The sequence below is a fragment of the Leptospira ognonensis genome, assembly GCF_004770745.1.
Classification (GTDB): Bacteria; Spirochaetota; Leptospiria; order Leptospirales; family Leptospiraceae; genus Leptospira_A; species Leptospira_A ognonensis.
Genome location: NZ_RQGD01000024.1, coordinates 1 through 57511, shown reverse-complemented (window position 1 = coordinate 57511; position 57511 = coordinate 1). Strand labels below are relative to the sequence as shown.

Genomic DNA, 57511 nt, shown 5'->3' with positions numbered 1-57511 from the left:
TATCTAAGACGCCATCATACTCTTTTAAGATGATCGTCATAGCCGATAAATATTCATTGAGTAGTGCCGCTAAATCTTCCGACTTAAGCTGTTCACTGATTGTTGAGAAACCAGCAACGTCTGAGAAAAAAGCCGTGATCGGCTTTTCGCTACCACGTTTCAAGGCTGCCATATCAATCATAGCTTCTTGAACCACGACGGGATCGATCATCGATCCAAGAATGCTTTTTACTTTTTCCCTTTCTTCTAAACCGTGCGCCATGCCCAGGAAGGAATTAGTAAGGACTCCAACTTCATCTCGAGTCGTCGGCCGTATCTTAACATTAAAATCTCCACCTTCAATTTGTTTCGTGGCAGAGACCAAGCTAATGATCGGAGTAGAAATTGTTTTCGAGAATATGAAGACAATGATTACGGATATGTTCAGGATGATCAAAAGTATGATGATGTTTCTTCTCTGAATGTTGTAGACTTCAACAAACGCATCATCCTCTTTTACTGTTGATACGATACCTAGACCAGCAAGACCCATTTTTTTATACGAGCCTAAATGGTAAAATTCATCCATCAAATATCTCTTTTGGCCATTATCGACTTTGCTTTCTACAAGACTTTTAACGATAGGGACATCGATTAAATTTTTGGACGCCATGACCGTATCGCGGTCGCTATGGGCAAGTAAATCCGCACGTTCATTGATCAGATAGGTTGAGGTGATCCCAGTGGTCTGGAAAGCTTTCAAAAATTCGGCGGCATCCATATAGAGCAGGATTAACTTTTTTTGTTCCGGAGATCCGTACGGAATGCTAATCCCTAAACATGGGCTCAGGCAACTTGAACTCACATTCAAGACAACGGTAGCCCCCGAAGCACTTCGACTAAAATCCTCACCATACGCATCATTCATATTTTGAATCGTATTTAGAGATAAATTGTTCTCTGTCAAAAACTTATCATTTGTGATTTTGTTTTTGATCGAAAGAGTGGATCCTTTCGCCTCGGCTATCGCCATATAAATAAAAGAATTATTATTCTTAAAAAATAAATCCACAAAAAGTGTTGTCTGTGGTCGGCTCAGAGACTGATCCAGAATGATCGCCATGTTATTTATTTTATATGCTATGGAATAGAATTCATCTTCCACCTTTTGCCCAATAACATCCGCTAGCTGCAAGTTATTTTCTTGGATTCGTTTTTCAGAATCGTCTTTAAAATACCTTGAAGCGAGAAAAATCATTGTGGCTAAACCAGAGATGATGATGAATGATATGATACTAATAAGTTTAAGGCGGATATTCCACCTTGATGGTTTAAATTCAGTTTGATCCGTCATTACTTCCTCTAAATGATTACATCCCAAAATGGTAGAGACGTATGGTCGTATTCCAAGTGAGTCATAGTATATTTCCTAGACAACTGTCGCCAATCAATTAAAATTTGTTCTTGGGCATTTGTTTGAAAACGTTTCTCTCCCCACTTCTGCGAAACCATTTTTTGATCTTTTTTATGTCTTTTTCTTCTTTAAGACTCAATCTTTATGCTTTTTGATGCGACTGATTCCAAATACGAGTCCATCTAGCAATTCTTTGGATACAAATTTTTGTGTCATTTCGGAAGCCGTTTGCAAGAGGGACGGAATTTTAAAACCATTCCATCTGAGTATAGAAATGGCTTTGGCACTTGCATCCTCAGGCGAAACATTTTCAGTTTTTTGGAAAGCTTCTACTAAAGCATAGTATTCCAATCCTTCGTCCTTTAATTTTCCAAGTTCGGCAATGAGCCAGCTCAAAGCGTAAAAGTAATTTTTTTCGAGTAGTAGGAACCACGAGAATTTGCCTGCTTCAGGAAACAGATTGTACTTTGAGCTTAAAATTTCTGGTGTGACAAACGTGGCAGTGGGAATTTCGGAACCGATTTTTTTTCCAAATTGGATCTGACCTATTAAAGCATGAGGATAGATGCTCAACCAACGCAAATCTCGCCTAACCTCGTGCACTTGAAGTTCCATCTCGGTAAAGGGCTTAGCATTTTTACTAATAAATTTTTTTACTGAGTCGATTTCCTCTAAATATAACTTTTTGATTTTTTCGACTTCTTTCTTTTCTGGAAGCCAGTCCATTTCATCCAATTTTTTGCGAATTTTTTTTAGTCTCGAATCATTTTCATCCAACCAACCATCACGTAGTAAAACTTCGTTCAATTTGGCAAACATCTGATCGCGATGTTCTTCCATGAAATTCTGAATTGAGATAGGGACATTCGAATTCTCTTTATAACTCTTCGCATAGACATCATAATAATCGATGGCACCCAATGCATCTTCAAGTAACTTGAACAGATCTTTTAGTTTTTCAAATTTGTTTTTGTCGTGGAAATTACCGTACAAGCGACAAAGACCTTCTAGCATAAAAAGAGGTGTTCTGGCATCTCGAGCATAAATGAATTTTGCTGCATCATTCTCGAGCTTTGCCTTTGCCAGAATCAATTCTAGTTTTGAAAGATGAGCTTCAAATTTTTCTATTGTTTTATTCATGTGGATCCTATTGCTTTTTAATGTCCTTTTAGTGAGATAGTTATATTTTTTTGTTTTAATCGATCCATAAGTACATGTCCAAGTCCCATAGCTGGAGTTAAGAATCCACTGCGCAACTCTCCTCCTGGTAATTTTTTTCTTTGTGTGGCCAGAGCAAGGGCAGATTCGCAAAGGAAGATGGTTGTTGCGCGGTTGCCAGGATCGCCATTGCCTGAAAATTCCAAGTGCACCTCTTCTCCCGATATTCCTTTACCTATCGCATCGAGTTTAAAATAACCAGTGTTCATCGATTCCTCAGAGGGTCCTTCACTTGCCGATGGCCCTAGATTTCGGATTAGGTCTCTGAATGCTGCAAGAGTCCCCAATGATTGGAAGGCTCTAAAGGCAGTTGAGTAGACGTAAGCAGGCAGAGGATTCCACCATTCACTAAAATTATGATGTTCCGTATAACTTACATTTGGTCCATAGCTTGTTCCAAAGGAGCTGGAAAGATGGGCACTTCGATTTACAACTCTTGTGTTGATCATAGACATCAAAAAAGGCGTGATCCATCGATTGATTGTTTTATCTAAAACCGTATCAAATGAATCAGAAATCAGCTTCACGCCTTTCGGAGTCTCTCGTATCAAAATGGCTGGGTCTTTCATGAGTTTCCAATCACCGCTTTCAAACATATGAAGCATGGAAAGAAGTGTCCCACCGTTGAACGAGCCTTTTATGGTATAAATGCCGCGAACTGAATCTAGTTTTGTTTCTCTGATTTCACGAAAATATTCTGCAATGGCGAATACGGCCAGATCACTTGGCACGGAGTCAAAGCCAGAAAAGGGAATGATCTTGGCTCCGGATCTCTGGGCTTTTTCTTCATGGGTATCCATGACCGCACGAACAAAGGCGGTTTCCCCTGTGATGTCTACGTAATCCACCCCTTCTTCGGCGCAGCATTCCATGAGATTTTTACCGTACAGACGAAAAGGTCCCGCAGTTGTCAGGACCACGCGTGTAGACTGAACAAGCCGACGCAAACTGGTAACGTCCTCAGAACCCGCCTGAATGGTATCAATGTCTCTGGTGCCTTTTATGATTTCCTTGCTAACCGCTCGCAACTTGCTTTCATTGCGCCCAGCTATGGCCCATTTCAAATCCGATGGGGCATGTTTGAGAAAATAGGCTACCGTTTGTTTCCCTGTAAAACCACTGGCTCCGTAAAGTACGACATCATATTTTTTAATCATATTGAGTTTCGCCTCGAAGTATAAGCCCAATTCGGAAAAATCGCAATCCTAAACTGGGATAAATTTTAAGTTAGTCGAGCTGGTTACGGAACATTCGGTAGTTTTCTCGGCAAACCTCGCTGTCAAAATCAAGCATTTTGACGCAAGGAAAGATTTAAATAAGTTCCGCCAGCACGACTAGACATCTACAAATCAGAAATTTTTTGCAAGGATGGAAAAGATGGAAAAACATACCAAAGGCACCCAAGAACTAATTTTTCTCTTGCAAAGCTGAGACAGATTGCCAATTTGAGACCGTACGGTCTCAAATTGATGAAGGGAAATATTACAAAACAACGAATCGTTAACCAAAGCTTAGCCTTATTCAATCAATTTGGAGTCAGGGGTACTTCCCTATCCGATGTCATGAGAGTTACAAAATTGGAAAAGGGCGGCATCTATCGACATTTTGAGAGCAAGGAACAAATCGTTGAAACTGCACTTCGCTTTTATATTGCAAGCGTGGAATCCCGTTTAGCCAAAGCAACGGAAGGCTTGACTTCTCCCCGCAGAAGACTTGCGGAAATCATAAAATCCTTTGCAGGCATTGCAGAAAATCCCGTAGTTCCTGGCGGCTGTTTTATTATGAACATGGCAGTTGACACAGACCATGCGGAAGCAGGACCACACCCACTCGTCGTTTTGAGCTTTAAAAGATGGGAACGTTTATTTGTTTCTGAAATTCAAAACGGAATCAAACAAGGTGAATTTCGAGAAGACGTGGACGCCAAATCCTTTGCTGCCATTGCGATCTGCTCGATCGAAGGATCGATAGTTCTATCATCAACGTATCCCGGGCTCAAATCATCACAAGTCATTGTAAAACACCTACTCGGCATAATAGATCAGTTTTAATAAAAAAATTTAAGGAAAAAGAGACCGAACGGTCTCTAATAAGGAGCCAAAAGATGAACAAGGAACCAGAATCTAAAGTCAGAATCCAATTTGAGCATTGTGACCCGTTTGGCCATTTAAATAACATGCAGTATTTAAGTTACATCATGACGGCAAGAACCAATCACTTAAGAGATGAGTATCAATTTGATTTATTTGAACATGGAAACAGGACGGGAAATAATTGGGTTGTTAGTCGTACGCGTATCAATTACATGGCACCGATAAAATATAACGAAATTGCTACAATCCAAACGCGCCTAATACATGTGGATGACAGAAAGATCATTCCTGAAGCGATAGTTTACAATGCAGACAAAACAAAATTACATGCAATTGCCTGGATTGAATTTACTTATTTCAATGTCAATCGAGCTCGTCCCTTAAGACACGAATCAGAATTATTAGATTTTCTGAAATCCATTGCGTTGCCTTTAGATGAGTTTCATTTAGAAAAATTGGATCTGCGAATCTCTGAAATTCGAAAATCTTTGGGACGTTCTTTGCAAATGGTAGATGTTTAAAATCGATACAATGTTAGGAGTCAGCAGACTTTGAAAAAAGTTACTGACATGATGAAATTAGAATCATAGCCTCACAAAACGGCGGTATTCTTGTGAAATTTAAAACCATCTTGCTTCTTATTATGATTCTAAATTTGTTTTTCGCATACGGATGCAAGGAATCAGAGACAGAAAAGGATGAAAATCTTCAAATCGCTTTCTTATCTCAGAATTGTTTGGCCTGTCATTCACCAAACATGGAACAGGCAAATAAAATCGCCCCTGCTATCGGTGAGATTCGTGTCAGATATAGAAATTTGATTTCCTCTGAAATGGAGTTCACAGTAGCTATTAATAAATATCTAACCGCACCAGGTTTTGATACGACTCAAAACAAGGACTGGGTAAATCAGTATGGCAATATGCCCAAAATGTCCTTCCCTGAAAAGAGACTGGAGAGAGCCCTTTCTTATTTATATCACACGGAAGTCGATTCGCCTTCCTGGTTCAAGGCGAAACAAAGTCTTTTAGAAGACAAACCAGCTCTAAAAAAGATCTTACGTGAGGATATGACTTCCTTCGAAATTGCCGAGCAGTCAGCCCATGCAACCAAATCACTTCTCGGTTCCAACTTAATGTCTGCCTTAAAAAATAAGGGAGAACTTGGGGCATTAGAATTTTGTAATATAAATGCACAAAAACTAACGAACGATCAGTCAAAAGATCTGAATCTAGAAATCAAAAGAGTCTCAGACCGTCCTAGAAATAAAATTAATGCAGCTTCTTCGGAGGAAATCCAATTGATTCAAAAGTATCAGGAAAAAATACAAAATAAAAGCAAGTTAACGGCCACACAGTTTGATAAAGATTCCACTTTTGTTGCTTATTTTCCGATTGAGACGAACGAAGCTTGCTTAAAGTGCCATGGCATTGTGAATAAAGACATTAAAAAGGATGTCTATCTCAAAATTAAATCCTTATATCCTGATGATGTAGCAGTTGGTTACAAATCAAACGATATCCGTGGCCTGTTTAGAGTCACGATGCGAAAATAAAGAATATGTTCATTCCGGAACCCTTTAAAATTAAAGACGAAAAAATAATCTACGACTTGTTATGTGATTATAGCTTTGCCACCCTCGTTTCTTCTAAGCAGGACCAATTACAAGCAACTAACCTTCCCCTACTTCTGAGTAAGGATAAAAAATCACTGATAGGACATATGGCGATCGCCAATGAACAATGGAAAATGCTTTCAGGAAATTCTGTACTTGCGATTTTCCATGGCCCCCACCATTACATATCCCCTTCTTGGTACGAAACAAAAGATGCAGTACCAACCTGGAATTATATTTCACTACAGGTCAGTGGTAACTTCGTCCCTCTTGATGATGAGCATCAGTTAGTCGAATCACTTAAACATTTCGTTGATACTTACGAAACGATGGAGAGTGAGTATCTACTTGAACACGTGGATCCAAATTACCTTGCCAACTTGAGAAAGGGAATCATTGGATTTAAAATCGAAATTCATAATATTGAGGCTAAGGCAAAGCTGAGCCAAAACCATTCTACTCCTAGGCAATCTTTGGTCATCGAAGAGTTAAAAAAAATCAAATCAGAAAACGCCTTGGCAATCGCAAATTGGATGCAAGAGAATCTTAAAAATTTGAAGCAGTGATTTATCTTTTTAAAAGTTTAAATCCTATTTCCCGTCCTTGGTTTTGAAACATGGCTAAGTTGATCCAGAAGAAAGCAAATTGTTCCATCAATTGGAATTTATCGTTTCCTCCCACATCATAACATTCTCCAAATCCTGCATCCAAGGCTAATTGTTTGGCAATTTCCTTTGCCCGCTGGGAATCACCGGCTACGAAGGCATCTAATAAAATCCCATTGTACTCAGGATTTGCAAGATTGTTTGCTCCAGTGGTATTAAAACATTTCACAATCTCCCTTGTTTGTGTATGATCTAAAATGGCTAGAGTTGTCGAATCATAGCCAACAGGCCCGCGGTTCATTACAATATTCATGGCATCGATGATCACTTTACCCGTCGTGTCTCCCAGTGACTTGGCAACGTCGACTGCGTTTGGCGCTGGCGTCGAGATGAGAATGACATCAGAATTTTTGACCGCCTCTGGAACGCTTGAGACCGTCGTGTTTTCATTTTGTGAGAGTTTGTTACCCTTAAATTGATTTACATTTCGAGTTCCCAAAAAGATACGATGTCCTCTTTTTGCCCAAGTCGTAGCGAGTGCACCACCGACGTTTCCAGATCCTATAATTGCTATATTCATATGATTTAACAAATTACATTGACGGAAAAAATCAATCCTTACTTTTCAAATATAAAAAGAGATTTTCGATACTATAGTATTTGGTGATTAAATAACCAAACAGTGAGTGAAATGCTATGCCAGAATTTAAATACAAAGGTAAGTTATATTACAACCCAGTTGAGTTTGTCCTAGATTGGATTGGCGGAGCTTGGAAAATGCCCATACTATGGCGCCTTAGAGAAAAAACGTTGAGGTACAGCGAGATTAAAAAAACGCTAAATCATATCTCCGATAAAATGCTCGCTCAGTCTCTAAGGGATCTTGAGGAAAACGGTCTGGTCACTCGAAAGGTATACGCGGTTGTCCCACCTAAAACAGAATATACGCTCACTGAATTAGGTAGAAAAACGATTCCGGTCATTTCAAATTTGAGAGACCTCGGTATCACACTCATGAAAACCTCAGGAGTTTATAATGAAGATACCCAGTTCTTTCCCCTGAAGGTTCCTGTCAAAAAGACAAACAAACGTGCTAAGGATTAAGGTTATCCTTGCGGGTTGCCACTCTTATTCAACTGCTCCACAACCAATTCGGCGGCGGCAGAACCAGAATTTTGCTGCTGGCCTGTAATTAAATTTCCGTCTTGTATCACATAAGAGGAGAACGGTGCTGCCACTTTGAAATGGGTACCTGAAATTTTTCTTGCCTCATCTTCGATTCGATACGGTTGAATCTTCATACCCACTGCCTTATCTGCAAAGTCTTCCTCCGAATTTGCAAATCCTGTCCATGTTTTGTCTTTAACAAGTAGATCGCCGTTGGATTGTTTTGCTTCTAGCAGCAAGGTCGTCGAATGACAAACGGAAGCCGAGGGTTTTCCAGCCTCATAAAAGGATACGAATAACTTTTGTAATTCTAAATTTCCTTTGAATGTATACATGGGAGCTTGCCCACCTACTAAGAAAATAGCGACGTAATCTTTCTCGTTTATTTCCGTTATTTTTTTTGTATTCTTAAGCATCTCATTAAAGTTAGTTTTTTGCAGATACCCTAAAGAAATCACATCATGAGCAGAGTATCCACTCTTATCTAAAGGGTTTGAATAACTATCCATCTCAATTTTTCCGCCATTCGTAGATGCCAACTCGACTTCAAATCCTGCCTCCTCGAACACACGAAGTGGGTGGGTCATCTCTGCCGCCCAAAATCCGATTGGCCACCCTGTCTGTTTGGAAATAGCGGGACTGCTAACGACCATCAGTATCTTTCCTTTGGTTGGCTGTCCGTGGGAATGAACGTAACTGATTTTTTCAACCACTTTGTTACAGAACAACATTGTACATATAAACAATAAACATAAAGTGAATCTTAATTTCATCATCTCTCCTATTTTATAAATGAGAGAGAGAATCCAAAGGAAATAAGGTCAATTTTTTAATTGCAAATCGACACTCCAAATTCGCTATACCAGATATGATTGTAAGTATATTACTTACACGTAAGTCTGCTATTTACCTTTGTGCAAGCCGTTCCGATGGAGATACACTAAATTTTCTTCTTTTAATCATTTGGATCAATTGTAAATTTGTGCGAAAGGATTGATCCAATGCTCTTACGAATTGCCATCTTGTTTTTATTTCTCATTTTCGAAATTTCTTCCCAGCAAACAAACGAAAACTGGAACAAAAAAGGCATCGATGCACTGTCAAAAAAAAACTACCCAGAGGCCATAAAATCGTTCCAACGAACTTTGCTCAAATCTCCTAACGATGCTTTTGCGAATTACAATTTGGCTTGTACTTACTCGCTATTATTCGCTCAATGTGAAGATGATATCGGTGAAGATAAAATTTATGAATTGATTCAAAAAGCGATCCGATCAAAGCCAACGTATAAAAACAAACTTCTCAGCGACCCTGATTTTTCTGTTCTAAGTGGACGCTACCAATTTCAAATGATCGCTGGGAAAACAAAAAAGGAAATATTGACTGCCATCACCTGGTATGGTCCGAGTCCTGGAGCTTATGGGCCCATGGACCAATTCACATTCAACGACGACGGCACGTTTATCTATACAAAAGTAGATTTTGAGGAAAGCATAGCCAATGGACGTTTGCAGTTTTTGGGCAACTATAAATGGACGAGCGACAATGAATTTCAGATTCGTTTTATGAATCCAAGCCCCATACCAATGGATGGTAAAAAATCGGAACTAAAAGTAAAATATTTTGATGGGAAACTCGAAGTAGAAGGCATGGACCACATTTTTACGGATAGTAGTGATCGATGTTCTGCCTAGAAGCAAGCATCTATGATTTTTTTGAAATCACTAAAGTCGTCGATGATGAAATTTACGATCGGAGCCAATTCTTCTCGTTTATGAGACGTCGCGACTCCTACAATTTGACAGCCTGCATTTCTACCTGACATTAGCCCAGCTATAGAATCTTCAAACACCAAACATTGTTCGGGCGAAAGAAAAAGTTTTTCCGAACATTTTAAGTATACTTCTGGATCTGGTTTTCCCTTGGTCACATCGCTACCATCAATAATTACATCAAAATATTCTCTTAATTTTAAATTATCTAACGTAAAATCAACGTTTGGTTTTGGAGCGGAGGTTCCAAGAGCAATTTTAAAATGGTTTTCCTTCAGATGATTTAAAAAGTCAACCAAACCAATATGGGGCTTCATCTCATCTTTATATAGCTTTCGGTAGTTGGCTTCCTTTTCGATTGAGTAGTTTTCTTTTTGCAGTTCTGAAATATCACCAAAGATATTTTTGAATAAATCAGAATTGGTTTTTCCATTAAATTCTGTGCGATAAATCGATTCGTTTAATTGAAAATTGTATTTATGAGCAAATTCCATCCAAGCTTTAAAGTGGAAATGATGATTGTTTACGACCACTCCATCCATGTCAAAAATGACTCCGCGAATCTGCTGCTTCATCCTTGGCATTCTAGACAATTACATAAAAATGTAGATTCAAATTTCAGTATAGTTGCCAAAACTTTTTCACAAGATTTAGATGGTAATATCGCGAATCTTTTATGGCAAAAGTGTAGCAACAGGAAGCAGATCGGTGCATTTAAAATACATTCTGATTTTATTTCTCGTTTTGTTCGCGTTTCCCTTGTTCGCGGAATCTCCCCACTCCATCCATTGGAAAAAAATAGAATCAGCTTCTGGTTATACCGTGGAAATTCGCAATGAGGCCAATAAGTCTAACTTCATCAATACGACAGAGCCTACGGTCACCACGTTGCTGAGTGTCGGAAAGTATACGTATCGCATTGGGATCTATAATAAATTAAAACGCATTGCTAAGTGGTCGGATTGGTATGAACTAGAAGTTCGTCCACTTCGTCCTCCCATCGTCACTGAACAAGTTTCAGACTTTGAAAAAGATGGGAACAAACAAAAGTTAACTTTTTCTGGTGAAAATATATTTGAAGGTACAAATGCGTATGTAATCCAGGATGGGAAAAAAATCCCTGCGGAGGTCACAACGAGTCGGGATCGAAAAACAAGTGTCGTAAGTGTAGATGCAAATAAGGTAGATGTTACAAAAGATTATAAAGTCGTTTTAGTGAATCCTAATTTCGAATCGATTGAAGTGCCGCTCATTGAAAAAGAGGGAACAAGTGATACCACGAGCGTAGCCACACCAAATGTAAAGAGCAGCAGTCGTAGCCCTAGCCTCTGGCCTCTTTTGTGGCGGCAGGCTTTGTTCCCTGGATGGGGCCATTTTTACAAAGGAGATCACACAGTCGCTTACACTTATTTTACACTATTTGGTGCCTCTACTTTATATACCGCGCATGAATATAATCAGTATTTCTCCTTAAACGATGATCTGAAATCTTTTAGAGATACAACGACTCTGGTCCGTGCACTTGATCCTGATGGTATCGCCTTTCCTTTTTTTGCGGGTACAGTGTTTGAAAATGGACTAAGCCAGGAACTTGCAAAACAAGGACAGTCAGTAAACCGAGCTCTGAGCTTGGTTGGAGCAGTTTATGTTTCATCTATCATTCATATTATATATTCTGGTCTTTCGAAAACAACAGAAACAACTGGGAAACAAACGTTTCAGTTGCAAATTGGACCAGATTTAAACCCTTACTCTAATATAAGAAAAGTGGATATGAGTCAATCACGCGTAGATGTTAATTTTAATTTTTATTTCTAAACAAATCAAAGCCTAAAAAAATCCCTAAGGAAAGAAAATGAAGCTATTTTTATCAATAAAATTCTGGATCAGATGTGGAACAGCTATCTTAGCCGCATTACTACTGTTTTCCGCCCTAGTCCAGTACAATGACCCAGACCCTCTTCATTGGATGTTCTTATATGGTCTCGGTGCTTTCCTTTGTGCCTCCGCGAGTTTTGGGAAGTATCATCCAAATTTGATATTCATTTGTATCGGTGCTTGCCTTTTGCAATTGATGATTGTCTTCGATGGTACTGTTCAATGGTATTTCCAAGGAGTTGAAAATATATTGTCTACACCAATGTCAAAAGAAAAACCTTACATAGAAGAGGTGAGAGAGTTCTTCGGTGTGATGATTGTTTTCGTCTCTATGATTTGGCTTAGTTTTTTATCAAAGAGACAAAAATAATTTTTTTGTAGGCTCATCCACTGGGAAAAGCAGTTCGATTCTTAGGCTCTGTGTCGTTAGATCCAGTGGAGTCCCCAATGTCGTGATCGTTGAAAAAAAATTGGCCACAATATCATCTTTCTTTAAACTTAAGTGCAAAACAGGAAAAATCGGATCAACTTTGGCATGATTCTCGCCATGGTCTTCGACTGATTTTTTAAGCTCCTCTACTAAACCGAGCAGCCGTTGGTTTTGTGAAGAAACGGCTTCTTCCCAAACGCGTGTTAGCATAAACGAGGAAAAACCTTCCCAGTTTTGAATGTATCTTCTTAATCCTTTCTCAGAGAAAGTGATTTTGAGTATATTTTTATCCTGACCAAGTAAAGACTCATCGGTCAATCTACTTATCATTCCTTCAAAACTGGTATTGGTCATAAGGATGTCATAATCGGCGTTTAATACGAAAGCGGGATAGGGTTCATGTTTATCCAATATCCGATTGAGGGCATCCCTTATGATTTCAAATTTGGGACTATCGATCGATTCTTCCAAAAACATTGGCGCGTAACCCGCTGAAGTAAGCAGGGTATTGTGCAGGCGCATGGGAAGTTTTAAGGAATTAGATATTTTAGAAATTAATTCTTTACTTGGTTTGGAGCGACCTGTTTCGACAAAGCTTAGGTGTTTGGCGGAGATTCCTAAATCAAAGGAAAAATCTAATTGACTGATCTGTTTTTGTTTACGCCAGTCACGTAGGATTTCACCAAAAGCAGTATGAGACCTGTCCCATTTTTCCACAATTTTCATCCATATTACCTCTCACGTAATTGTCTTATCTCATTATTCAGGTAAGCTTGATTTATCATCACTTTGCGAACAAGAGGAAAAGATGCAAAAATTGATCTTAACAGTTACGTTTATATGTTTTTCCATACTTACTGGATTTGCCCTATATTACCATGGTTACTGGGGGATCCTCGAACCTCATTTTAAAAGTTTCGGTGCCGCACAAGTGCTTGTCGATCTGATCATTGCCCTCAGTTTTTTTATGGTATGGATGTGGAAGGATGCGAAAGCATTAGGTAGAAATCGATTTATTTGGATTTTTCTCACTTTGCTTTCCGGTTCATTTGGTCCTTTGCTCTATCTCTTGACACGGAAGCATCCGGACGAATCGAGTTTGCGTTAGATGTATTTCTACAAAATCGCCATTTAGCGAAAGTCGGTTTTCCAGAAGAGAGTAATTTTCTGGAAGATCCGGCAGACCGAAGAAGTTACTATAATAAGTATAAGTAAAATAATAAGGAGGTTGCCAAGTGCGAATCAATCCCCTATCTTCATAAGTAGTCCCTTCCCAAATACCTCTAAAGACAAGTGTACTTCCTTCTTTCCATTCAGAGATTGCTTCGGTCCCATATAAATATTCCTTCATGTATAAAGGGGAAGTGAGAATCTCCCAGACCCTCTCCAATTTGGTCTCTATATTTATATTAAGACTCAATTTTAAATTATGATTCAATTGTTTTATCTTTTCCATAATGTAATGTAACCATTTTATTTACTTTTGGATTGTAAATTCGCGACAGAGTTTCAAAAAATGATATATGTTGAAGGAAAAAGGCAAACCTACACGAGGATTACTTCGCCAAAGTCAATTCAACTTAATTGCAAATCACAATCGCTATCATCCCAATCCGAAATTAGATTTTTTTATTGAATATTACTGGGTTGTAAATTGGGAACTTGAAGATAATGAAACATTTTTATCTGAAACGCTGCCGTATCCAAGCATACACATCGTATTTGAAAAAAATAATTCGTTAATATATGGAGTTACAAAAGATAGATTCTCTTATCTTTTAAAAGGAAAGGGCTCTGTTTTCGGGATCAAATTTCGTCCCGGAGCTTTTTTCCCTTTTTTTCATAAAAATGTTTCAATGCTCACAAACAAAAAGTTCTCTATCAGCGAAATTACAGAAACGAATGTCATCGAAATCGAAAATCAAATTTTTTCCACGGAGGAGAACGGACTTAGAATTGAAATCATTGAAAGTTGGTTGGAACAATTTCGAGCGAATCCAGATCCTAACATCACCCTGATCAATCACATTGTCAATCGAATGAAAGAAGATCGAAGTATCAAATCGGCAGATCAGATTGCCAAATTATTTTCCATTAACTTGCGAAGTTTGCAAAGACTATTCCATAAATATGTGGGAATCGGTCCCAAATGGATCATCCAAAGATTTCGGATCCAAGAAGTGGCGATGCATTTAGAAAGAGAATCAACAATCCCTTATGCGCATTTTGCACTCGAGCTTGGTTATTTCGACCAAGCACATTTCATCAAAGACTTTAAGAAGACGATCGGTTTGACTCCAGAAGATTATTTGAGAACCTTAAAACAACCATGACGCAGTAGGCTTAGGTAATTTCCGCAATTTGTATATTTTACTCATTTTTAAATCCGTCTTAAGATGTTATATTGGATTAGAAAAGACCTTCTTAGGACCGTTAGATGACTTTTGTTGCAAATAAAATATTTTTGGGTGTGGTCCTCTCTTTCTGTTTCCTTCAATGCCGCACAAACCAACAGAGAACGACGGCACAACTGCAAAGAGAACTTTTTGAGGAGAGGTGCGGCATGCGCTGGTGCAAGGAATCAAAAAAGGACGGTTACTATCAATATTCTGGATACCCAGAATACTATTTTAAGCAAAAGGAACTGCCACGCTACCAGCGCCACAGAGCTGGTTTTTACCACACAAGCATACCGCAGACTCCGAATTCTTACTTTTATCCGTTTCGACAGCCAGGTTACGGAAGGTGAAACTGCGCCCTTGATCTGCAGGGCGAAGGTCTCGGAGCTAACGCAGTTAGAAACGAGACGGAAGCGACAAGCGCACCCCGGAGGAGCAATTAGAGGCGCCCCAATTCCTTCTTGTTTCCCTCCCCCTTTGCAAAAAAAATGACTATATTAGTTAAATCATCACCTAGGAAGTGTGCCCCTCCATGGCAAATATATATTACGACGACAGTTGCGATCTAAATATCCTCAAAGGCAAAACCATCGCGGTCATTGGCTACGGAAGCCAAGGCCATGCCCAAGCTCAAAATATGAAAGACACTGGCCTTAAGGTCATTATCGGACTCCGTGACGGATCAAAATCTGTCGCTGAAGCCAAAGAAGCGGGATTCGAAGTGTATTCGGTTGCGGAAGCAGCAAAAAAAGCAGACATCATCCAGATCCTTGCACCTGACACCATCCAGGCGGACATGTACAAAAAAGAAATCGAACCAAATTTGACAGAAGGCAAAGCACTTGTTTTCTCTCACGGATTCAATATTCACTACGATCTCATCACTCCACCCAAAAATGTAGACGTTTATATGGTGGCACCGAAGGGACCTGGACATTTGGTCCGACGCGTGTTCACGGAAGGTGGTGGAGTTCCTTGCCTCATCGCGGTTTACCAAGATGCAACGGGAACTGCAAAAACACGTGCGCTCGCTCATGCAGCAGGAGTCGGCGGGGGTCGCGCTGGAATCTTAGAAACCTCTTTCCGTGAAGAAACGGAAACAGATCTCTTTGGCGAACAAGTTGTTCTCTGTGGTGGTGTTGCCAACCTCATCATGAAAGGATTCGAAACTTTGACGGAAGCTGGATATGATCCAGAGATCGCTTATTTTGAATGTTTGCATGAAGTGAAACTCATCACTGATTTGATTTATGAAGGTGGACTCGCACGTATGCGCTACTCCATCTCTGATACAGCAGAATACGGAGATTACGTAAGTGGTCCACGTATCATTGATGCTGGCGTAAAAGCCCGCATGAAAGAAGTGTTAAACGACATCCAAAAAGACAAGGGCGGAGCCTTTGCAAAACGTTGGATGGCAGACACAAAAGCGGGATACCCGGAATATAAAAAATTGAAAGAGCAAAATGCCGCTCACCCAATTGAAGCAGTTGGGACCAAACTTCGTTCCATGATGAAGTGGTTAGCAAAGTAGTAGTAAGAAGCCAAGAAAAGGAACAAAAACATGAAAGTAACACAAAAGATCGTTCTCTCAAGCCCAGCTAGAACACCGTTTGCTCAAATCGGTAAAGCTCTCGCTGGATACGCAGGCCACCACTTAGGTAAACTAGTAGGTGAGGAAGTGATGAAACGCAGTGGTTTAAAACCAACTGACATTGATGGAGTGATCGTAGGAGAAGGTTTTTCGAATGCACCTAACTCTGCACGTGTGATCGCAAACCTCATGGGACTCCCACTTGACATTCCTTGCCTAACAGTAGCTAACAACTGTGTGTCGGGACTCGAAGCAGTTGCAGAAGCAACGCGCAGAATCCTACTCGGTGAAGGTAAAGTATTCCTCGTAATCGGTGAAGAATCTCAGACTTCTATGCCATTCGTTGTGAAAAATGCACGTCTCAATAAAAAAACAAATAGCTTAGATTCACTTCTAAAACTTCTTCCCAATGAGCTTCCAGAAGGTGTGGAAGTTCGCGATACATTGGAAGATGGACTTGGGGATGGGGAAACTAGCTACGGCATGCAAGTAACAGCCGAAATCCTCGCGCAAAATTATGGTCTGGCACGCGAAACACAGGACAAAGTAGCTTATGAGTCTTTTAAGAGAGCTCTCGAAGCGACACAAGAAGGTCGCTACAAGCCCTATATCATGCCCGTAAAGGACGATGAAGGCAATATGCTCGAAGCTGATGAAGCCGTCCTCCTACGTGAAGGTCTGGTTAAAAATCCTACACGTATGGGTCGCGCCATGCTGATGTTCGATAACCCAGGAATGAAGTTTGATGCATGGAAAGAAAAGTATGGAAAGGATTTGAAAAAATCACACGGACCTACTGTTTCTATCTTTAATGCAAGCCCTCGTTCTGATGGAGCGGCTGGTATCATCGTAGCATCTGAGGATGCAGCGAAAAAACTCGGACTCAAAGCGGAAGCGTATGTTTCTGGATTTAAAATGAAAGGTGTTCATCCAAATTTGATGGGACTTGGACAAGCGGAAGCAACTCTTGGACTTCTCGAAGAACTGGGTGAAAAAATCGAAAACATAGATGTGATCGAAATTCATGAGGCTTTTGCAGCAACAGCGGTTGCAGCACTCGAAGAAATCAAAATTAAAACCGGTTTTGATTGGGAAAAGAATTTTGACGCAAAAAAAATCAATCCAAATGGCGGTTCCATTGCCATCGGACACCCGTTTGGTGCTACTGGAGTCAGACTTCTGCATAATGCGATCATGGATTTCCATGAAAACAAAGATGCAAAGAAAGTTCTAGTTACTGCTTGTGCGCACGGTGGAATCGCTGGATCTATGGTTGTAGAAAGAGCGTAATGCTTAAATAGTTAACATCGAATTTGCGTTTTTCGCATATTCAATGTAATATTTTGAAACCCGAGGGAGAAATCTTTCGGGTTTTTTATTTTATAATCTCATTATGTGATATTCTCCGCCGATAGTATTAAAGAATGGAGCCATCTATCCAAAAATTAATTTTACTCGTTGAAGACCAAGTCATCATTGCCATGTCACAAATGAAACTTCTAAACCTAGAGGGATTTGAAGTCATTCATGCGACTACCGGCGAAGAGGCAGTTAAGATCGTTAAATCGGATTCGAGACATATAGATCTTATACTGATGGATTTAGACCTGGGAAGCGGAATGGACGGCTTCGATACTGCAAAATCCATTCAGGCGATACGGGATGTTCCGATCATGTTTCTCTCTTCTCAGTCGGAAAAAGAGATCGTTAAAAAAACGGAACAAATCACTTCTTATGGTTACATTTTAAAAACTGCTGGTGCCATAGTTCTTATTGCTTCCATTAAAATCGCATTAAATCTTGCGGAAAGCAACCGAAGGCTAAGAGAGTCAGAGATCAAATTTCAAAAAGCATTCAAATACAGTCCAATCCCGATCTCGATTAATGATATTTCCGATCATAATCGCTACATTGATTGTAATGATGCTTTTGTGAAATCGACAGGTTACTCCCGCGAAGAAGTGATTGGAGAACTTCCAGTAAATTTCAATTTTTATCCTTATCCCGAGGAAAGAATCAAATTACTGGAAGAGTTGAAAGAAAAAGGAGACGTTCAAAACTTTTTTCATCATTTTCAGAATCGGGCTGGAGAAATCACGAAACGATCACTAACGCTTGTTCAGATAATTATTAGCGAAAAACCCTACTACCTGGTATTTGACATTATAGAAAATTGAACAAGGTTTTATCGGAAAAAGATTTATAAATCTATCTTTTTAATCACTAGATGGTTCGTTAACAAGGATGAAACATGGGACTCAAGCTGGTAGCCTAGTTCTCCCCAATTTACATCTGAAAACAAATTTTCGCCTGATCCAAGTAATACGGGTGATTGTGCCAAATGAATTTCATCAATGAGTCTTTTTTTCAGATATTGTTTTATCGTCGAGACTCCACCACCCAAACGAATGTCCTTCCCTCCAGCAGCTTGTTTTGCATGAACAAGTGCACTCTCAATACCATCTGTGACAAAGTGGAAAACCGTGCCGCCTTCCATAACGATCGACGGGCGAGGATGATGGGTAAGGACAAATACAGGAACATGGTAAGGTGGATTTGGACCCCACCATCCTTTCCATTCTTCATCAAGCCATGGACCACGAATGGGCCCAAACATGTTTCTACCTAGAATCCAGGCGCCTAGATTTTCGAAACCTTTGGTCACAAAATCGTTATCGATACCTTCTGCTCCTCCTGTTCCGTCCCCATGCATAGATTTAAATGATTTTGTATCAAAGACCCATTTATGAAGGTCCATTCCACCCATGCCCAAGGGGTTCTCTAGGCTTTGAAGTGGACCTGCACCGAAACCGTCTATCGAAATCGAAAAACTTTTTACAACTAGCTTTGACATTATGGAAATGATGTAATGTTTCCCTACTTATATTGAAAAGAATTATTTTCTTTTTCCAATCATTGTAGTCATTCTTTGAAAGGTTTTCTCCACAAGAACTTCAAATCCAAGACCTAACAAAAGAGAAAGAATTTCTTCAATACGTATTCGTACTTTGTAGTAAGAACTAATTTTCATATCCCAAGTAGCACCATTTTTTTTGTAAAGAAGATCGGTGACACGAACTTTATCCGTTTCATAATCCAAAATACAGGTATGTATTTGATTTTCGTCCGACTTAACAGGGATAAAACGAGAATCACTTTCGAGAGCGAGAGAATAATCACGAAAGGATAAAATAATATATCCGTTCTCTTCCAAATGTTGATGAATATCCTTGAGCAACACTTCTATCTCTGCCAAAGAATCTAAATGTGCAATGGTATCTCCACAACACAGGATCAAGTTTACTTTCTTGTCTAAATGTTTGGAAAAATTTCGAATGTCTCCTTCTACAATCCGAGTTTTATCATTTGATATATTTGTTCTTAATTCCTCAAGTAATTGGGGGTTAAAATCAATGGCAAGCACTTGGTAACCTAATTCTTCTAATGCAATAGTTTGGATTCCGTTTCCAGCACCCAAATCAACGGCTACTTGAGATCCACCAGGAAGGATCGAATGCTCTTTCAAAAACAGACGAAATTCGTCTTTTTTTGACGCCCAATCACCTAACATCCATGTATAGAAATCACCTAAATGTTTTTTATAATGCTCCTCTACATCCATTAACTCCACCTTACCAATAATTCTTCATTAAGTCTCTAGACCAATCTGGATGCTTAACATCACTCTTGGGTAAAAATTCGTTCATCACAGGTTTAATATCTAGTACAGGCGTTCCATCAATGGCATCTAAATATTTTAGATATATTTTTCTTTTTTCCACTTTAATGATTTCTCCTACACATAATCCAAGTTGGTTGGGGCGATCTTTTTTCCTCTGCGCAAATATACCAACGAGTGGATACGCTTTGTTCCCGCGAGGATGGTTTGAGTATACAATGTCTTCGGGATTTACTTGATCAAAAAAGTAAATGACTTCTACATGCGAAAAGTGTTCCAAACCTAGCAGTGCGTTTTCAGGGATACCACCTGTAAGTTCGATTTCACTCAAAACTTCCGACCATTGATCGTCAATCGGCTTCTTTCGTAAATTTTTCACAAATCCAATGGGGGATACTTCAATATTCATCTAAGACCTCAAAAGCTTACGAACCAAGAAATGGATAGATTTTTGAAATTTGCTTTCCAGTTCCAAATTTTGAATTTTATTTTTTTTGGCAATCGATATCTCTGCGAGACAAAATCCGTGAAGGAAATCGACTAAAATATCACGAATCAATCTAGCTTCCTCTAGATTTGAAACGAGCCTGTCAATTTCACGAATTAGCATATGATTGTATTCTTCTATCTCAGGAGGAATAGATTCGGGATGAATCAGAAGATATTTGCATAAATTTGGATATTGTAAATATTTTTTCCGGTATGAATCTATCATCTCTTGTAATATTAAAAAATCGGGTTCTGGTTGTTGAGAGTGACTTAATTTGAGATTTGTTTTTGTTTTCGGTTTCCCCTTACTGACTGAATCTTTATTAGGAGAAAAATTCTTAAATACCAACTGGAGGCAAGAAAACATCAATTCCTTTTTTGAGGAAAAGTAGTGATATACCGCCATGGGATCCATCTTGATTTTTTCTGCTAATTTTCGTAGAGAAAACCGATCCAGACCCTCTCTTTCGATCAGACGAATGCTTTCTTTTAAGATCTTTTGATTTATTGAAACGAATTTCTTTTTCTTTTGCGGAGGATTCACGAGATGCTATTCTAAATATCTTATTAATGTTTCAAGTTTTTTTATTGAAATATTTTCTACAGTGTATATTTTTATTTAATTAAATATTCTACACTGTAGAGGTCTTAATGAAATTATCAGTATTTATTGCAACTTCCCTTGATGGATTTATTGCAAGGAACAATGGCGATATTGATTGGCTTGTAAATGCACCGAATCCCGAAAAGGACGATTTCGGCTATAACGAGTTCATAAAATCTATTGACGTGATTCTCATGGGCAGTGGAACGTTTCGTACTGTGGAGAGTTTTGATTCATGGCCCTACCCAGACAAAAAAACAATTGTCCTAAGCAGTTCCCATAGTGAATCAGAAAAATATCAATTACAAGATATTACATTTTCACAAGCTACACCGTCGACAATCGTTGCGAGTTTAGAAGAACAATCTTTTAAAAATGTGTACGTTGATGGTGGAAAAGTAATCCAAAGTTTTTTAAGAGCAAATTTGATTGATGAGTTGATCATAACAAAAATACCAATTCTCATTGGTCAAGGTAGACCTCTATTTGGAGAACTTAAGAAAGATCTCCACCTCCATCATACAAAAACAAAAAGCTTCAGCAATGGGTTTGTCCAATCCACCTATGAAAGGGCAATATAAAAATGGAAATTACGGTTGATTATCAAAAAATATTTTATTTTTCGTCTTCATTTTTTACTTTGATTCCATCTTTTATGGAATCTCCTGGATAAAGTATTAACATCTCACCAACTTCAATTCCCGATTTTACACTTGCGATTCCATCACTGTTATGTGATATCTCAACGAGACGAAGCTTCGCCTTCCCATTTTGAATCACAAAGACTGCCCATTTTTCATCTATTCGAAATAAGGCGCTCGTGGGAATCAGAATTGAATCAGGTTTTTCGAATAGGATGATCTTACACTCCAGCTGATATCCATCTCCCATTCCTGGCGGTGGATCAATACTCATGCGAACAGGTACCCTTTGTTCTTCAACACCTAATGAAGAAACTTTCGTAATTGCAGATGGTTCGATCACTTTTACTTCTGCATTGATGGGTGAATCACCAAATCCTGTTAATACGACTTTATCTTTTACATTCAATTCTGCTGAATCTTCAGTAAGAAGATAACTTAAGACCTCCATATCTTTTGTATCACCAACATCCATCAATCTCTCGCCCATCATAACTGGCCCGGCGCTATCACGGTAAATTTTAAGTATTTTCCCTTTAACTGGTGATTTCATGATACGAAGATTGTCCCAATCAATTTCAGCAAGGACTTCGCCTTTGATGATAGCATCGCCTGCATGTTTTTCAATACGCCGGAGAACGCCAGTTACAGGAGAATATATAGTAAATACTTCTTTTATGTGAGAAATTCCCTCTTCTTTGATTACCTCTTGGTAAGTACCTTTGGTAACGTGTCCGATCTGGACTGGCTTTGGGCTAGGTCGAAGCAGTATAACGATGACGAAAAGTAACGCCATTACTCCGACGGAAATTTTTAAATTTTTAGAAAGCACAAACTGTTTCAAAGACTCTAGCATACTCATCTTATTCCCTTACCTTTAGGACGCTTAGAAGATCCATCGATTTTAATTTTCTATATAAAATTACAAAACTAATTCCAGAAGTAAACAACATGAGACCAATAGCGCTCAAGTAAGTTGAGGCTGAAACGGTAGCGGGGATACGAAAACCTTCTGTATCATTCATATTCACCATCAAGTTTGATATGTAATAGCCAAAGAGGCATCCGAATGGAATCGCCGCAATGATTAAGATCATTAGTTCATATACTAAAATTTCAAAAACTTCGTTCATCGAAAAACCAAGAATTCTCAAACTTCCCAGTTCGTAAGTTCTTTCTGAAAGTGCAATCATCGCTGTATTAAATACAACTCCGATAGAAATGATCGCAGTGAAAAGAGTTATAAAAAACGAAGTCGATTGCATAGTTCTCACCATCATATCTTTGAAAGCCCTTAATAAACCAGATTTGCTAACGATTCCTGAAACTTTCGGTAATTCCTTTGACTTTTGAATAAATCGATTTTCTTCCAACGGATCCATTCTAAGGTATATTTGATTGATGACATTTCCTTCAAGGAGCATACTGTTTACATCTTTCCTGTTCATATACAATCCTTGGCCAAGGAATTCATTTACCAACGCAACAACAGTCACTTCCTTTTCGGAACGATTGCCTTCTAACACTTCTAACCAAATCTTGTCACCCACCTGAAGATTTAGCTTTTCAGCCAAAGTTTGGTTTACGAGTAATCCTTCTAGTGGAAGGGAAATTTTCTTTAAACTACGGTCTAGATTTCTTCGCAATTGGGAATCGGGTGATAGACCATATAACACCGTGTCTTTTGTTAAATTTCCATTTTTCAATTTCACTGGTACGATTCTTATACCTTCTGCTTCAAGAACCCCGTGATTTCCGAGTATTTCTAAGGATACATTCTCTTTAACAATAGTTGGAAAAACTATAGATATAGATTCTCTTTGGATCAATTCGAATTGAGTCTCCATGAGCACAGAAATTGTATCTTTAATAAAACTCCCAAGAATCATAATCATCACAGACATGGAAAGTCCGAGTATCGTTAATATGGTTCGTAAGGGCCTCTTAAATAAATTTCTAATTACCATGCGCATACGAGATCTGAGTTTTGGAATTAACCTTTCCATCCAATGAAACTGATATACCTCTGGTGAGGGTGGACGCATGGCAGAAGCAGGATCTAGTTTTATGATCGATAGAAGTGATGTTAAGGAGCCTAAAAGTCCAGATAGAAGACCGATACAGAACCCAACGATCACCAAATAGAATGGGAAACTTGGCTTTAGATTAGGGAAGTGATAATATTCTCCGTATAGATTCGTTAATAGAATCCCAATATAAAATCCTAATGAGATCCCTGTAATCGCACTCGCAGTTGTGATTACAGAAATCAGCTTTAAGTAATGTAAACAAATTTCATTATTAGAATAGCCTAATGCTTTTAAGGTAGCAATCTGTTCTCTTTCTTTTGAGATCAATCGACTGGTGATAATATGTAATAAAAAAGCAGCTACTGCAAGAAAAATCGAAGGTAAAAAGACAGCTGTCGTTCTCAACTGTTTGAATTCATCTTTCAAAAAAGAATCTGAAGGAAGTTTGTTACGTTCATTGGCACCTATTCCACCAAATGGCTTTAACACGGAATCAATATGTTTTAAAGCAATATTTCGTTTACCTGTACCATCCACTGAGAAATTAAATATAATTTGATTAAAAGCACCTTCCATATTTAATGCAGCTTCGATTGCATCTCTTTTCATCCATAGTATTCCATAATGTTTGTCATCGGGCATCAGACTTCCTGGTCGAAAGACATATACAAACTCCGGAGACAGAGCTGTTCCTGTGATGGTAAGTTTCGTTTTTTTTCCATTAATAATGGCAACCAGATAAGACCCAGGAACAAAATGATTCGCTTTAGCAAAACTTTCGCTAACGATAACTTCATCGGCATTGTCAGGGATCCTTCCTGATCTAACAATCACCTGATTTAAGTTCTCTGACAAAGATATAAGCAATGCTGCTGATGGTAGGATCTCGCCTGGGAAATCAAGGACAACTTCCTTTGAAATTCTACTTTCAATAATATCTAAACCCTCAATTGCCTCAATTTGTTTCGTAATATGATTGGGCGCGCGATTGAGATAAACGAATCCTTCGGCAAATCTCTGATTGGCATAAAAACTTTCTCTAGCAGCGTGAAGAGAGTGATACGAGGCGAGAGAACCAACTAAATACGTAATACCAGCAACGATTACGAAACCGATGGTGATTGCCTGGAATCTCATATTCCTCAAATCACGTAACAGCTTAAGATTTAACGTTTTCACCAAGAGATTTCTTCGGTTTTTAATTTATGTGTATTTACCTTATCGGATACAATCTTTCCATCCCTTACTTTGATAATGCGATCGGCAATTTGTGCAATTGCTTCATTATGGGTGATGATGATTGTTGTCGTATGCAATTCGCGATTTACTTTTTCGATGGCATCCAAGACAATTTTACCGGTTTTAAAATCAAGTGCACCTGTTGGTTCATCACAAAGTAATAAATCTGGATTTTTAGCAATAGCTCTTGCGATCGCAACACGCTGTTGTTCTCCGCCAGAAAGCTGTGAAGGGAAATGATCCATTCGATCACCCATGTCGACTAAACTTAATGCGGCTTCGGCTGACATTGATTTCTCGCTAAGTTCGGTAACAAGCAATACGTTTTCTTTTGAGGTTAAACTTGGAATAAGATTATAAAACTGAAATACAAAACCTACGTAACGCCTTCTATAATCGGTTAAATCATCTTCACCTCCGAGAGAAATTTCCTTTCCTTCAAAACGAACCTTTCCTTTTGAGGGGGAGTCAAGACCACCTAGAATATTAAGTAATGTCGACTTCCCGCTACCAGAAGGCCCAAGCAATACGACGAGCTCTCCTCTATTTAAATCCAAGGACACCGCATCCAAAGCGACGAGTTCGAGCTCTCCCATGCGATAGGTTTTACTGATACCTATGGCTTGCAAAATCAAGGGTGATTTATTTAAAGTTTTTTCGTTTAATATCGACACTTCACTTCACACACGTTATACTGTTTTTTTTCTTTGATACAGAGGTTCATGCATTTAGAATCAATCTCACTCTCAAGCGGTGCATGGCTCGTATCGCGTTCTTTTTCCGAAGGGGTATTTCCATTCAAGCATTTCATTTCACAATAATGGTATTGGTAACCTTTATTTCGACATTCGGCTGTACAACGGGAATCCACTTTCTCGGCCAAAAGCATAGACGAAAATAGAAAGCATAGAAAGATTAGAAGTCGCATGTTTTGATTGTAAGCCTCTTTATGGAAAAGTCAATCGGCTAAAAGAAAGCAGAAAAGCGCACTTTCCCTCAGAAAAATAGGCATCATCTGGAATCAGATTGTTTTCTTCGTTCAAATATGTTAAAAGGAATCCATTGGGTGGCGGGTTCTAGTTCCCCACCCATTTCAGGGCGGGGAACTAGAGATTCTCTCACCAAGGCACGGTAACATGAAACATTATGACCTAATCGTAATTGGAGCGGGTCCTGCTGGCGAAAAGGCTGCGGCCAAGGCCTCATATTTTGGGAAAAAAGTGGCGCTTGTAGAGATGGCGATTGCTCCAGGTGGGGCAGGTGTGCACACAGGCACTTTGCCATCAAAAACGCTGAAGGAAACCGCGCTCTTTCTTTCAGGAAAAAATGATAAGGGAATTTTTGGAGTCGATAAAGACCTGAGCCGTCATGCCTCAATTGAAGATTTTTATTTTCGAAGAAATTACGTAACAAATTCAGAGGTAAATGCAATCGTTAAAAATATTTCGAAGCACGGTATAGATTTTATCAATGGTAAAGCCGAATTCATTGGTAACCATCAAGTCCTCATTCATGGAACTTCGTCTGAAACAATTTCTGCAGATCACATACTAATTGCTACTGGATCTTACCCATTTCGACCATCCAACATTCCCTTCGATGGAGAAAGGATTCATGACTCGGATACGATACTAAATTTAAAAAGATTTCCAAAATCGTTATGCGTATTAGGGGCCGGTGTCATTGGATGTGAATATACCACGATTTTTGCGACCATTGGAATTCCTGTCTACCTGGTAGATTCAAGAGATGAAATATTACCATTTCTTGATAGTGAAATATCTTCCAGTTTAGTCCAACAAATGAGATCAGACAGAATAGAAGTTATTTTCAATTCTGAATTGATAAAAATTGAAGAACCAAATGAACTTGAGGATCTTTATAGAATTCATTTATCAACGGGTGAAATTCTGAAAGTAGACATGTTCCTCTTTGCTGCGGGTAGAAGTGGACGTACAAAAGGACTTGGATTAGAGTCAAATGGAGTGAAAATTGGAAAAAGAGAAGCAATAGAAGTAAATGAACATTATCAATCATCGCTAAACTATGTGTATGCGGTAGGAGATGTAATTGGCTTCCCTGCTTTGGCTAGTACAAGTATGGACCAAGGCCGCATAGCGGTAACTCATATGTTTGATACCGCTGGCTTTGATCGTTTGGCAGGAATTTTTCCTTATGGAATATATACAATACCTGAAGTCTCTATGGTTGGCATTTCGGAGAAAGAAGCAATAGCTAAAGGGCTTGAGATAGAAACGGGCAAGGCAAATTATTCTGACATGCCAAGAGGAAAAATACTAGGTGCAGAAAGCGGCTTTCTAAAATTAGTTTTTGAAAAGAAAAGTCAAATTATCCTCGGAGTCCATATCATCGGACTGCAAGCAACTGAACTCATTCATTTCGGGTTATCGTTAGTGGAAAGTAAAAAAACATTAAACCAAGTTATATCTATCGCCTTCAATTTTCCTACCTTACACGATCTTTATAAATACGCCGCTTACGACGGACTAGGGAATAGCAGCGGTCATAAAATAAAATGAATTATTTTATGATCTTATTTTCTACTGCCGTTTCCCAAATTGTCACTTCAGGTAAATTTGCTTTTTCCTTTTCTAGGAATGCCTGGATTTTCGTTCTATCAAGCAATGTAGGATCATAATCCATTCTAAACTCATATGATGAAAGTTTGGCGGCGAGTTTACTAACGATTTCATCTTTCAATAAATTCTGCCATTCGAGCGAACCTGATTTTTCAAAATATTCATAGAACTTATACTGATCTTTAAAAATCGGAAGTACCGTTGCTTGCACTTTCGACTTAGGCAATGAAATCGAGGCCCCTGCCTCTTCGATGCCTTTCGTGCGGCTGATGACATTTTTCAATTCAGATATGATGAAGCCTTTAATTTTAGGCTCCCCTTTGGTCAAGAACTCGCTTAACTTGTCCATGGAACTAAATTCAGGAGTGGCTAGATATTTATTTATATATTCTGCTTTCGTTAGTTTCTTTTCACTTGCTCTATCCTCCGTACCATCTCCGTCCAATATATCACTAATAACCGAAGATATATCCTTTCGAAATCCAATCTTTCCAGTTTTAGTTTTTGCGAGCATGGCAAAAGTATGAATGGCAAGCACTAGAGTTTTTGGACTAATGGACTCAAATCCACCTTCGGCCATAATTTTTTTTTCGGTGTTTAGTATATTAGATTTGTAATCTTCTTTAGCTTGCATTTCTTTGAGACGATCCGCTAATCCCGGTTCATATGTGTAACCATCAGTTCCTGGCTGAAGAATGCCATAAGCAAGAAGACCATTCCATAACCGAGCGGGATTTAGATAATTGAACTTACGCATTGGATCAGGGAAATACTTCGCATCTTCTAAAGGATGATTGAAACAATGGAGTGGATGGCTTTTTTCTGCTATTAAGGTATGGTAGTCCTTCACCGATTCCGTTAAACTCGCAATTTTAAAAATCGGAAAACCTAACATAATACCTATGCTAAGCATCTCATATGGCTTACAAACTGTCGGGGCCTCAAATGTTTCTACGCTGATATCTGGTGTAGAATTCGAGCGCTTTTTATAATGGTCCATTCTCGTTGGCAGATCATTGTTTTGTGCGACAGAAGCATCGTCACCTTCTTCATAGGTATTTAGTGGAAAGTTTGTTACTGTACGATAGTATTCCATCGCATCAGTTCCAAGCGAATCGATTTTAATATAAGGTCTTGAATACGTATCCAACTTATCAAACAATTTTTTCAGTGTAATCTTTTTTTCCTCTAATACTTGTTTTATGGAAATAGATTCAAAGTTGAAGCCCTGGAGTTTTGAATAAATAATCTGAAATAATTTTGATCGAATGTTTTCAATCTCAATTTTTAATTGTGTCGTATCAGAAACATCTAGTTTGTCTTCACTCGATTTTAATTCTTCCGCCAATGCAGCTTTGACTTCTTCAGCAGGTTTGTCTAGAAGATGAGAGTATGTTGATTTTAGGATGCCCATAATTTCATCTTGCTTCTTCTCTAAAATCTTTAATCCTCTCGTTGCGATGAGATGTGTCGTCAATATCTGAACTGCATCATCTTCCCGATCCATTTTTAAGAAATTGATTTCATTGCATAAGTCTTCTATCGACAATCTTGAATAGAAATATTTTTTGAGAAAGGCATCAATCTCATCCGGATTTATCAGATAAAAAAACAATGGATTTTTCTTTTCAAGAATTTCAAATTTCCCATCCTGAATTTCAACTTCAAGATTCTTTTTCAATTCTAGAAGTTTCTCTTTCAAAATCACAATTTCTTTATTTTTGATCTCGAAGAGTGAAGCTTTCAAATCTCTAACAAAATTTTCTGCAGCTGTAAGCATTGCCTCAAATACAAGCTGACGATAGTTAAAATCTTGCATTGCAATGAACTGTTGAAATAATTGAGGATTCGTTATTCCTTGTTTTTCACATGCTTCGATGCACTTGGAAAAATCTTCTACGGAATACCTTGATAAACTTACTTTTTCCTTATAATATTTCTTTTGATATAGCTCTAATTTTTCGAGTATCAAATTAATAATCGATTCAGCAAAAATAAATCCCCTCATCGGATCATTTGTATATTTATTAATTTCATCAGTTATGATGGTTTTTAATTTATCATTTTCTAATTGAGATCTTTTGGTAATTCGGGATATAAAATTATTCTTGATCTTCTCCTGCTCTTGCGGTCCATAATCTTTAGCAAGCATTTCTAAAAGACTGACAGCCCCTTTCGCATCTTTTTTAGCTAAAAATTGTTCAAGACGAGATTTATAGGACTTGAACTCAACTCCCATATCTAACTCATAATCAGGATAGAGGCGTTCAAAAAACGAAAGGCAATTCAATCTTATGGCACGGACTAGTCCACGATTCAAATCGCCCATAGTTTCCAGTAATAGTTTCGGAGTTACTTCCTTAACAAAATTCTCAATGAGCTTAACGGCCGTTATCTTAAATCCTAATTGAGCCATTTTATCTACGGGGTAGACAACTCTTGAAATACCAAAAGAATTATAGCAGGCTTTTCGTTTTGAAGTTTCATCCTTTGGCAAATAAATAGAAACTCTAGTAGAATCATTTACCATTCTTTCTTCGATGGCTCCACCGACAGTCGAAGCAACAAATGTAGAAATAAATTGACCTGTTAACTCTTGTACTTGGTCACGACCCTGCAATGAATTCGATGCCATATTTTCGATATCCAGAAGATATAACATTCCATTATCAAATATTTGATCGTTAACTTCAACTTCCTTACCACTTGGATAGACAGCTTTAAAAGAATTACCGCTCATAAAATAATCAATTTCTTTTAAAGCAGCATAGGCATTCCCACGCGCATTACGATTGTAAACAACCTTTTGAAAGGCAGCAGGAAGGACGAGGATACCATAAATTCTTGGTGTTGGCCAAAAATCTTTAAAGATATCTTTTGCTAAAGCCGCAATATCAAGAATCATTCCATTTCCAGTTCCACCAACGATGGAGCAAGTGATAAAAATGGAAATCTGTGCGGAACTCCTCATATGTGTTGTTTTAAATGTAAATGATTGCCCTTTAAAATGATTTGGATTCACTTCAAAATAATAACCATTCTCATCTAGAGGAAAGGAATCAATGGTTAGTGCTTTATCGGATTGTGGAGCTAAAATTGCGCGAGCGGTGCTATCAGGATCTAAAGTAATAAACTGACGACCAACAGAAATCTTATCTTTGAAGTAGTATTTATTAATGCCGTTCTTGATTTCGAATTTTATAACTTCATCTTTCCGATCTTCTTCCTTAACATCTAATAACTGAAAATATTTTGGATTAGTTGAAAGTGAGGCTAGGCGATCTCTTTCTTTAATTAAGGTTTCCCTAATGGATTCTTCATTAAAAAAATAGGCTAATCTTCCTAGCGGTCTTGTCTGATTAGCCCCTTGCCCCGCGCGCGTTGAGATGTCATATACGTCTGGATTTGGCAACCAATTAAAAGATGGATCATTCTTATATTTGTCACGTAAGAAATCTAGCGAGAGCTCTGCGGGTGTAGGTGCAGGTATGTATAACATCCTGCTCTCCTCCTGAAAAAACTGATTAGAAGGAAACCGATACTTCGCTCCTTTTGCTTCAATACTAGTCTCAATATCTGTTGTGTCAATTCCTACAAATCGTAGGTAGCGGAATGCTTCATTGGGTAGACTTGACTCCATCCATTTTTTTACGGAAAGAGCTCCCTTCATCCCAGAACCACCAACACCAATAATGATTGATTTTCTTAGAGCAGGCTTATCTCCGGAAAGAACTCTCTGGATCGATTTTTGTACATCAGACATAAATTCTTAAACCTTTGCGAATGGATCAATCATAGGGAAAAGACCATCTTCATTTTGTTTTGCGGTGTCGTAACCAGGATATATTTTAAACAAACGAACAAAAAACTGTTTTTCGATTCTGACAATTCCTGCTTTCGTTTTCGATTCAACATCCTTTGTATAAAGATGAAATTCAAAATATCCTGCTTTAAATTTTCCATCCTGGCTTAAACGATCCCCCAATCGAAATCGGATTGGCTGATTAGGTTCTAAAGTGGGATAATTTGGATCACCAGATTCATCGGCTGCTTCTTGAATATAGATCCTTTCTCTGGCGCCCATCTCTTTCACTTCTTTTGTGTTTGGAAGAACGATAAGTACCTTACCTTCACGGCGAAAATCGAGAACATAGGTTTCGATGATTCGGTCAGGTAAATTATAAATATCCTGCCCACGTGAAGCATCCAATGCACGAATCATGATCGTTAAGTGGTGATCAACAACTTCTGTCGAGTAAGTTTTAATCGTGCCTTCCTTTTGACCTATTGTTATCGTTTTTTCAGCAGATTCACCAGTAATCACATACTTAAAAATAAGCCCAGGGTCCGGTAGGTCCTTTGGTTTCGGCAAATTTTCATTTGGTGAGGAAGGTAATGTTTGTGTTATCGTATTTACATCAGGAACCTTTGGTTCGATTTCTTTTTCGACTGGCTTTTCTTTGATTTTTTTATGGTAATATTTAATTTGAGAAGGATCGCTTGATTTTAATTTAGCTATAGTCAGTCTCTGCATAATTGCAACTAACGCAAGAGCCGCAGAAACGAACACAAGAAAGAAAACCCAAGTCTCATATGAATTTACTTTATCTTCAAGGGCTTTAATTTGTTCTATAGAATATGGATTCATTAATTGTGCTAGATACATGTACATTTTTTCCCCGCTAGATATAAACGCCGTGAACGAAAGAATCAGTAGATCCGATATATAGTCGATTCTCACAAATGACAGGCTTCCCATTTAAATTCCCGTCCGTATTATATTTGAGAGATAGTTGACCTGTGATCGTTTTTAAACCATATAGATGATTGTCTTCGGATCCAAAGTAAACATTATCCCCTGTAACAAGCGCTTCACTTCGGATACGACCGTTCGTCTTAAAAGACCATTGTAATTTTCCATAAGAGTTTAAGCAGAAGAAAGAGCCGTCATCATTTCCAAATAGAAAATACTCATCATTGCCAATCACATAAGAAACGAGATCAGATTGGACAGCACTCCGTGCCGGAAAGGACCAGATCAATTGTCCGCTCACTCTATCGAAACAGTAAACGAAGCCATCTAAAGAGCCAACTAACACAAAATTTCCCTTTTGAGATATGCATGGTTTACTCCGTATGGGACCTTCCGTTTTGTAAGACCATAAAGAACTTGCTCCCTCTCCACCGTAACGAAGAGCGTAAAAGTGTTTGTCTTCACTTCCAATAAAGAGGGTACTTCCGTCAATAGCAGGAGAAGAAACTAGACCATCTAATTTATGCTCCCATAGTTTATCACCAAATGTTCCAGCATTGTTTTCAGATGAAAAGAAGCAGTCATATGCTTGTATACCACTGATCGCAGCAACGATAACAATTCTACCTGTGGTTAAAAGTTTTGAAAATACAGTGAGTCCAAGGTGCTTTTGCCATGCGATGGTTCCAGGAATTGGATGACCATTCCCATCAAATTTAATGGAAATGGCAACAAGCAAACCTTGTTTTGTAACAACAAATGCATGTTCACCAACAACGATGGGAGTTCTATAGATGGCGCCAGGCACATTTAGGCTCCAGGCTACATTTACTTTGTCCCCTTGTATTTGTAATAAAATGATTTCGCCTTTATGATTTGCTACAAGCAAGTAGTTTGTCTCAGCAGGAGCGTTTACGGCGACTAAACCTGCTGTAATATGTGCCTTGGTTCGAAAGTTTAAAAAACCTGTGCCTGGGAGTTGTTCTGGATTTTGAGATTCACTTTCTAGCTCAGCTAGGGCGTTATCGGCACTAGGAACACCACCTGCCACTTTAAATGTCTCATCTAGGCGTAAGTTATCCTTCGGAGAAAATGCTTTCAGTTCTTTGTATACAAATGACATAGGAGACCTGGTTCTATAATACTATTTTCGGATATGAAAGGAAGAAAAAAAAACGATTCTCTAGAAAAGCGAGCAATTCAACTCCAATTTTTATTGACCCGTTTCTTGTGTCAGATATGTTCAATCATGCTTTTTCGCGCGATCAGTATCCTTTTTTTCCTACCATTTACATTACCTCTCCTTGGACAAAACCATTGGGACAATATCCTGCCCGTAAAAGCGGAAAATAAAACATATCTCGTCTTCGGTGAAAATGTAAATATAAGAAAAGATTCGAGTTTGAAGTCTGAAGTGATCGCAAAACTCCAACCTGGCGATCCAGTAAAAATCATCAAACAAACTAACATTCTCCTAGCCCAAGGACTCACAAAGGAGTATTGGTATGAAATCCAAACAGGAGATAAAAAAGGATTCGTATGGGGAGCACTACTCGCTGATGGAGCCACTGAAATCGGAGGCTTTCAACTCCTCATTAGAAATCCAGGCGCCAATACGAAAAAAATAGAATTTAAATTATTAAAGGGAGGCAAACTTGTTTCTTCATTAACTCTTTCTCCTGGACCCGTCGCAAACGAGGACTGGAAATTTACATTCTATAAAGGCGAAGTATTCTCTCCGAATCCAGGCTTTTTGATTGGTTTTCGTTATTTAGTATATTCGGAAATAGAATATGGACAACAAGAAGAAACAATATTGCGTATCACAGAGAACGGAAAAATAGGAGAATTCTTTAGCTGGAATCCTGGCGCTTGTGATCCACCGTCCTGTATGGACACTTGGATCTTATTCCCAGGAGATATACTAGCGAAGGATCCCTCCATAGGTAGAAAGGAATACAAAAGCCAAACAAATACTATACTTGAAATTACAAGAAGTTATGATTTAGATGATGAATCCATCAATGAATACTCGGTAAGTATGAAGAAATGGAATGGCAAAAAGTTACAGGATATAAAATGAAACCTCTCAACTATGTAATTCTGATTCTCACAGTTCTATTTTCCATATCACCGGTCTCGGCTTGGAACAACCATGCAGGAATTACGTATCTGATCTTACGAGAACATTGGAAGTTAAAACCTCCGGCCAATGTGAAGGTCGAATCCTTGGAATCCTTCCTATTAAAGGAGAAAAATAGTCTAGCTCAGGTACTAAATGAAGCAGATTCTTTTATCGCCTCAAAGCTGCCACATTGCCCTATTCCTTCAGAAGATTTAAAATTTGATCCGATTAAAATGAAAGCAGATACTGCTGTACCTTTATTTTTTAAAGCCTTGCGAGTGAACCCGAGCCACAAACCTGCATTATATAAACAGGCGGCAGATGTCCTGGCAAAAAAACCTTCTTCCTTACTAAAAGAAATTACAACCTTACATGAGTTAGGGAAACTAACAAATGAAACATTCCTTCCTTTGTCTGTGGGAACAAGCGTTACACCTGCAGAAGTTCTAATTACGGCTGTGGACGAACCAGATTATGATCTAGATATGTATTTATTTTCTGACAGCGATTCTGAATTCGGAAAGGTATATGGCTTTGGTGAACAATCCTTTGGTAACCCCAAATATGAATTTTCATCACAGGCTCCCTTCCACATGGGATTCTATCATGAGTCTTCCCTCATTTTTACCTTGGCTGGCTTTTTAAAAAAGACATATCCCGAATATCGCATCTACCAATTTACAAAACTCTCAGAACATGCATTTAAAACAGGACATCCGTACTGGGGATACAGATTTGCTGGCTGGGCACTGCATTATATCCAAGATTTAACTCAGCCTTACCATTCTTCGGTATTACCTCGAGTAGGTGCTGGAAAACAAATTGGCGTACAATTATTGGCAATGATTGGACTTCCGGGTTCCAAAGAAAAAATGATCGATTACATTTCTAATCGACATACTCTGATTGAAGAGTATCAATACTATCTCATAAAAGATTTACTTTTTACAAGAAATAAAGACCATATTGTTTACAGGTCATTACAAACAACACCAAACACGAATTCCGTGTCTACCTTCGATTTTGATTCTGTACGAAATGTAATTTCAAAACAAGCCTATGATGCTGCCATTGAGGCTGATTATGAGATTGAGCAGTTAGGAATATTGAAATACGAGATGGTTTATGAAGAAAGCCATCCAATTCATAAAATCCTCGCAAAGCTACTCGCAAATACCTCCAGCCAGACGAGGTCTTATCTTGATTCTCTAAAAGTGCCTTAAAGCGATCCTGTCTCCACTGCAAATCTTTCTAAGGTTTCTAGTGGAATGATTTCCAAGGCACGCTTGTGAGTAGATTCCAAGAACACCATCGGAGCCACACCATTGCGATAGGCCTCAAGCCATCTGCTAGCACAAAGACACCATTTTTCACCAGGTTTTACTCCGGGAAACTGGTATTCTGGTCTGGGAGTCATCAGATCGTTACCCGAATCTTTTTGCGAAATCAGGAAGGCTTCTGTTGCCTGAATGCAAACCGTATGAGACCCATGATCTTCATCGGAGGTATTGCAGCAAGAATCTCGAAAGAATCCTGTAAGAGGGTCCTCTGAACATGGAAGTAACTTCCCACCCAAAACATTTTCGGAAGCATGCATTTTCATGTTTCTCATTCCTTTATTTTCAATTCTAAAAATTGAAGATGTTTTTTGATCTCAGTTTGTCTTCCTAAAAAACTCGACCGAGACCTATTTTCTTGGATCCCCTTCATTATATTTGAGATTCCAAGTGTTGCAAACATGGCAACGGCATCGACAAAACCAAAGCTTTTTGAAGCTGTTTGGTATTCCTCGGTAGAAATCCTTTTGAGGCATTCAATATTTTTAACATCCTGGAACGGAATTAAAACTTCTGACGCGGTCAGACGTAACGATTGATCTCGTGCATTTTTCGCGAGTCCACAAAGAGAATCACGTATTGCCTCAGATCGAAACTCGCCAAACAAAAGGATTGCATATAATTTTAAAGATTCCTCATGCTTGGTGTTTTGTAGTGTCTTGGTATACTCGGCTTCCTGCTCTTGAAAATTCCCCCACTTCTTCACTCCGCCTAGTGCATACGTAAAATCAGTGTTCCCAATAGATTCTTCTGACAAAACATCTAACATCAATTTTTTATCCTTTTTATCACCTGTTTCCAATATGTATTTAAGGACGAAGGATCTTAAAACTTTGTCTGCTAATTTGGATCGGATATAGTCGTTATCTTTAATATCATTCTTGGAACAAAACCATTGGAATGCAGAACTTCGATACTTTGATTTTTGATCTTCAATTTCTGCTTTGATAAATTCTTTCGCGCGAGGATCTTTGGATATGGCTAGCAATCTTAAAATCTTTTTTTTTGGCTCTTCTCTTAACTCCGTATCCCATTTCTCCAGTAAGGTAGCGGTATAACTATCTGTTTGAGAAAGTAACAATTGTTCTGACTCGACTTCTACCATATGATCACGCAGATATGAATCAACCAAACGCTCGTTAATTTTATCGGACTTATAAATCGAGGAAGCTGTTATGGCTGCATATCGATCCCAATAACTCTCTGCATCATATAATTTTAAAATGAAAGGTTCTGCCTCCTCACCCATTTTTCCGAGCTTGTAACCAAGCTCTCGCTTTTCTTCCAGCCATCCATTTTTTAGAATCGATTCATAAATCAATTTTGATTTTTTAACTTTCTGAAGGTCTGTCGCCGGTATAGGCAAAAAAGAAATGATAAAGGTTGAAAAAAGGAGGATTAGAATTCTCATACCGTCTGATCCCATTATGGATTAAAAACAGGGAAAAGGCACTCAGAAATCTAAAAAAAGGGAGGAGTTCGGAGGTAATTTCTTTGGCCTCCGAGCTCCCCTATCAAATGGTTGGAAAGCCCATAACCAAAATACTATACAAAGGTTTACTTGTCAAACAAATAGTGCAAAATGATGGACCGGGATGTTTGTTTTTTTTTGGTTTCGTTGGAAAAAATCAATCTAATGAGTATGATTCGCAAAAAATTGCCAATGCCGTCGTTTTTCCTTTTCCTGCTTTTATCCTGTTCTGCCTTCTCGGAAAACAACAACATTGTAAAAACACTCCCTCTTACGGCACCAAATGGGAAGGCCATCGCAGCCTTCGCCGAAGGTTGCTTTTGGTGTTCTGAACATATTTTCGAGTCAGTATACGGTGTGGAAGAGGCCATTTCGGGCTATGCAGGTGGAATCACGGAAAATCCTACGTATGAAACAGTGAATACCGAAACAACGGAACATGCGGAGACCGTTTATGTGATTTACGATCCTACAAAAATTTCCTATAAAGAACTTTGTCGCGTATTTTTTACCTCTCACGATCCGACCACCAAAGACAGGCAAGGTCCCGATTCTGGCTCCTCTTACCGCTCCATCCTTTTTTACATTACGGAAAATGAAAAATTAGAAGCTGAGTCGGTACTGAAAGAAACCTCACAGTCGAAACGCTTTAAATCGCCGATCGTGACAGAAATCAAAAAATTAAATGCCTTTTACCAAGCAGAAGGTTACCACCAAGATTTCATCCGAAAAAATCCTAACCAATCGTATGTGGTGAATGTTTCTATTCCTAGATATGAATTATTTAGAAATACATACAAAGGCAAATTAAAAGATTAAACGACTTGGAACTGCTCTCTGATCTTTGTTCGAAAGGAATCGAAGTCGCCTTTCGATGCAAATTTACAAAATTTCAAAATCTCTTCAGGAATTTCTGAGGATTTTGCCTCCTTGTGGTTGACGAGTATCATCATGTCTGCAAGGTAAATGGGGAAAACTATTTCATAATGAAATTCTTCTGCTAAGAGCGGTCTATGGTGGTATTCCATCGCACGAATGTAAAGATCTGGGAAATTCCATTTTGCACCAACGTGAGCACCTAGCTTGGAATGAGTGATCCCAAAAGCAGATTCTTCCATCGAGATTGCCGATGCCAGTTCTTTGGAAGTTGAATAATTTCGAATCTTTCCCATACTTTCTGGTTCGTAAGAAAGTAGCAAAATTTCTCCAATGTCATGTAACAAAGCGGAGGCGACCAAATTACTAATTGAACTTTTATTTAAAGCCATTTTTTGGCCGATCATTTTTGCATAAAAAGCAGATTCGTTTGATTTTTCCCAAATGGCCTGAAACGCAGGGAATCTATCCTCTAATATCTGTTTTGTGCCAAGTGAATACAAAAGTGATTGTAATTCTTTTAAACCAATCAATTGGATTGCACGATCTAAGGACTCGACTTTATCACCACGGCGAAATGCTGCTGAGTTTGAAAGCTTTAGAATGTTGGCCGAAAGAGCAATGTCCCTCTTGATCATTTCCGCAATATTACCAATACTTGAGTTTGGTTTATCAATGGCTTGTTGTATGTCCTGGATTGTTTTGGGAAAGGTTGGTAGATTATCAACATCGGCAATTAGTTTTTCTACCTTTTCTGACTCGACAGATTCCTTCGGTAAATACGCTGGAATGTCTATGGTGAACATAGTTTTATTCCCGACACTTTCAAACTTAAAAGCTGAATCACTCAAACCATCATTCTTTAACATCATAAGAGTCATGATGAGACCGAGTCCGGCTCCTTCCTGCTCATTCGAAGCATCCATAAAAGCTTCTGCCAAATCATTATAGGTCCTCGCACGATCGATACGAAACTGGATTCTTTTTATTTCCTCTGGTGCAAGTTGTATGTTGTTCATAATGCGAATTCGCATTAGAGATTTGTTATGAACAAAAGATACAAAAACACCATAATTGTGTTTGATGAGCCCTTCTTCATAGAGATCTCGCTCTTCAAGATAATCTCTTTTGAAGTCATTCATCTTCTCGTTATATTCTTCTTCATTTAAGATGTTCTTATTTGTAGCATGAAAATAAACTCGTTTCACATTTGCTTTGATCGCATTTGTCACCATTTCTTTGACCGCTGCGAGCACAGAATCTCGAATCGAGATCACATCGAGTTGTAACAAAAATCGATCCAAAGTTTGGTAGAGAGTATTCTCTACATTCTGGTTCATGTTGTAGAATTTAAAATGAAAAGGCTGGTTTTCCTGGATGGGGTGGTCAATGTCTAAGATATTCGTATGAAGACCGAGATTTTCTCTGTATTCTAATTGTGTAGGCTTTGATTCAGACATGGTATATCTCGTTCTATAATAATGCCCTGTTTGGTAAATAAATTAACGAAAGAAAATTTCAGAATCTAACATCTGTCATAAATTATATTTCAAATGACTAAAAAAAATCCAGAAAGCGCTACATCCACTTAGGAAATGCACTAGTACGAACTCGCGAGAAGTTCATCTTTTTTCTGCCATCTCTCATCAATCCATCGTTTCATTTTCTTAGACATGGCCGCATACTGTGGCAAAGCCTCAATGGGAACTTCAGCAATCGGTATGAAATCCACTACAACACGGATGGCTTGTACATCTCCCTTCATTAAGTCCAGAAAGCTAGATTGATCATCTGGATAAATTAAGGTTAAATCAAGCACTCCATGCAATTTCTCTTTCAACTCAGTTGCCACAACTGAAATGCCTCCACTATTTGCTCTTAATAGATACTTGTAAGGATTTTTCTTAATTAACTTTTTCATTCGTTCGGGAGTGCGTCTATGACCCTCCACAAAATTTAAAATACAAAAAGGAATCTCCTTAAATTTCTGACAGACGTTACGAACATTTTGCAAATCCTGATTTGCTAAGGCTGGATTCTTAATAAGATCAGCCTTCTTACTTCTTCGTACGAAAGGGAAGTCTAGCGCCATCCATGCTTGACCAAGAATCGGAACCCACTTCAGTGAACTTTTAATGAAAAATCTGATAAACGGGACTTTTCGATTCAAGACGGACTGAATGACGTAAACATCAGCCCATGATTGGTGGTTACTTACAATTAAGTAACTCTTGTCATGTGAAATTTCTGGATGATTAAGTCCTTCAACATCAAATTTAATTCCATACATCAACCAAGAAATCTGATAATTATTTCCAATCCAAATCTCACCAATACCCACTAAAACTCGATCCGCAAAGCCACGGATGGATCTGAATGGTGGAATTTTAAGTAAAAGAAGAGGATAGATAATTGGTATCAACCATAACAAATTTAGAATAAATAGAATATAAGTTATAACGAGTTTCATAACTTTTCCTCTTCCCTTTTTACGGCATCTAGCGAAAATGCAGGTGTACAAATGGACCAATATTCTGCGTCTGCCGAGAAGGGATTCGAATACCTAACCCTTGTACCTCGATCTATTTTAATGGACTCTCCGGCACGTAAAATAACAACCTTATCTTCAATTTCTATTTTTTTCTCGCCCCTCACCATAAGAGTAAATTCATCGAAATCTGGAGTTTGAAATGGCTCACCCCAACCTGAAGGTGCAATCATGTGTGCAATCGAAATCTCGCGATTGCCTGAGGAAGGAATACCGAAATGTTCTTGAATGGTTTTCCCACCCGGAACGGGAATGGAAATAGGCTTTGTTTGGTGATGGTAACTCATATCACATTTTTCCTAGAAGACTTTCTGTTAAATCCCAAAATTTTTTGCTGGTTTCAAGATCATACGATTCAGATGAACTTTTGCTTTCGCGGCATTTAACAAAATACTTTCCACTTATGTTCGCGACATCAGGTGAAGATGCGAGATAAATTGAAGTTTCTGCCCCCTTATCCTCACTGATTGCAAATAAATTTTGGCCAATTGCTACCAAAGTTTTTGCAATACCTTCGTTATTACTTCCAAATTTAGTCTTAACAAAACCAGGATGAAGGCAATTTACGGTAATCCCTTTTGGCTTCAGTCGATCGGCCAATTCATAAGAAAAATAAATATTCATTAATTTTGATCTTTGGTATTGTCTCCAACCGGAGTATTCCCTTTCACCCTGAAGGTTATCAAAATCTAATTTCACTCCCACATGAGCTCTTGAAGCCACATTTACGATGCGAGCTTTCCCAAAATTTTCAAGACAAGGTAAAAGTTCTTTTGTCAATAGAAAGTAGCTTAAATGATTGAGTGCAAACGTGGCCTCGACACCTTCATTTGTAAGAACGCGATTGGAATAAAAAGCACCTGCATTATTTAACAAGCAGTATATTTTTGTATGTTTCTTTCTGATCTCACTAGCTACCAACTTTGTTTCTTTCACAAGGGACAGGTCAGCCTTATAGACAAAAATGGAGTTTCCCGATGCATATTGCATAAATTCAGATTTCGTTTGGTCTAACTTTTGTTGGTTGCGACCAACTAATACAAGCGAGTATCCTTTTTTAAATAATTCCCTTGCCGAAACTTTTCCGATTCCATCCGTGGCACCGGTAATTACAATTACTTGTTCTTTCATATTTATTCCTTGTTCCTTATACTCTACCAAAACTATTTACCGGCTTAGGAAGTGTGATAATGAAAGTGGAGCCATTCATTCCATCCGATTTTCCGGAAATCGTTCCCGCATTCATATCAATAAATTCTTTACATAAAAGAAGACCAACGCCATTCCCATTTTCACCGCCAGTACCGATCGATTTCACGGTCTCTCCAACTTGGAAAAGTTTTGCGATGGTTTCAGAATTCATTCCAACACCCGTATCTTTAACCTGGAGCTCCCAAGAAGTACCTACATCTGCTGCCGATAAAAGGATTTCTGTACCTCTATGACTGAACTTAATCGCATTGGACATTAAATTTCTGATTACTGTAAAAATCATCCGATCATCACAATAGACAAAAGCATGAGTCGGTACTTGTACTTTTAGCGTTAGATTTTTATTTTTTGCGCTCAATTCAAACACTTGTACTGCCTCGGACACAATAGACTCCAAAGAATAAGTCTTTGGATAAAACTCTTCCTGCCCTCGCTGCAATTTTGACCATTCGAGCAAATTTTCGAGCAATGAAAAAATAGATTCAGTGGCATCCACGAGTGATTGTGTCATTTCGGAAATTTCTTTATCTTTTGAATGAACCTTTTCGTTCAGAATCCGAAGAAGTGTTTTAATACCTGTTAGTGGTCCTCGCAGATCGTGCGAAATGATAGAAAGGAATCTATCCTTGGTCGCATTACCTAATTGTAAGATATGATTTGCCTCAATCATTCTTTTCTCAAGAAGTCTTTGTTCAGTTACATCATGAAACACCATGACAAGTCCCATATTCAAGCGATTACGATCCCAAATCCTTTTGGCTTTAATTTCCCAGTTTTTAATTGGGTTCGTAGAAACCCAGGACCATTGACTATGAATTCGCTTTTCTGGAAGCACCTTTATTTTCTGACTGATCTCCGGACAGGTATCAAAAAAATCTTCCGTTGTCGTTAATGAAAGATATTTTCTACCATGGACAAAGAGTTGTTCCGCAGCGAAATTCCAATCTACGACTCTCTCATTTGCATCAAGAATCACCACTGGCTCTTCCAATTCATCAACAATCTCACTGCGAACCAAAGGCACGAGGTCATACATTTTAAAATATGCTATGGAAAAAAACATCCACAAAGCATGAAATGATAGCGTAACGGGAGTTAAATTTAATCCAGAGATGGGACGGAAACCGAATTGATGCCCAATGGCAACGCCCCAAACAAGAAAATATGGAAGGAGCAATAAATAGAATCGTAGCCTTACTTGCGACGAGGATTGTCGAATCGCCTGAAGTATCATTTTAAAAATAAAAATGGACCATAGTCCCGATCCACCAAATTCAATTAGGGTAGTTAGAGGGGAGACTTCTTGGATCCATTGGATTCGATTTTCAACAGTTGAGAGGTAGGTATCACTTAGAAGTGTATGGAAGAGAGGATTGAGAATTGCAAATATGAGGATCAGCAGAGGCTGTAAAATCAATAACAACCACATTTTCTTAGTTAACAAATGTTTGTTCTGAGTAAATTCTATCCCTGTCAGTACGGCTCCAGTGCTCGCAATCGTAACTCCAAAATGAACAGTAGAAATAAAAAAATAATGCCAATCCTGATGTATGAATGCAAAATCAATACCATAGGCGCCAGACCAGATCAGGCAACCAAAAAGCATGACCAAAAGATAACGTACGATTCGAAGTCGGAAGGATCTTAGAACGAAAAGTCCCAATATAAAATTGAGACCGAAGGTAAAACCAAGTAGTAAGCTATAGGGATGGAACTGCCACAAAATTAAGATTCTTCGCTTTGCAACATCTCACAGTTACCATCGAAAACCACACCATCAGCTATTTGAAGTTTGGCGGTTCGAATGTTGCCTTGAACTTTGCCTGTGGTTAACATTTCAAGTCGTTGCGTAGCAGTTACATTACCGATGATAGTACCGCCAACTACTATGGTTCCAGCTTTAATGTTTGCCTTGACTTTGGCGCCTTCGCTGATCACCAAATAGCCATCAGATATAATTTCTCCAACAAACTCACCCGAAATCTGTAAAGGTTTTTTAAAAACCAAAGTCCCGTTAAATGAAGTTTCTTTTCCAAAAATTGTGGCAATGACGCCGTGTTCTGTTACAATAGGTTGCATGTTTTTTTTTGTCATATTTCTTATTTTGTTTTCATGTTATAAACGCCATCCCAGTCCTCGGGAGGTGGTTCTGCGATGTAGTCGTCACATCGTTCAATGTATAATTTTGATGGGCCATCATGCGGTTCAATCTGAAGTGCCTTTTGAAAGGACTCTTTGGCCTCTTTAAATTTTCTTGTTTTATAAAGAGTCAAACCTTCATTATAAAGTGCCAAAACTTGGTTCATCTTATCTGATACGATCATGGTTTCTCCCGGTAGAGGATGACAACGGCAGTCGAGTAGTGATCAGCATGACTGATCGAGACGGAACTTCCCGTAAATCCTTTCGCTTTGAAAAATTTTTCAGTTTTACCGTGGATGACGAGCGTTTTTTTACCAAATCCAGTTCCTGCCAGCTCAATCTCTTTCATATCTAGCACTTCCCCAGGGTCAAGGGCCATGGCCTTGATCATTGCTTCTTTGCATGCAAAACGACCCGCCAAAAACGGAATGGGGTCTTTATGAGAATGACAATAAGTTACTTCCTCATCCGTAAATACTCGTTTGAGGAATCGGTCTCCGTGTTTTTCTAGCAACTCACGGATACGTTCATTTTCGACAATGTCGTTACCAACAGAGATCATCTTTCTCACGAGTCTCAGGTTTCCATCGAATTGGTCGAGTCCGTTTTTAAAAAGATCCATTCGAGCGAAAGATTCTCTTGCATCAATTGGGTGGTGGGTCAATTTCTTTCGTAATGAAGTGGTTAATTTCCCTATTTTTTCTTTTCCTATCTATCTCCCTCTATACCCAAAAAAAAGAGCCTTTGCCTTCTAGCTTTTTGGCAGCTGATGGAACACTTTTCGTAAATGAGTTTTACAAATTAAGTTGGGAAAAAATGGACTCAGGAGCCAGTTATCATTTCCAATGGAATGACGAACCCTGGGCCATTTTTTCTGAGCCAATATTCCCTCCGATTTCTGGATGGAATGAAATACATTACTATGCAGAAGACCAATTGGGGAATCGCGAAGCCGAGCAAAAGATCAATCTATACGTAGATAAAATCGCTCCAAGACTAAATGTGAATTGGAAGTTCTTACCTAAATCTTGGAATGAAGTGTCGGTTTCACAAGCAACAAATGAATTGCGAATCCGCGCAATTGATGATGAAAGTGGTATTGAAAACCTATTTATTTCGTTAGATGGTGGGCCTGAGATAAAGGTCAATGGATCGAACGAATGGGGTCTGCCAACCACTGCGGAAGGAAAACACCAATTGATTGCGTATGCGATAGACAACGTAAAAAATATTTCAAAAAAACTGGAAGTGAATTGGCTCGTGGACTCTACACCACCTAGCATCAATTTACAAACTTCGCCAAATCTCATAAAATCTAATGATAAGAATGTTTGCTTACGCAATACGCGCATTCAAATTTCATCCTCAGATACGATTACAGAAACAAAGGATTTGCTTTGGAGAAAAAAAGATGGAAATGCATGGACACTGACAGGCCGTATCTTCGACTTAGAAAAATATTTCCCATATGAGAAAAAAATTGACTTAGAGTTTAAAGCCAGAGATTTTTCTGGAAACGAATCTTTGCCGATTCCATTCATTTGTGAAATTGATAGAACTCCGCCTCAAACGGAAATTCGCATCGAAAAGTAGCGAAGATCAAAGGCGAAAAGAGGAGATATATGAAAATTAAATTTCTTTCCTTTTTTTTCGTCTTCCTGCCTTTGTTCCAGATTTTTGCTGAGGACAAATTTTATTTTGATTTGTTGTTAACTTACACTCAAAAATCTGATTATAATTACGCGACAATTGAAAAATATTCCTTAAAAAACAACCGCTTAACTTATGAATGGAAGTATACAGGAGTGCATCCAAACATTGATCTTCCCAGAGAAATCAAAAGAACCATACTACTAAAGCACACAAAGAAGATGGAAGAATTTTTAGACAAGAATCATCTTCTTTCTGATATGAACATCCGTCTCTATTCTAAGCGCCTGCCCCAGGACAACTACCAAACGGATGTTAGTTTTAATATTTTTCATCAAAATCGAAGCAACTCTATTTCTATCAAAGGTTTACGGCCCATTGACGATGAGAGAAACAGAGAGTATGATTTAGTTCTTGAGTTTATGGATATTTTAAAGAAAGAACTGAGCCTCAATGATTGATCATCTATTATTTACTGCCTATAATAGATATAAAATCCTCTGACCATTTTTTATAAGGAACACACTTTCGCCCACCAGCACAGTTTTCAATTGGCGTCTTCCAAAAAGATATTTTATTAAAATTTAAGAAACCATTATCATCGCATCCTGATTCACCTAGCAATGGATTGTTTTTACAAGAATCAGGAACTGATGGAATCGAACCATACCAAGCGGCAAGATCTCCTTGCAATTTAAGTGAAATTGAATGGTCTAACCACTTATAGGCACAATTTATATTTTTTGCATTTCGGTGCATCATCGTAGAATCGGCCCATCCCGTCGCGCCTTCAACAGGAATCGTTGAACCAACGGGTTCTTTATCCCGAAGCAAAATGTTCACCTGGAAAGGCCAGCTCGACGAAGCAACCAGTCGTCCCTCTTTAAAGTCCTCCACCTGGACGAGAGTATCATGCCAGTATTTGGGGATTAATTGTCTCTGGCGTTTCAACAAATCAATCACGACTGTATACTGTTTGTCATCTAATTCGTATGGATCATTGATACCAAGCTCAGGTTTGACTGACTTTAGGTAAAGAGCAGCATCGGCAATGTAGATGGGTCCGTCAAATGCCTGGATTCTGTTTCTATTTGATTTTCCGTCAGGGAAAAGCTGCTCTTCAAAAAGAATCCCCCAGGAAGAAGGCGGAGTCTTAAAAACTTTCGTATTGTAGAGTAATAGATTGGGACCCCATTGGAATGGGACTCCAAAGTGGTGGCCATCGATCGTATGCCACGGAGCATTTTGCAATCTTTGGTCAACTAACTTCCAATTCGGAAGTAGATCAATATTGATTTCTCTGACTTTACCTGATTCTATTAATCGAAGTGAAGAGTCACCTGAGGCTGTAATCAGATCATACCCGCCTTCATTCATCAATGCTACCATTTCATCAGAAGTCGAAGCTGATCGAACAATCACCTTACATCCGCTCTCTTTTTCGAAATCAGTAACCCAATCAAACTTTGGATCAGTTAGACCTCTCTCTATATAACCTGGCCAAGCGATGATAGAAAGCTCTCCTTCTCCTTTGCCAATCACGGTGATTGGCTTTGGCTTAGAATTACAATTTAGGAGAGAGAAACTAAGAAGAAAAATGATAACGACTGAAAACGAATTTCTGATCATCCGATTTAAATAGAAATGAGATACAATCTTAAGGATTTTAATTCCGTATCCGTCATGTATGAAAAATTCTGCCATGGCATAGGGGGTAGCATCTCAGTACCATTAGGGCGTTTCCCGGTTCTCATCGCTGCAATGAACTCTGATTCAGACCATTTTCCAATTCCTTGCGATGTGATATTCTGAGCCAAAGGCCATTCCGGTGGAGCACCTGGGATTGACCCGCCTAACAATTTTTCGCCATGACAACCAGTACAGGTTGTGGCAATGTATTTTCCATACGCAACAGAAACCTCAGGGGTCAATTTTGAAGGAAGTTTTTCATCATGGTTAATCAGTTCGGCTGTAATCAAATGGGGCATTTTCCCTATGCTATATAGAAACCGTCCCAAGGGACCAACAACAATGGGAACAGACTTCTTATCAACAGGAGGTGAAGATTTAATAAACGCAATGATCCGTCCTAAATCTTCATCTGTCATTAGGTGAAAATCTGTTGCAGGCATAAATAAGAGTGCCCTTCCATCGGATCCCACACCATGACGAATCGCTCTTTCAAAATCCTTTGCCTCCAGAGAGGATGAAATACCCCCTTCTCCTGAAGTTAAATTGGAACCACTAAAAGTTCCGATTGCTGGGTCATTTATAAAAGTAACACCCGCTAAGTCTTTGCCATGGCAATCCGTACATCCTCGCGAAATAAAAAGTCGTTTGCCTTCCGCAATCTCAGCACTCGAATTGGGAATATTTAGATTCCTTCCTGCGACAGAAAACTTTTGATTCATTTTCGATGAACTTTTCTGAAAAACAAAAAGAACCAGAGAAACAATCCCAAGAATCATAATAGCAGAGAGAACAATTAGTACTTTTAAAAGCCGTTTCATGCGATTACCTCGAAAGTATGAGATGAAATGTGTTTTTGTTGGTGGAACTGTCAATTAAAAATGAGAAATTCCTGAGATCAGTCTCAAGACTCCAGCACCGCAGAGAAGCCGCCTCCTTCCGTCCTAAAATTTGTTGTTTGGCCTTGGTAAAGTCTGCTTGTTAAGAGTATCATCGAAAAATGATAAACATAGACCCTATAATCAATTTTATAATCAATATGGTTGATGGTTCTCTTGGAAGGAGGAATTTCCTTCTGCGTAATATAATCCAATTTTAATATTTCATCAAATTTTGACTTTGTAAGTTTTTTACCTGAGTAGACACCTTTGCTGCCATAACTATTTTGAGGTTTAAAAAAGACCGACTTTCTGTTCTCCCACAGAGCGTCTCGATCGGCGGCATGGACAATCTTTGTATCTGGAATTACTTTTTGAATGATATGAATATCGTTCTCCTCTATCTGATGTTGTTCGAGAAACGATCGATCCGACAAATACTGTAAATTTTGTTTATTTGCATATAATAGATAATCAATAGGATTTGGAGTGAGGCAAATCTGTTTAGATGCAAATGCCTCCGCTACGGACTGCATCTCCTCAGTTCTTAATAAGAAATCTGTGTGACGGTTGTATATGAAATCTACTTCATAATCCAAATAATACAAGACTCCATTGACTAACCTAAGATCCGTAGGTGAGCAAATAAAACATTGTTTGCCCTTTTGTCGCATGATATGCTGAAATACTTCGAATTCTGGATATAGGAATTGTTTTTCTGGGTCGTCATCTAATACAATAATTGTTTTTAACTCTTTATTTATATTTTGGAATGCCCACTCATTTAGCACGAAAGAAATCGTTTGTTCACCTAACTCTGTGAAAGAGGGAATTTCATGATTGGTATAATGGAGATTACAACAATTGTCCTGCACCTCATATAAGATTGAATTGATAAGGAGACCGCCAGCATTTGTATTGATTTCAATTAGCTTTGGTCCTTCTTCCGTCTCGTGAAAATCAAATCCTAAAAACAATCCACCTGAAATCTCAAAAGGAAGAAGATTCTTAAATCTTGGTTCTAGATCTTTAAGAAAAATATTTACGATACTTTTTTTTGCAAGCATCCGAGAATAGGAAGCAAGAAATGTTTTAATCAATTCAATACTGCTCTTTGCTAGAGAAGTCGGCGAGGTCGCAAAGTATTTCTGAAATTTTAGTTCTGAAATACCGCAGCTATCTTCCAGTTTCTTTTCAATTTGTTTTAATTTATCTTCATTGATCGTTTGACAACTACAATCGGTATTAAAATTATTTGTTTGTTCAAGTGTCATTTTGATAATAAGGTTTTAAATTTCTGATTCTCGGGGAAATAAATTATAGAATTTACCCATTCGTTTGACTTGATAGAAACCAATAAATGTGTGCAGTCGTATGCTTTTTCCTTGCATTTTTCGGAATTAAACTCCCTATATTTATTAGACCTCAGCGATGCAAATGGACACAAGAGAAAAAAAATCCATACTTTTAGTAGAAGATGAAATGCTCGTGGCTCTTTTGACTAAGAAAAACTTGGAAAATCAGAACTATATAGTAAAACATTCTCTAACAGGAGAAGGCGCCATTTCTCTTATATCTGAAAAACCGTACGATTTGGTACTCATGGATATCAATTTAGGACCAGGAATTGATGGCATCAAAACAGCTCAATTGATCCAAGAAAAGTACAATGTACCGATTGTTTTTTTATCATCGCATACAGAATCTGAGATCATCCAAAAGGTGGAAGAAACTTCTAGTTATGGGTACATCGAAAAAGGTTCCGATTTTAATGTCATCAATACATCGATCAAAATGGCACTCAAACTATATTCAGCCAATCAGAAAATGGAAAAAAGTGAGCGCAGATACAAACACCTAATCGACATCTCTCCTATTCCCTATGCGTTGAATGATGACCAGGATAGAATCCTTTTTTTAAACAAATCTTTCCTCTCTACTTTTGGCTATAGCCTAGAAGAGATTCCAACGCTTTCGGATTGGTGGCCAAAAGCTTATCCTGACGAAAGTTACCGCCATTGGGTAGCAAGTCAATGGGCAGAAAGATTAGAAGCGGCAAAAAAAAGTCAAACTCCCTTTGAACCGTTAGAACTCAAAATTATTTGTAAGGATGGATCAGAAAAAAAAGTAGTTTGCTCTGCGACCATGTTCGATGAAGAAGCGGATAATATACATTTGGTGATTCTTTATGACTTAACCGAGCTGAAAACGAAAGAGGATTCGACAAGAAGGATAACCCAGCTATTAGAATCGACGCAGAAAATCTCAAAGATCGGCGGCTGGGAAATTGACTTAATTTCTGAAACTGTATTTTGGACGAAGGAAATGCATCAGATTCATGAAACCAATCCCGAAGCATATACACCGACATCCATAGGAATAACAGAATTTCTAAATTCCGAATCAAAAGAAAAATTTCAATCTGCCCTCCATTCAGCAAAAACGGCAGGTACAGGTTTCGACATCGAATTGGATGCTTGCACTGCAAAAGGTAAACAGATTGCACTTCGTTTGACTTGTGAGGTGACCCGGAATCAGGGATTACCAATTAAGCTCACTGGTACGACGCAAGATATTAGCGAACAAAGATTAAAAGAGCAAACGATTCGAAAATTGTTATTGGAGAAAGATATCCTGTTAAAGGAAATCCACCATCGCATCAAAAATAATATGAATACGATTTCAAGTTTAATAATCCTTCAAGCAGATTTAGTGCAGGAGCAGAAAACGAAAGAAATTCTCTTTGAAGCGTCATCACGACTGAACAGCATGATGGTTTTATATGACAAACTTTACATTTCCAAAAATCAAAATTCTGTTTCTTTAAAAACCTACCTACCTGCGTTGTTATTGGAGGCAAAAGACATTTTTCCTTCACACCAAACGATACATTTAGAAATCGAAATTGAAGACATTGAACTTTCTCCGAAATATTTAAGCCCCATTGGTATCATTTACAACGAACTCTTAACTAACTCACTCAAATATGCATTCAATCTCAAGCCATCCGGAAGGATTAAAGTTACCGCGATAAAAAAGAAAGATACGATCATTCTCTCTTACGCCGATGATGGACAAGGTTATTCTATGGAGAACTCCTCAGGTTTTGGTTTGCAATTGATCTCGCTTCTTGTCGAACAGATTCGAGGGCGGTTAGAACTCATCCAAACTCAAGAACATCCGACTCTCGTTACGATAACTTTTGATTTATAAAGAATTCTTCGTTAACGTGTGCTAACTAATGTCCACTCCTGCTTCCACCCTCAGACGCTTTTCCGCTCCGCGGGCGTCTGCCCAAGCCTTGCAGTAATTTTGAACACACCGCCCTTTTACTGTCGCAAAACCTAGCAGGCCTGCGCATGCCTTCTGCGTGCTCGCCTATCTCGCGAACAGCTGTTTCCAATAAGGTACTATTGGGTTCGCTTAAATTGATCCGCGTACATAAAAAAAGCCAACCTTGCGGTCGGCTTTTTGTTAGGTTATGAATGCTAACTAAAAGCATACTCCTACTTCCACCCTCAGACGCTTTTCCGCTCCGCGGGCGTCTGCCCAAGCCTTGCAAAATTTAGAACACTGCCTCCCTTTTGCTTTCGCAAAACCTAGCAGGCCTGCGCACGCCTACTGCGTGCTCGCCCATTTCGCGAACGACTTATCCTAATACTATTGGGTTCGCTCAGATTGATACGTGGACATAAAAAAAGCCAACCTTGCGGTCGGCTTTTTGTTAGGTTATGAGTGCTAACCCGGCAACTTCCTACTCTCCCATTGAGCGAACCCAATAGTACCATCGGCGATGAGAAGCTTGACTTCCGTGTTCGGAATGGGAACGGGTATGGCCTTCTCTCCATAATCACCAGGAGTGATTACCATGTTCCTGGTGGAGTCTCGAATGTCAAATCCTTAAATGAAAAAAGATCTGAGTCGGAACCATTTTTTTCTGAAGGGATTTGGATTGCCTAAAGGATTCCCGTTCGCATTGTACGACCAATGTCCGAAATTTTAGAACCATTGGTAAATACCGAACCCTTCACAGTGATGGGACTGCGGGTACGTACATCAAATGCCGCAGGAGAGGCGTCGGTTGCCATTCCCTCGATTTATTCTCGATTCTACAAAGAAGAAATCCCTAAGAAATTAGAAGTGATCCGGAGGTTCGATCCTCTTTTCGCGCTCTATTTTAATTACGAAAAAGATGAAACGGGAAAGTATGATTTTCTACTTGGTTATTCTGTGAGGGATGATGAAAAACCCATTCACGGCTTAGAGCTAGTACGCATACCTCCGCAAAGCGGTCGTTACTTTGCCATCCAACCGGGTGCGCCAGAGGATGTGGTTCCTAAGTTCTGGGCTGAGATCTGGCAGAGAAAAGAAGTACACACCTTGCGGACGTTTCAATACGATTGGGAAGAATACTCCGAAGCTGGAATCAGAGTTTTTTTATCCTCAAAGTAAGGAACAATCCAAACCCGCCAATCTCGGACGACCCAAACCCATATCCCTACAAAGAGAGCAGTAGCTACCCACTGTCCAAACACGGCACCCGGTATCAGTAAAAAATCGACGACTCCATGCTGAAGGATGGCAAGACCTAGTGCCGCAAACAAGAAAATGATCCTCTCCTTGTTTTCTTTCCCGTTAGATTTTAGCATAAAAAATCCGAAACAGAGATTGATCAGCAAATGTATGTTACTTGAATGGATGGTTCTTGCTAAAAAGATTTCAAATTTTTTATCGCTAATTTCACGAGCAATATACTGCGTATTTTCTACTAGAGAAAATCCGAGCGCGACAAAACCAGAAAACAGGACGGTTTCTGTTCGAAAATTTTTTTTCTCATAATCAAAACCGAGTGCAAAAGATAAAAGTAAGATGAATGAAATTTTAAATGTTTCTTCCATCATGCCTGCCTGAATGAAAGCTAAATGTGCAGTGGAAGTCAAAAGGCTTACCTTTCTTTTCGGAACGAAGTCTGTCTGAGGCCAAAGGATCGGGTGTAGCCATATGATAAGTACGGTTGAAACCCAACCAAGTAACAGAGCAAATACGATACCTATCTTTGTACTGCGTGATTTCGGGAGGGTGTACGCCTTATAAATGGCAAAAGCCCAAGGAAAAATAGAAAGTGTTCCAAAAACGTAGTCCCAAATTTCAATTTTAAGTTCGCTCACTCAGGTACCTCTTCCATATACCGTCCATCAAACATATGTACCATTTCTTTCTGGAGAGGTGTCGGTACAGAATTCGGGTCAATGGGTCCGTTCCAAAAAAGTTCGGTCACTCGGATATCTCCTTCCGTATTCGGTGGGGGGATCATGGGAGCTAGACTCTCGATGAGTTCAAGTGTCAATCGATCCTGGTCAGGGTAATTTGAGCCTTCAATCAGTTCAATGTCGATGATGTCACCATCCTGCGTGATCGTATATGCTACTACGCTAGAATAAGGGTGAGGCGCTTTTGCCCAATATTCCATATAACTTTCCGGAATTCTCATCTTAGCAGAAATATAATTTGAATAAGTAGGTGGAACTTTTTTTCCTCGGATTTTCTTGACGTAACCAGCCTTTGGTCCATTGTCCGCAGTTTTCTCGTTAGAAATTTTCTCACCTTGTTCTTTGTTTGTCGTATCAGTGCCTGTAATCACGCCACCATTCAATCCTTTCGTATCGTCTGGTATATTTGGATCGATGAAATAAAACTCCATTTTATCTGGCTGGAAGTGTTTTGTTTTATCTGCTGAATTATTTTTTTTGGATGAATTTCTTTGGATGGAAATGGGGATGATAAAAACTAAAGAGAGAATAATCAAATGAAAGAGAATCGAAATCGGCAATGTATTTCTAAATCCTTTTCTTAGACCAGAAACAAAAATAGGTTCTCTCTCCAAATCTGAACCCTTGCGATAGCCAAGATTTTCAAGAGTAAAATTTTTACCAAGCAAGGAAGATGAATAAACATATGTAAATGTCAGTGCCATTACAGTTATTGCCAGATAACCGATATTTTGTGCCGCGATAAAGAAATCTTTATCTGGAATTCCAGGCTTTAAACCCATACTTCCTAAAAATTGGATCCCAAATACGGGAGAGAAAAAAGAAAATGACCACACTGCAAGAAACAACCAAAGGAGTAGTCCTACAAATAAAAAGGGGAAACCGCGCCAAAAATCATACAAATAAACATGCCCCATTCCGGGTAACAGACGTTCCCTGAAGACAGCACGCTTCTTTACCTCCATTTCTTTTAAAAATGAAAATTTTTCTCTTTTTTCTGATCGCACCTTCCAGGTTTCTCTAAGTCTGATCCCTGTTTGGTATTTCAAAAAGAGCGGAGAAATCAAAGAGGGGATTTTACTTTTGTTGAATGTAAAAAGCAGGATGGTTGTCGATAAAAGATAATTGAAAACGAATTGATAGATACCCGCAAGAGCCGCCATAGGATTGTGCGGACTCATGGGATTTATCTTTTCAATCAGAAGTTGGAAGCCAAAACTAAGAAACAAACCTAAAAAGAAAACCAGCAAATATGTATCGAATTTTGTATCTCGAATGACTCGATGATTTCGAAGTTTTGTACCCGGAGAAGAAATAGCTAATCTATCTAATCGAATTTTTTTTCTCGTAGATTGACGGGAGGAAGAATGGACATAATTTATAAATAATAATATCCCGATAAACAGAACAAAGGCGCCCTTGATAGCACCTGCTGTAGATTCATCCTTTAAAAATTCATTGATCAGAGCTTCCGCGTCGAGGCTCGATCTATGAAACATCTCGACAGGGAAAAAAACAATCCAGGTGAAAAAGTATATCCAGATCACCGAGATGGCTTTTTTACGAAGCGAGATGGTCCGTGGGAATGCGAACAGTACGCCCAAAGGAAAAAAGATTCCGAGCGAAAAAAGTGGGGACATCCAAATTAAAAAACTTAGCGATTTTTTCACCCAGGGCGAAACCAGATTTTGATTTAAAGAGCTCATTCAGTAACTATCTCTAGGAAAATACTTTGAATTTTCATGGAAAACAAAAAATTTGGCGGATATGGCACAGCCGAAAGATAAAGAAGAGCAATCGTTAAAATCCATCGTCGCAGTCTCCAAACGGAGAGGTTTTGTTTTCCCAGGTTCTGAAATTTACGGTGGCCTCTCCAATACCTTTGACTATGGCCCGAACGGCGTCGAAGTCCTGAATAACTTAAAAAGGCTTTGGTGGGAGTATTTTGTGCACCGGCGGGACGATATCCTAGGGCTTGATTCTTCTATCTTGCTCCATCCGCGCGTTTGGGAGGCTTCTGGCCACGTTTCTAATTTCAACGATCCACTCATGGATTGTAAAAAATGTAAAGCCCGTGTACGCGTGGACAAGTTTCTCGAGGACAAAGAGGGGGAAGGTGCCGCCACAGGAAAATCTCTCGAGGAGCTTACCGCCCGCATTATTGAGAAAGCCTATGCCTGCCCCACCTGCGGATCCACTGGCACTTTCACTGAAGCACGTCAGTTCAATTTGATGTTTAAGACAGCTCACGGAGCTTCGGAAGAAGGGTCCACAGACATCTACTTGCGACCAGAAACAGCCCAAGGAATCTTCATCAATTTCAAAAACGTGAATCAAATTTCGAGAAAGAAAGTCCCCTTCGGGATCGCTCAAATTGGAAAATCCTTTCGGAACGAAATCATGGCCCGCCAGTTTATTTTTCGCACCCGGGAATTCGAACAAATGGAAATGGAGTTCTTTTGCGAACCAGGTACTCAAAAAGAATGGTTCACGTATTGGGTCGAGTACTGCATGAACTGGCTCGTGAACGTTGTTGGTATTAAAAGAGAAAACCTACGCGTCAGGGAGCATGAAAAAGAAGAACTTTCTTTTTACAGCGATGCCACAAGTGATATCGAATACAAATACCCGTTTGGTTGGGGTGAACTTTGGGGAGTTGCCTCTCGAACGGATTATGATCTCACCCAACACGAAAAATTCTCCTCCGAAGATTTGAAATACCATGATCTGGAAGAGAAAAAAAAGTATCTTCCTTATGTTGTCGAACCAGCACTTGGCTTGAATCGACTCTTTTTGGCTGTCTTATGTGATGGTTATGAAGAAGAAAAGCTAGAGAAAGACGAGGTAAGGACTGTCCTTCGCTTTGGGAAAAGAGTCTCGCCTATGAAAGTGGCAATTTTCCCTTTGATGAAAAAAGATGGCTTAGATGACAAAGCCAAAGAAATCTATAAAGACCTACTGCCTCACTGGTATGTAGATTATGATGAGGGTGGAGCCATAGGCAAAAGGTATCGAAGACATGATGAGATTGGCACACCGTATTGCATCACAGTGGATTATGATTCTTTGCAAGACGGAACTGTTACGATTCGCGAACGTGATTCAATGAAACAGGAACGCATTGCGATTTCCTCAATCAAAAGTTACCTTTTTGAACGATTAGTATAGTGCAAAGCGAGCTTCGAGAACTTACTGAAGAGGATAGAAATCAAACTATCGAGCTCGTAAATCAATTTTTTAGAAAAGTCAATGAACTGGAGTTAGATGGGGTCTTCCAAATCCGACCCCGTGCCGCTACAAAATTTACCGATATCTATTTTAAGCTACTCGGATCGGGCAAAGTATATATGAAAGGCGTCTTTGCTGAGGCAGAACTTGTTTCACTTCTGATCGGTCGCATCGAAGAAAAGCCTCATCTAACAGAGGAACAATCCTTGTTTATTGATCTTGCTGTTACAAAAAACGGTAAGAAGAAAAACGGATATATGAAAGCTTTACTTGCTGATGTGGACGAGTGGTGTCGGAGGAAACAAATACCCACGATGGAACTTAGAGCAATTCTTGCAAACAAAGAGGCAATCGACTTTTGGGATCACTCAGAATTTGAACGGTTCTATGTTCGTTATAGAAAAACTATCACAGAAAGGGCAGATGCCCTTTCTGAACAATAGGCATAAGCTTGGTAAATGACAAGGCTACAAGCCAGATAATCTAAGTCGGCACGTTCGCAAGCTTTGTAAGAAGGATTCGTATTGGTGCATTGAAAATGAATCACGAGAAGGGCCAAGGCGACTGAAAAAAATCTCACAATTAATAGACCGATTCTAAAAGATTTCGTCTCCGAAAATGAATCAGGAATCGAAAAGGAAGAAATTTCCACGTAGAATCAGCTCTCCAACCTGCTGAATAATAAAAAAAACAAATTGAAATTTCCCTAGGGAAAGAAAGTCTATTCGTATATGGAATGGGAAAAAGTACTTAGAGACGCTGTAAAAGAGGGTTCGATCAAAGAACTACATTTAAGGAAGGTACCTTCTCTCAAAACTTGCGAAGACTGGAATAAAGTGGCCGAATTAGGCCTTGTCGACCACAAGACAAAGTATGCCTACTATAA

General features: G+C 38.8%; 58 protein-coding genes and 1 rRNA gene (1 of these 59 cut by a window edge). 25 read left to right on the top strand and 34 right to left on the bottom strand.

Going from position 1 to position 57511, the window contains the following annotated elements:
* From EHQ58_RS19090 to EHQ58_RS08785, 3 genes are all read right to left on the bottom strand, one after another.
* On the bottom strand, positions 1-1333 hold the 5' portion of the coding sequence (locus EHQ58_RS19090; protein ID WP_135623522.1) for an adenylate/guanylate cyclase domain-containing protein. Its footprint begins 665 nt before the window's first position; the window shows 1333 of its 1998 coding nt (coding positions 1-1333); it begins with the start codon at positions 1331-1333; its stop codon lies off the left edge, out of view.
* Positions 1334-1528: 195 nt separating this feature from the next.
* Entirely contained in the window at positions 1529-2533 is a 1005-nt protein-coding gene (locus EHQ58_RS08790) for a hypothetical protein (protein ID WP_135623521.1), read from the bottom strand.
* A 17-nt stretch (positions 2534-2550) separates the two neighbouring features.
* The gene (locus EHQ58_RS08785; RefSeq protein WP_135623520.1) at positions 2551-3768 is read right to left on the bottom strand and encodes a saccharopine dehydrogenase family protein; all 1218 of its coding nucleotides are present in this window, start codon (positions 3766-3768) and stop codon (positions 2551-2553) included.
* A 312-nt stretch (positions 3769-4080) separates the two neighbouring features.
* On the opposite strand from EHQ58_RS08785, the gene EHQ58_RS08780 reads away from it, so the two are divergent.
* The 4 genes from EHQ58_RS08780 to EHQ58_RS08765 all read left to right on the top strand — a co-directional run bounded on the left by EHQ58_RS08780 (position 4081) and on the right by EHQ58_RS08765 (position 6885).
* Complete coding sequence (locus EHQ58_RS08780; RefSeq protein WP_135623519.1) at positions 4081-4662, top strand: TetR/AcrR family transcriptional regulator; 582 nt, start codon at positions 4081-4083, stop codon at positions 4660-4662.
* Between the two features lie 53 nt (positions 4663-4715).
* Positions 4716-5225, top strand: coding sequence for an acyl-CoA thioesterase (locus EHQ58_RS08775; protein WP_135623518.1), 510 nt, complete (start codon positions 4716-4718; stop codon positions 5223-5225).
* A 92-nt stretch (positions 5226-5317) separates the two neighbouring features.
* Positions 5318-6259: a Tll0287-like domain-containing protein gene (locus EHQ58_RS08770; protein WP_167883580.1), complete on the top strand. Its 942-nt coding sequence runs from the start codon at positions 5318-5320 to the stop codon at positions 6257-6259.
* 5 nt (positions 6260-6264) lie between these two features.
* Complete coding sequence (locus EHQ58_RS08765) at positions 6265-6885, top strand: FMN-binding negative transcriptional regulator (protein ID WP_135623516.1); 621 nt, start codon at positions 6265-6267, stop codon at positions 6883-6885.
* 1 nt (position 6886) lies between these two features.
* Here the strand turns inward: EHQ58_RS08765 and EHQ58_RS08760 are convergent, their stop codons facing one another.
* The gene (locus EHQ58_RS08760; RefSeq protein WP_135623515.1) at positions 6887-7504 is read right to left on the bottom strand and encodes an NADPH-dependent F420 reductase; all 618 of its coding nucleotides are present in this window, start codon (positions 7502-7504) and stop codon (positions 6887-6889) included.
* Between the two features lie 116 nt (positions 7505-7620).
* Here EHQ58_RS08760 and EHQ58_RS08755 point away from each other — a divergent pair, with 116 nt between their 5' ends.
* Positions 7621-8028: a winged helix-turn-helix transcriptional regulator gene (locus tag EHQ58_RS08755; RefSeq protein WP_135623514.1), complete on the top strand. Its 408-nt coding sequence runs from the start codon at positions 7621-7623 to the stop codon at positions 8026-8028.
* A 2-nt stretch (positions 8029-8030) separates the two neighbouring features.
* Here the strand turns inward: EHQ58_RS08755 and EHQ58_RS08750 are convergent, their stop codons facing one another.
* Positions 8031-8864 (bottom strand): type 1 glutamine amidotransferase domain-containing protein, encoded by an 834-nt coding sequence (locus EHQ58_RS08750; protein WP_246047259.1) that lies wholly within the window; start codon positions 8862-8864, stop codon positions 8031-8033.
* A gap of 228 nt (positions 8865-9092) precedes the next feature.
* Here EHQ58_RS08750 and EHQ58_RS08745 point away from each other — a divergent pair, with 228 nt between their 5' ends.
* A complete protein-coding gene (locus tag EHQ58_RS08745) occupies positions 9093-9785 on the top strand; it encodes a hypothetical protein (RefSeq protein ID WP_135623512.1) in 693 nt (230 codons plus the stop codon).
* Here EHQ58_RS08745 and EHQ58_RS08740 read toward each other — a convergent pair.
* Complete coding sequence (locus EHQ58_RS08740; protein ID WP_135623511.1) at positions 9782-10438, bottom strand: HAD family hydrolase; 657 nt, start codon at positions 10436-10438, stop codon at positions 9782-9784. The genes EHQ58_RS08745 and EHQ58_RS08740 overlap by 4 nt on opposite strands.
* A gap of 79 nt (positions 10439-10517) precedes the next feature.
* Between EHQ58_RS08740 and EHQ58_RS08735 the strand changes: the two genes are divergently transcribed.
* Together EHQ58_RS08735 and EHQ58_RS08730 are read left to right on the top strand one after the other, a co-directional pair.
* Complete coding sequence (locus EHQ58_RS08735) at positions 10518-11681, top strand: hypothetical protein (RefSeq protein ID WP_135623510.1); 1164 nt, start codon at positions 10518-10520, stop codon at positions 11679-11681.
* A 37-nt stretch (positions 11682-11718) separates the two neighbouring features.
* Positions 11719-12111: a transmembrane 220 family protein gene (locus tag EHQ58_RS08730; RefSeq protein ID WP_135623509.1), complete on the top strand. Its 393-nt coding sequence runs from the start codon at positions 11719-11721 to the stop codon at positions 12109-12111.
* On the opposite strand, the gene EHQ58_RS08725 is transcribed toward EHQ58_RS08730, so the two are convergent.
* Positions 12094-12897 (bottom strand): helix-turn-helix domain-containing protein, encoded by an 804-nt coding sequence (locus EHQ58_RS08725; RefSeq protein WP_135623508.1) that lies wholly within the window; start codon positions 12895-12897, stop codon positions 12094-12096. The two genes, EHQ58_RS08730 and EHQ58_RS08725, sit on opposite strands and share 18 nt — an antisense overlap.
* Before the next feature lie 82 nt (positions 12898-12979).
* On the opposite strand from EHQ58_RS08725, the gene EHQ58_RS08720 reads away from it, so the two are divergent.
* Positions 12980-13279 (top strand): DUF2834 domain-containing protein, encoded by a 300-nt coding sequence (locus EHQ58_RS08720; protein WP_135623507.1) that lies wholly within the window; start codon positions 12980-12982, stop codon positions 13277-13279.
* Here EHQ58_RS08720 and EHQ58_RS08715 read toward each other — a convergent pair.
* Positions 13217-13522: an SRPBCC domain-containing protein gene (locus EHQ58_RS08715; RefSeq protein ID WP_246047270.1), complete on the bottom strand. Its 306-nt coding sequence runs from the start codon at positions 13520-13522 to the stop codon at positions 13217-13219. The two genes, EHQ58_RS08720 and EHQ58_RS08715, sit on opposite strands and share 63 nt — an antisense overlap.
* Positions 13523-13694: 172 nt before the next feature.
* On the opposite strand from EHQ58_RS08715, the gene EHQ58_RS08710 reads away from it, so the two are divergent.
* The 5 genes from EHQ58_RS08710 to EHQ58_RS08690 all read left to right on the top strand — a co-directional run bounded on the left by EHQ58_RS08710 (position 13695) and on the right by EHQ58_RS08690 (position 18341).
* Complete coding sequence (locus EHQ58_RS08710; RefSeq protein ID WP_135623505.1) at positions 13695-14504, top strand: AraC family transcriptional regulator; 810 nt, start codon at positions 13695-13697, stop codon at positions 14502-14504.
* A gap of 104 nt (positions 14505-14608) precedes the next feature.
* Entirely contained in the window at positions 14609-14920 is a 312-nt protein-coding gene (locus EHQ58_RS08705; RefSeq protein ID WP_135623504.1) for a hypothetical protein, read from the top strand.
* A 182-nt stretch (positions 14921-15102) separates the two neighbouring features.
* Positions 15103-16104: a ketol-acid reductoisomerase gene (ilvC, locus tag EHQ58_RS08700; protein WP_135623503.1), complete on the top strand. Its 1002-nt coding sequence runs from the start codon at positions 15103-15105 to the stop codon at positions 16102-16104.
* A gap of 30 nt (positions 16105-16134) precedes the next feature.
* Positions 16135-17454, top strand: coding sequence for a thiolase family protein (locus EHQ58_RS08695; protein ID WP_135623502.1), 1320 nt, complete (start codon positions 16135-16137; stop codon positions 17452-17454).
* A 134-nt stretch (positions 17455-17588) separates the two neighbouring features.
* Complete coding sequence (locus EHQ58_RS08690) at positions 17589-18341, top strand: response regulator (protein WP_135623501.1); 753 nt, start codon at positions 17589-17591, stop codon at positions 18339-18341.
* Positions 18342-18364: 23 nt separating this feature from the next.
* Here the strand turns inward: EHQ58_RS08690 and EHQ58_RS08685 are convergent, their stop codons facing one another.
* Genes EHQ58_RS08685 through EHQ58_RS08670 form a run of 4 tightly spaced genes read right to left on the bottom strand, consistent with a single transcriptional unit; the run spans position 18365 to position 20876 of the window.
* Positions 18365-19018: a dihydrofolate reductase family protein gene (locus tag EHQ58_RS08685; RefSeq protein WP_135623500.1), complete on the bottom strand. Its 654-nt coding sequence runs from the start codon at positions 19016-19018 to the stop codon at positions 18365-18367.
* A 42-nt stretch (positions 19019-19060) separates the two neighbouring features.
* Positions 19061-19786, bottom strand: a complete 726-nt coding sequence (locus EHQ58_RS08680) for a class I SAM-dependent methyltransferase (RefSeq protein WP_135623499.1) — start codon at positions 19784-19786, stop codon at positions 19061-19063.
* Between the two features lie 10 nt (positions 19787-19796).
* Positions 19797-20252, bottom strand: coding sequence for an SAM-dependent methyltransferase (locus EHQ58_RS08675; protein WP_135623498.1), 456 nt, complete (start codon positions 20250-20252; stop codon positions 19797-19799).
* On the bottom strand, positions 20253-20876 hold the full coding sequence (locus tag EHQ58_RS08670) for a TetR/AcrR family transcriptional regulator (protein WP_135623497.1): 624 nt from the start codon (positions 20874-20876) through the stop codon (positions 20253-20255).
* 107 nt (positions 20877-20983) lie between these two features.
* On the opposite strand from EHQ58_RS08670, the gene EHQ58_RS08665 reads away from it, so the two are divergent.
* Positions 20984-21517, top strand: a complete 534-nt coding sequence (locus tag EHQ58_RS08665) for a dihydrofolate reductase family protein (RefSeq protein WP_135623496.1) — start codon at positions 20984-20986, stop codon at positions 21515-21517.
* A gap of 34 nt (positions 21518-21551) precedes the next feature.
* Here the strand turns inward: EHQ58_RS08665 and EHQ58_RS08660 are convergent, their stop codons facing one another.
* From EHQ58_RS08660 to EHQ58_RS08650, 3 genes are read right to left on the bottom strand one after another with little or no spacing between them, the layout of a single operon-like run.
* Positions 21552-22439 (bottom strand): efflux RND transporter periplasmic adaptor subunit, encoded by an 888-nt coding sequence (locus EHQ58_RS08660; RefSeq protein WP_246047257.1) that lies wholly within the window; start codon positions 22437-22439, stop codon positions 21552-21554.
* A gap of 1 nt (position 22440) precedes the next feature.
* The gene (locus EHQ58_RS08655) at positions 22441-24744 is read right to left on the bottom strand and encodes an ABC transporter permease (protein ID WP_135623495.1); all 2304 of its coding nucleotides are present in this window, start codon (positions 24742-24744) and stop codon (positions 22441-22443) included.
* 38 nt (positions 24745-24782) lie between these two features.
* The gene (locus EHQ58_RS08650; RefSeq protein ID WP_135623582.1) at positions 24783-25442 is read right to left on the bottom strand and encodes an ABC transporter ATP-binding protein; all 660 of its coding nucleotides are present in this window, start codon (positions 25440-25442) and stop codon (positions 24783-24785) included.
* A 540-nt stretch (positions 25443-25982) separates the two neighbouring features.
* On the opposite strand from EHQ58_RS08650, the gene sthA reads away from it, so the two are divergent.
* On the top strand, positions 25983-27386 hold the full coding sequence (sthA, locus tag EHQ58_RS08645; protein WP_135623494.1) for a Si-specific NAD(P)(+) transhydrogenase: 1404 nt from the start codon (positions 25983-25985) through the stop codon (positions 27384-27386).
* Position 27387: 1 nt separating this feature from the next.
* On the opposite strand, the gene EHQ58_RS08640 is transcribed toward sthA, so the two are convergent.
* From EHQ58_RS08640 to EHQ58_RS08630, 3 genes are read right to left on the bottom strand one after another with little or no spacing between them, the layout of a single operon-like run.
* Positions 27388-31209 (bottom strand): tubulin-like doman-containing protein, encoded by a 3822-nt coding sequence (locus EHQ58_RS08640; protein WP_135623493.1) that lies wholly within the window; start codon positions 31207-31209, stop codon positions 27388-27390.
* Between the two features lie 6 nt (positions 31210-31215).
* Positions 31216-32112: a hypothetical protein gene (locus EHQ58_RS08635; RefSeq protein WP_135623492.1), complete on the bottom strand. Its 897-nt coding sequence runs from the start codon at positions 32110-32112 to the stop codon at positions 31216-31218.
* A gap of 16 nt (positions 32113-32128) precedes the next feature.
* Positions 32129-33322, bottom strand: coding sequence for an outer membrane protein assembly factor BamB family protein (locus tag EHQ58_RS08630; protein ID WP_135623491.1), 1194 nt, complete (start codon positions 33320-33322; stop codon positions 32129-32131).
* Between the two features lie 126 nt (positions 33323-33448).
* On the opposite strand from EHQ58_RS08630, the gene EHQ58_RS08625 reads away from it, so the two are divergent.
* Together EHQ58_RS08625 and EHQ58_RS08620 are read left to right on the top strand one after the other, a co-directional pair.
* Positions 33449-34282 carry an SH3 domain-containing protein gene (locus EHQ58_RS08625; protein WP_167883579.1) on the top strand — a complete coding sequence of 278 codons (834 nt, stop codon included), beginning with the start codon at positions 33449-33451 and terminating at the stop codon, positions 34280-34282.
* Entirely contained in the window at positions 34249-35547 is a 1299-nt protein-coding gene (locus EHQ58_RS08620; RefSeq protein WP_246047256.1) for a phospholipase C/P1 nuclease family protein, read from the top strand. Before EHQ58_RS08625 ends, EHQ58_RS08620 begins: the two co-directional genes overlap by 34 nt.
* Here EHQ58_RS08620 and EHQ58_RS08615 read toward each other — a convergent pair.
* Positions 35544-35927 (bottom strand): DUF2237 family protein, encoded by a 384-nt coding sequence (locus tag EHQ58_RS08615; RefSeq protein WP_135623581.1) that lies wholly within the window; start codon positions 35925-35927, stop codon positions 35544-35546. The two genes, EHQ58_RS08620 and EHQ58_RS08615, sit on opposite strands and share 4 nt — an antisense overlap.
* A gap of 5 nt (positions 35928-35932) precedes the next feature.
* The gene (locus EHQ58_RS08610; protein WP_135623488.1) at positions 35933-37072 is read right to left on the bottom strand and encodes a hypothetical protein; all 1140 of its coding nucleotides are present in this window, start codon (positions 37070-37072) and stop codon (positions 35933-35935) included.
* 231 nt (positions 37073-37303) lie between these two features.
* Here EHQ58_RS08610 and msrA point away from each other — a divergent pair, with 231 nt between their 5' ends.
* Positions 37304-37951: a peptide-methionine (S)-S-oxide reductase MsrA gene (gene msrA / locus EHQ58_RS08605; RefSeq protein WP_246047252.1), complete on the top strand. Its 648-nt coding sequence runs from the start codon at positions 37304-37306 to the stop codon at positions 37949-37951.
* Here the strand turns inward: msrA and EHQ58_RS08600 are convergent.
* The 8 genes from EHQ58_RS08600 to acpS all read right to left on the bottom strand — a co-directional run bounded on the left by EHQ58_RS08600 (position 37948) and on the right by acpS (position 44472).
* A complete protein-coding gene (locus tag EHQ58_RS08600; RefSeq protein WP_135623486.1) occupies positions 37948-39468 on the bottom strand; it encodes an HDOD domain-containing protein in 1521 nt (506 codons plus the stop codon). The genes msrA and EHQ58_RS08600 overlap by 4 nt on opposite strands.
* A gap of 140 nt (positions 39469-39608) precedes the next feature.
* A complete protein-coding gene (locus EHQ58_RS08595) occupies positions 39609-40478 on the bottom strand; it encodes an acetyltransferase (RefSeq protein ID WP_135623485.1) in 870 nt (289 codons plus the stop codon).
* The gene (locus tag EHQ58_RS08590) at positions 40475-40843 is read right to left on the bottom strand and encodes a cupin domain-containing protein (protein ID WP_135623484.1); all 369 of its coding nucleotides are present in this window, start codon (positions 40841-40843) and stop codon (positions 40475-40477) included. Before EHQ58_RS08590 ends, EHQ58_RS08595 begins: the two co-directional genes overlap by 4 nt.
* A gap of 1 nt (position 40844) precedes the next feature.
* Complete coding sequence (locus EHQ58_RS08585) at positions 40845-41687, bottom strand: SDR family oxidoreductase (RefSeq protein WP_135623483.1); 843 nt, start codon at positions 41685-41687, stop codon at positions 40845-40847.
* Positions 41688-41703: 16 nt separating this feature from the next.
* Positions 41704-43491 carry a sensor histidine kinase gene (locus EHQ58_RS08580; RefSeq protein WP_135623482.1) on the bottom strand — a complete coding sequence of 596 codons (1788 nt, stop codon included), beginning with the start codon at positions 43489-43491 and terminating at the stop codon, positions 41704-41706.
* A 2-nt stretch (positions 43492-43493) separates the two neighbouring features.
* A complete protein-coding gene (locus tag EHQ58_RS08575; protein ID WP_135623481.1) occupies positions 43494-43862 on the bottom strand; it encodes a bactofilin family protein in 369 nt (122 codons plus the stop codon).
* A gap of 5 nt (positions 43863-43867) precedes the next feature.
* Positions 43868-44092 carry a tetratricopeptide repeat protein gene (locus EHQ58_RS08570; RefSeq protein WP_135623480.1) on the bottom strand — a complete coding sequence of 75 codons (225 nt, stop codon included), beginning with the start codon at positions 44090-44092 and terminating at the stop codon, positions 43868-43870.
* Positions 44089-44472: a holo-ACP synthase gene (acpS, locus tag EHQ58_RS08565; protein ID WP_135623580.1), complete on the bottom strand. Its 384-nt coding sequence runs from the start codon at positions 44470-44472 to the stop codon at positions 44089-44091. The genes EHQ58_RS08570 and acpS overlap by 4 nt, the downstream gene beginning before the upstream one ends.
* Positions 44473-44585: 113 nt before the next feature.
* Here acpS and EHQ58_RS08560 point away from each other — a divergent pair, with 113 nt between their 5' ends.
* Positions 44586-45503 (top strand): Ig-like domain-containing protein, encoded by a 918-nt coding sequence (locus EHQ58_RS08560; RefSeq protein WP_135623479.1) that lies wholly within the window; start codon positions 44586-44588, stop codon positions 45501-45503.
* 29 nt (positions 45504-45532) lie between these two features.
* Positions 45533-46021: a hypothetical protein gene (locus EHQ58_RS08555; RefSeq protein WP_135623478.1), complete on the top strand. Its 489-nt coding sequence runs from the start codon at positions 45533-45535 to the stop codon at positions 46019-46021.
* A 7-nt stretch (positions 46022-46028) separates the two neighbouring features.
* Here EHQ58_RS08555 and EHQ58_RS08550 read toward each other — a convergent pair whose 3' ends face one another.
* The 3 genes from EHQ58_RS08550 to EHQ58_RS08540 form a co-directional block, all read right to left on the bottom strand.
* Positions 46029-47264: an ABC transporter substrate-binding protein gene (locus EHQ58_RS08550; RefSeq protein ID WP_246047250.1), complete on the bottom strand. Its 1236-nt coding sequence runs from the start codon at positions 47262-47264 to the stop codon at positions 46029-46031.
* Positions 47195-48070 (bottom strand): c-type cytochrome, encoded by an 876-nt coding sequence (locus EHQ58_RS08545; RefSeq protein ID WP_210412797.1) that lies wholly within the window; start codon positions 48068-48070, stop codon positions 47195-47197. The genes EHQ58_RS08550 and EHQ58_RS08545 overlap by 70 nt, the downstream gene beginning before the upstream one ends.
* 83 nt (positions 48071-48153) lie before the next feature.
* Positions 48154-49401: an ATP-grasp domain-containing protein gene (locus EHQ58_RS08540; protein WP_135623477.1), complete on the bottom strand. Its 1248-nt coding sequence runs from the start codon at positions 49399-49401 to the stop codon at positions 48154-48156.
* Between the two features lie 163 nt (positions 49402-49564).
* Between EHQ58_RS08540 and EHQ58_RS08535 the strand changes: the two genes are divergently transcribed.
* The gene (locus EHQ58_RS08535; RefSeq protein WP_167883578.1) at positions 49565-51340 is read left to right on the top strand and encodes a histidine kinase dimerization/phosphoacceptor domain -containing protein; all 1776 of its coding nucleotides are present in this window, start codon (positions 49565-49567) and stop codon (positions 51338-51340) included.
* Positions 51341-51868: 528 nt separating this feature from the next.
* Here EHQ58_RS08535 and rrf read toward each other — a convergent pair.
* Positions 51869-51985 (bottom strand): 5S ribosomal RNA (gene rrf, locus EHQ58_RS08530).
* A 129-nt stretch (positions 51986-52114) separates the two neighbouring features.
* Between rrf and EHQ58_RS08525 the strand changes: the two genes are divergently transcribed.
* On the top strand, positions 52115-52579 hold the full coding sequence (locus tag EHQ58_RS08525; protein WP_135623475.1) for a GyrI-like domain-containing protein: 465 nt from the start codon (positions 52115-52117) through the stop codon (positions 52577-52579).
* On the opposite strand, the gene EHQ58_RS08520 is transcribed toward EHQ58_RS08525, so the two are convergent.
* Entirely contained in the window at positions 52519-53295 is a 777-nt protein-coding gene (locus EHQ58_RS08520; protein ID WP_135623474.1) for a PrsW family glutamic-type intramembrane protease, read from the bottom strand. The two genes, EHQ58_RS08525 and EHQ58_RS08520, sit on opposite strands and share 61 nt — an antisense overlap.
* Complete coding sequence (locus EHQ58_RS08515) at positions 53292-55103, bottom strand: energy transducer TonB (protein ID WP_135623473.1); 1812 nt, start codon at positions 55101-55103, stop codon at positions 53292-53294. Before EHQ58_RS08515 ends, EHQ58_RS08520 begins: the two co-directional genes overlap by 4 nt.
* A 61-nt stretch (positions 55104-55164) precedes the next feature.
* On the opposite strand from EHQ58_RS08515, the gene EHQ58_RS08510 reads away from it, so the two are divergent.
* Both EHQ58_RS08510 and EHQ58_RS08505 read left to right on the top strand, forming a co-directional pair.
* The gene (locus tag EHQ58_RS08510; protein WP_167883577.1) at positions 55165-56565 is read left to right on the top strand and encodes a glycine--tRNA ligase; all 1401 of its coding nucleotides are present in this window, start codon (positions 55165-55167) and stop codon (positions 56563-56565) included.
* On the top strand, positions 56565-57068 hold the full coding sequence (locus EHQ58_RS08505; protein WP_135623471.1) for a GNAT family N-acetyltransferase: 504 nt from the start codon (positions 56565-56567) through the stop codon (positions 57066-57068). The genes EHQ58_RS08510 and EHQ58_RS08505 overlap by 1 nt, the downstream gene beginning before the upstream one ends.
* The last annotated feature ends 443 nt before the right edge of the window (positions 57069-57511 follow it).

Bases quoted from the DNA above. Each gene is read 5' to 3' on its own strand.
- EHQ58_RS08790 (WP_135623521.1), bottom strand. From the start codon at position 2,533: ATGAATAAAACAATAGAAAAATTTGAAGCTCATCTTTCAAAACTAGAA.
- EHQ58_RS08785 (WP_135623520.1), bottom strand. From the start codon at position 3,768: ATGATTAAAAAATATGATGTCGTACTTTACGGAGCCAGTGGTTTTACA.
- EHQ58_RS08780 (WP_135623519.1), top strand. From the start codon at position 4,081: ATGAAGGGAAATATTACAAAACAACGAATCGTTAACCAAAGCTTAGCC.
- EHQ58_RS08775 (WP_135623518.1), top strand. From the start codon at position 4,716: ATGAACAAGGAACCAGAATCTAAAGTCAGAATCCAATTTGAGCATTGT.
- EHQ58_RS08765 (WP_135623516.1), top strand. From the start codon at position 6,265: ATGTTCATTCCGGAACCCTTTAAAATTAAAGACGAAAAAATAATCTAC.
- EHQ58_RS08760 (WP_135623515.1), bottom strand. From the start codon at position 7,504: ATGAATATAGCAATTATAGGATCTGGAAACGTCGGTGGTGCACTCGCT.
- EHQ58_RS08755 (WP_135623514.1), top strand. From the start codon at position 7,621: ATGCCAGAATTTAAATACAAAGGTAAGTTATATTACAACCCAGTTGAG.
- EHQ58_RS08750 (WP_246047259.1), bottom strand. From the start codon at position 8,864: ATGAAATTAAGATTCACTTTATGTTTATTGTTTATATGTACAATGTTG.
- EHQ58_RS08745 (WP_135623512.1), top strand. From the start codon at position 9,093: ATGCTCTTACGAATTGCCATCTTGTTTTTATTTCTCATTTTCGAAATT.
- EHQ58_RS08740 (WP_135623511.1), bottom strand. From the start codon at position 10,438: ATGAAGCAGCAGATTCGCGGAGTCATTTTTGACATGGATGGAGTGGTC.
- EHQ58_RS08735 (WP_135623510.1), top strand. From the start codon at position 10,518: ATGGTAATATCGCGAATCTTTTATGGCAAAAGTGTAGCAACAGGAAGC.
- EHQ58_RS08730 (WP_135623509.1), top strand. From the start codon at position 11,719: ATGAAGCTATTTTTATCAATAAAATTCTGGATCAGATGTGGAACAGCT.
- EHQ58_RS08725 (WP_135623508.1), bottom strand. From the start codon at position 12,897: ATGAAAATTGTGGAAAAATGGGACAGGTCTCATACTGCTTTTGGTGAA.
- EHQ58_RS08720 (WP_135623507.1), top strand. From the start codon at position 12,980: ATGCAAAAATTGATCTTAACAGTTACGTTTATATGTTTTTCCATACTT.
- EHQ58_RS08715 (WP_246047270.1), bottom strand. From the start codon at position 13,522: ATGAAGGAATATTTATATGGGACCGAAGCAATCTCTGAATGGAAAGAA.
- EHQ58_RS08710 (WP_135623505.1), top strand. From the start codon at position 13,695: ATGTTGAAGGAAAAAGGCAAACCTACACGAGGATTACTTCGCCAAAGT.
- EHQ58_RS08705 (WP_135623504.1), top strand. From the start codon at position 14,609: ATGACTTTTGTTGCAAATAAAATATTTTTGGGTGTGGTCCTCTCTTTC.
- ilvC (WP_135623503.1), top strand. From the start codon at position 15,103: ATGGCAAATATATATTACGACGACAGTTGCGATCTAAATATCCTCAAA.
- EHQ58_RS08695 (WP_135623502.1), top strand. From the start codon at position 16,135: ATGAAAGTAACACAAAAGATCGTTCTCTCAAGCCCAGCTAGAACACCG.
- EHQ58_RS08690 (WP_135623501.1), top strand. From the start codon at position 17,589: ATGGAGCCATCTATCCAAAAATTAATTTTACTCGTTGAAGACCAAGTC.
- EHQ58_RS08685 (WP_135623500.1), bottom strand. From the start codon at position 19,018: ATGTCAAAGCTAGTTGTAAAAAGTTTTTCGATTTCGATAGACGGTTTC.
- EHQ58_RS08680 (WP_135623499.1), bottom strand. From the start codon at position 19,786: ATGGATGTAGAGGAGCATTATAAAAAACATTTAGGTGATTTCTATACA.
- EHQ58_RS08675 (WP_135623498.1), bottom strand. From the start codon at position 20,252: ATGAATATTGAAGTATCCCCCATTGGATTTGTGAAAAATTTACGAAAG.
- EHQ58_RS08665 (WP_135623496.1), top strand. From the start codon at position 20,984: ATGAAATTATCAGTATTTATTGCAACTTCCCTTGATGGATTTATTGCA.
- EHQ58_RS08660 (WP_246047257.1), bottom strand. From the start codon at position 22,439: ATGAGTATGCTAGAGTCTTTGAAACAGTTTGTGCTTTCTAAAAATTTA.
- EHQ58_RS08655 (WP_135623495.1), bottom strand. From the start codon at position 24,744: ATGAGATTCCAGGCAATCACCATCGGTTTCGTAATCGTTGCTGGTATT.
- EHQ58_RS08650 (WP_135623582.1), bottom strand. From the start codon at position 25,442: ATGGGAGAGCTCGAACTCGTCGCTTTGGATGCGGTGTCCTTGGATTTA.
- sthA (WP_135623494.1), top strand. From the start codon at position 25,983: ATGAAACATTATGACCTAATCGTAATTGGAGCGGGTCCTGCTGGCGAA.
- EHQ58_RS08640 (WP_135623493.1), bottom strand. From the start codon at position 31,209: ATGTCTGATGTACAAAAATCGATCCAGAGAGTTCTTTCCGGAGATAAG.
- EHQ58_RS08635 (WP_135623492.1), bottom strand. From the start codon at position 32,112: ATGTATCTAGCACAATTAATGAATCCATATTCTATAGAACAAATTAAA.
- EHQ58_RS08630 (WP_135623491.1), bottom strand. From the start codon at position 33,322: ATGTCATTTGTATACAAAGAACTGAAAGCATTTTCTCCGAAGGATAAC.
- EHQ58_RS08625 (WP_167883579.1), top strand. From the start codon at position 33,449: ATGCTTTTTCGCGCGATCAGTATCCTTTTTTTCCTACCATTTACATTA.
- EHQ58_RS08620 (WP_246047256.1), top strand. From the start codon at position 34,249: ATGGAATGGCAAAAAGTTACAGGATATAAAATGAAACCTCTCAACTAT.
- EHQ58_RS08615 (WP_135623581.1), bottom strand. From the start codon at position 35,927: ATGAAAATGCATGCTTCCGAAAATGTTTTGGGTGGGAAGTTACTTCCA.
- EHQ58_RS08610 (WP_135623488.1), bottom strand. From the start codon at position 37,072: ATGAGAATTCTAATCCTCCTTTTTTCAACCTTTATCATTTCTTTTTTG.
- msrA (WP_246047252.1), top strand. From the start codon at position 37,304: ATGATTCGCAAAAAATTGCCAATGCCGTCGTTTTTCCTTTTCCTGCTT.
- EHQ58_RS08600 (WP_135623486.1), bottom strand. From the start codon at position 39,468: ATGTCTGAATCAAAGCCTACACAATTAGAATACAGAGAAAATCTCGGT.
- EHQ58_RS08595 (WP_135623485.1), bottom strand. From the start codon at position 40,478: ATGAAACTCGTTATAACTTATATTCTATTTATTCTAAATTTGTTATGG.
- EHQ58_RS08590 (WP_135623484.1), bottom strand. From the start codon at position 40,843: ATGAGTTACCATCACCAAACAAAGCCTATTTCCATTCCCGTTCCGGGT.
- EHQ58_RS08585 (WP_135623483.1), bottom strand. From the start codon at position 41,687: ATGAAAGAACAAGTAATTGTAATTACCGGTGCCACGGATGGAATCGGA.
- EHQ58_RS08575 (WP_135623481.1), bottom strand. From the start codon at position 43,862: ATGACAAAAAAAAACATGCAACCTATTGTAACAGAACACGGCGTCATT.
- EHQ58_RS08570 (WP_135623480.1), bottom strand. From the start codon at position 44,092: ATGATCGTATCAGATAAGATGAACCAAGTTTTGGCACTTTATAATGAA.
- acpS (WP_135623580.1), bottom strand. From the start codon at position 44,472: ATGATCTCTGTTGGTAACGACATTGTCGAAAATGAACGTATCCGTGAG.
- EHQ58_RS08560 (WP_135623479.1), top strand. From the start codon at position 44,586: ATGAAGTGGTTAATTTCCCTATTTTTTCTTTTCCTATCTATCTCCCTC.
- EHQ58_RS08555 (WP_135623478.1), top strand. From the start codon at position 45,533: ATGAAAATTAAATTTCTTTCCTTTTTTTTCGTCTTCCTGCCTTTGTTC.
- EHQ58_RS08550 (WP_246047250.1), bottom strand. From the start codon at position 47,264: ATGGCAGAATTTTTCATACATGACGGATACGGAATTAAAATCCTTAAG.
- EHQ58_RS08545 (WP_210412797.1), bottom strand. From the start codon at position 48,070: ATGAAACGGCTTTTAAAAGTACTAATTGTTCTCTCTGCTATTATGATT.
- EHQ58_RS08540 (WP_135623477.1), bottom strand. From the start codon at position 49,401: ATGACACTTGAACAAACAAATAATTTTAATACCGATTGTAGTTGTCAA.
- EHQ58_RS08535 (WP_167883578.1), top strand. From the start codon at position 49,565: ATGGACACAAGAGAAAAAAAATCCATACTTTTAGTAGAAGATGAAATG.
- EHQ58_RS08525 (WP_135623475.1), top strand. From the start codon at position 52,115: ATGTCCGAAATTTTAGAACCATTGGTAAATACCGAACCCTTCACAGTG.
- EHQ58_RS08515 (WP_135623473.1), bottom strand. From the start codon at position 55,103: ATGAGCTCTTTAAATCAAAATCTGGTTTCGCCCTGGGTGAAAAAATCG.
- EHQ58_RS08510 (WP_167883577.1), top strand. From the start codon at position 55,165: ATGGCACAGCCGAAAGATAAAGAAGAGCAATCGTTAAAATCCATCGTC.